The sequence below is a fragment of the Moraxella sp. I5G genome, from assembly GCF_055193055.1.
Window position 1 is genome coordinate 1 of sequence record NZ_JBUXLH010000005.1, and the last position, 57,671, is coordinate 57,671.

At 37.2% G+C, this 57,671-nt stretch carries 53 protein-coding genes and 1 tRNA gene (1 of these 54 running past the window's edge); 40 read left to right on the forward strand and 14 right to left on the reverse strand.

Features of this window, described 5'->3' with window-relative positions; all coding sequences use genetic code 11:
* From ACZBKJ_RS03785 to ACZBKJ_RS03800, 4 genes are all read left to right on the forward strand, one after another.
* Positions 1-661: hypothetical protein (locus ACZBKJ_RS03785; protein WP_463199595.1), on the forward strand; the 661-nt coding region annotated here is incomplete at its 5' end.
* Positions 662-726: 65 nt separating this feature from the next.
* The gene (locus ACZBKJ_RS03790) at positions 727-1,119 is read left to right on the forward strand and encodes a hypothetical protein (RefSeq protein WP_463199596.1); all 393 of its coding nucleotides are present in this window, start codon (positions 727-729) and stop codon (positions 1,117-1,119) included.
* Positions 1,112-1,480, forward strand: a complete 369-nt coding sequence (locus ACZBKJ_RS03795; protein WP_463199597.1) for a hypothetical protein — start codon at positions 1,112-1,114, stop codon at positions 1,478-1,480. The genes ACZBKJ_RS03790 and ACZBKJ_RS03795 overlap by 8 nt, the downstream gene beginning before the upstream one ends.
* The gene (locus ACZBKJ_RS03800) at positions 1,477-2,148 is read left to right on the forward strand and encodes a M15 family metallopeptidase (protein WP_463199598.1); all 672 of its coding nucleotides are present in this window, start codon (positions 1,477-1,479) and stop codon (positions 2,146-2,148) included. The genes ACZBKJ_RS03795 and ACZBKJ_RS03800 overlap by 4 nt, the downstream gene beginning before the upstream one ends.
* Before the next feature lie 45 nt (positions 2,149-2,193).
* Here ACZBKJ_RS03800 and ACZBKJ_RS03805 read toward each other — a convergent pair whose 3' ends face one another.
* Both ACZBKJ_RS03805 and ACZBKJ_RS03810 read right to left on the reverse strand, forming a co-directional pair.
* Entirely contained in the window at positions 2,194-2,655 is a 462-nt protein-coding gene (locus tag ACZBKJ_RS03805) for a hypothetical protein (protein WP_463199599.1), read from the reverse strand.
* A gap of 137 nt (positions 2,656-2,792) precedes the next feature.
* Complete coding sequence (locus tag ACZBKJ_RS03810; protein WP_463199600.1) at positions 2,793-3,017, reverse strand: hypothetical protein; 225 nt, start codon at positions 3,015-3,017, stop codon at positions 2,793-2,795.
* A 407-nt stretch (positions 3,018-3,424) separates the two neighbouring features.
* Between ACZBKJ_RS03810 and ACZBKJ_RS03815 the strand changes: the two genes are divergently transcribed.
* The 4 genes from ACZBKJ_RS03815 (at position 3,425) to ACZBKJ_RS03830 (ending at position 6,484) form a co-directional block, all read left to right on the forward strand.
* A complete protein-coding gene (locus ACZBKJ_RS03815; RefSeq protein ID WP_463199601.1) occupies positions 3,425-4,114 on the forward strand; it encodes a hypothetical protein in 690 nt (229 codons plus the stop codon).
* A gap of 3 nt (positions 4,115-4,117) precedes the next feature.
* Entirely contained in the window at positions 4,118-5,092 is a 975-nt protein-coding gene (locus ACZBKJ_RS03820) for an AcrVA2 family anti-CRISPR protein (protein ID WP_463199602.1), read from the forward strand.
* Complete coding sequence (locus ACZBKJ_RS03825; protein ID WP_463199603.1) at positions 5,085-5,285, forward strand: hypothetical protein; 201 nt, start codon at positions 5,085-5,087, stop codon at positions 5,283-5,285. Before ACZBKJ_RS03820 ends, ACZBKJ_RS03825 begins: the two co-directional genes overlap by 8 nt.
* A 131-nt stretch (positions 5,286-5,416) precedes the next feature.
* Entirely contained in the window at positions 5,417-6,484 is a 1,068-nt protein-coding gene (locus ACZBKJ_RS03830) for an AcrVA2 family anti-CRISPR protein (RefSeq protein WP_463199604.1), read from the forward strand.
* Positions 6,485-6,568: 84 nt separating this feature from the next.
* Here the strand turns inward: ACZBKJ_RS03830 and ACZBKJ_RS03835 are convergent, their stop codons facing one another.
* The 3 genes from ACZBKJ_RS03835 to radA form a co-directional block, all read right to left on the reverse strand.
* On the reverse strand, positions 6,569-7,768 hold the full coding sequence (locus ACZBKJ_RS03835; RefSeq protein ID WP_463199605.1) for a tyrosine-type recombinase/integrase: 1,200 nt from the start codon (positions 7,766-7,768) through the stop codon (positions 6,569-6,571).
* A 172-nt stretch (positions 7,769-7,940) separates the two neighbouring features.
* Positions 7,941-8,027 (reverse strand) — tRNA-Leu (locus tag ACZBKJ_RS03840).
* 66 nt (positions 8,028-8,093) lie between these two features.
* Positions 8,094-9,521 (reverse strand): DNA repair protein RadA, encoded by a 1,428-nt coding sequence (gene radA, locus ACZBKJ_RS03845; RefSeq protein ID WP_463199606.1) that lies wholly within the window; start codon positions 9,519-9,521, stop codon positions 8,094-8,096.
* Between the two features lie 461 nt (positions 9,522-9,982).
* Here radA and ACZBKJ_RS03850 point away from each other — a divergent pair, with 461 nt between their 5' ends.
* Complete coding sequence (locus ACZBKJ_RS03850; protein WP_463199607.1) at positions 9,983-11,815, forward strand: phosphoenolpyruvate carboxykinase (GTP); 1,833 nt, start codon at positions 9,983-9,985, stop codon at positions 11,813-11,815.
* A 64-nt stretch (positions 11,816-11,879) separates the two neighbouring features.
* Here ACZBKJ_RS03850 and ACZBKJ_RS03855 read toward each other — a convergent pair whose 3' ends face one another.
* From ACZBKJ_RS03855 to aroQ, 5 genes are all read right to left on the reverse strand, one after another.
* Entirely contained in the window at positions 11,880-13,139 is a 1,260-nt protein-coding gene (locus ACZBKJ_RS03855) for a transglycosylase SLT domain-containing protein (RefSeq protein ID WP_463199608.1), read from the reverse strand.
* 635 nt (positions 13,140-13,774) lie between these two features.
* A complete protein-coding gene (locus tag ACZBKJ_RS03860; RefSeq protein WP_463199609.1) occupies positions 13,775-14,539 on the reverse strand; it encodes a Nif3-like dinuclear metal center hexameric protein in 765 nt (254 codons plus the stop codon).
* Positions 14,540-14,609: 70 nt separating this feature from the next.
* Entirely contained in the window at positions 14,610-16,292 is a 1,683-nt protein-coding gene (locus ACZBKJ_RS03865) for a hypothetical protein (RefSeq protein ID WP_463199610.1), read from the reverse strand.
* Between the two features lie 248 nt (positions 16,293-16,540).
* The gene (dnaQ, locus tag ACZBKJ_RS03870; protein ID WP_463199611.1) at positions 16,541-17,854 is read right to left on the reverse strand and encodes a DNA polymerase III subunit epsilon; all 1,314 of its coding nucleotides are present in this window, start codon (positions 17,852-17,854) and stop codon (positions 16,541-16,543) included.
* Entirely contained in the window at positions 17,851-18,321 is a 471-nt protein-coding gene (gene aroQ, locus ACZBKJ_RS03875) for a type II 3-dehydroquinate dehydratase (RefSeq protein WP_463199612.1), read from the reverse strand. The genes dnaQ and aroQ overlap by 4 nt, the downstream gene beginning before the upstream one ends.
* A gap of 185 nt (positions 18,322-18,506) precedes the next feature.
* Between aroQ and ACZBKJ_RS03880 the strand changes: the two genes are divergently transcribed.
* The 3 genes from ACZBKJ_RS03880 to hemW all read left to right on the forward strand — a co-directional run bounded on the left by ACZBKJ_RS03880 (position 18,507) and on the right by hemW (position 21,395).
* Positions 18,507-18,914 carry a hypothetical protein gene (locus ACZBKJ_RS03880; protein WP_463199613.1) on the forward strand — a complete coding sequence of 136 codons (408 nt, stop codon included), beginning with the start codon at positions 18,507-18,509 and terminating at the stop codon, positions 18,912-18,914.
* A gap of 118 nt (positions 18,915-19,032) precedes the next feature.
* The gene (locus ACZBKJ_RS03885; protein ID WP_463199714.1) at positions 19,033-20,154 is read left to right on the forward strand and encodes a DEAD/DEAH box helicase; all 1,122 of its coding nucleotides are present in this window, start codon (positions 19,033-19,035) and stop codon (positions 20,152-20,154) included.
* Between the two features lie 38 nt (positions 20,155-20,192).
* Positions 20,193-21,395 carry a radical SAM family heme chaperone HemW gene (gene hemW, locus ACZBKJ_RS03890; protein WP_463199614.1) on the forward strand — a complete coding sequence of 401 codons (1,203 nt, stop codon included), beginning with the start codon at positions 20,193-20,195 and terminating at the stop codon, positions 21,393-21,395.
* Between the two features lie 79 nt (positions 21,396-21,474).
* Here hemW and ACZBKJ_RS03895 read toward each other — a convergent pair whose 3' ends face one another.
* Positions 21,475-22,248: a ferredoxin--NADP reductase gene (locus ACZBKJ_RS03895; protein WP_463199615.1), complete on the reverse strand. Its 774-nt coding sequence runs from the start codon at positions 22,246-22,248 to the stop codon at positions 21,475-21,477.
* Between the two features lie 190 nt (positions 22,249-22,438).
* Between ACZBKJ_RS03895 and ACZBKJ_RS03900 the strand changes: the two genes are divergently transcribed.
* From ACZBKJ_RS03900 to ACZBKJ_RS03950, 11 genes are all read left to right on the forward strand, one after another.
* On the forward strand, positions 22,439-23,032 hold the full coding sequence (locus tag ACZBKJ_RS03900) for a 6-pyruvoyl trahydropterin synthase family protein (protein WP_463199616.1): 594 nt from the start codon (positions 22,439-22,441) through the stop codon (positions 23,030-23,032).
* A gap of 59 nt (positions 23,033-23,091) precedes the next feature.
* Complete coding sequence (tsaE, locus tag ACZBKJ_RS03905; RefSeq protein WP_463199617.1) at positions 23,092-23,535, forward strand: tRNA (adenosine(37)-N6)-threonylcarbamoyltransferase complex ATPase subunit type 1 TsaE; 444 nt, start codon at positions 23,092-23,094, stop codon at positions 23,533-23,535.
* On the forward strand, positions 23,532-24,671 hold the full coding sequence (miaA, locus tag ACZBKJ_RS03910; protein ID WP_463199618.1) for a tRNA (adenosine(37)-N6)-dimethylallyltransferase MiaA: 1,140 nt from the start codon (positions 23,532-23,534) through the stop codon (positions 24,669-24,671). The genes tsaE and miaA overlap by 4 nt, the downstream gene beginning before the upstream one ends.
* A 66-nt stretch (positions 24,672-24,737) precedes the next feature.
* Positions 24,738-25,358 (forward strand): RNA chaperone Hfq, encoded by a 621-nt coding sequence (hfq, locus tag ACZBKJ_RS03915; RefSeq protein ID WP_463199619.1) that lies wholly within the window; start codon positions 24,738-24,740, stop codon positions 25,356-25,358.
* A gap of 141 nt (positions 25,359-25,499) precedes the next feature.
* Positions 25,500-26,468, forward strand: coding sequence for a KpsF/GutQ family sugar-phosphate isomerase (locus ACZBKJ_RS03920; protein ID WP_463199620.1), 969 nt, complete (start codon positions 25,500-25,502; stop codon positions 26,466-26,468).
* A 14-nt stretch (positions 26,469-26,482) separates the two neighbouring features.
* Complete coding sequence (locus tag ACZBKJ_RS03925) at positions 26,483-27,034, forward strand: KdsC family phosphatase (RefSeq protein WP_463199621.1); 552 nt, start codon at positions 26,483-26,485, stop codon at positions 27,032-27,034.
* Positions 27,035-27,040: 6 nt separating this feature from the next.
* Positions 27,041-27,616 carry an LPS export ABC transporter periplasmic protein LptC gene (gene lptC, locus ACZBKJ_RS03930; protein ID WP_463199622.1) on the forward strand — a complete coding sequence of 192 codons (576 nt, stop codon included), beginning with the start codon at positions 27,041-27,043 and terminating at the stop codon, positions 27,614-27,616.
* Between the two features lie 56 nt (positions 27,617-27,672).
* Positions 27,673-28,194, forward strand: coding sequence for a lipopolysaccharide transport periplasmic protein LptA (gene lptA, locus ACZBKJ_RS03935; protein ID WP_463199623.1), 522 nt, complete (start codon positions 27,673-27,675; stop codon positions 28,192-28,194).
* Positions 28,194-28,922: an LPS export ABC transporter ATP-binding protein gene (gene lptB, locus ACZBKJ_RS03940; protein WP_463199624.1), complete on the forward strand. Its 729-nt coding sequence runs from the start codon at positions 28,194-28,196 to the stop codon at positions 28,920-28,922. The genes lptA and lptB overlap by 1 nt, the downstream gene beginning before the upstream one ends.
* A gap of 324 nt (positions 28,923-29,246) precedes the next feature.
* Positions 29,247-29,402: a hypothetical protein gene (locus ACZBKJ_RS03945; protein ID WP_463199625.1), complete on the forward strand. Its 156-nt coding sequence runs from the start codon at positions 29,247-29,249 to the stop codon at positions 29,400-29,402.
* Positions 29,403-29,561: 159 nt separating this feature from the next.
* Positions 29,562-30,356 carry a cytochrome C assembly family protein gene (locus tag ACZBKJ_RS03950; RefSeq protein WP_463199626.1) on the forward strand — a complete coding sequence of 265 codons (795 nt, stop codon included), beginning with the start codon at positions 29,562-29,564 and terminating at the stop codon, positions 30,354-30,356.
* A gap of 2 nt (positions 30,357-30,358) precedes the next feature.
* Here ACZBKJ_RS03950 and dusA read toward each other — a convergent pair whose 3' ends face one another.
* Complete coding sequence (dusA, locus tag ACZBKJ_RS03955; protein WP_463199627.1) at positions 30,359-31,357, reverse strand: tRNA dihydrouridine(20/20a) synthase DusA; 999 nt, start codon at positions 31,355-31,357, stop codon at positions 30,359-30,361.
* 358 nt (positions 31,358-31,715) lie between these two features.
* On the opposite strand from dusA, the gene ACZBKJ_RS03960 reads away from it, so the two are divergent.
* Positions 31,716-31,919: a hypothetical protein gene (locus tag ACZBKJ_RS03960; RefSeq protein WP_463199628.1), complete on the forward strand. Its 204-nt coding sequence runs from the start codon at positions 31,716-31,718 to the stop codon at positions 31,917-31,919.
* A gap of 100 nt (positions 31,920-32,019) precedes the next feature.
* Here the strand turns inward: ACZBKJ_RS03960 and ACZBKJ_RS03965 are convergent, their stop codons facing one another.
* The gene (locus ACZBKJ_RS03965; RefSeq protein ID WP_463199629.1) at positions 32,020-32,436 is read right to left on the reverse strand and encodes an HIT family protein; all 417 of its coding nucleotides are present in this window, start codon (positions 32,434-32,436) and stop codon (positions 32,020-32,022) included.
* Positions 32,437-32,537: 101 nt separating this feature from the next.
* Between ACZBKJ_RS03965 and ACZBKJ_RS03970 the strand changes: the two genes are divergently transcribed.
* The 4 genes from ACZBKJ_RS03970 to ACZBKJ_RS03985 all read left to right on the forward strand — a co-directional run bounded on the left by ACZBKJ_RS03970 (position 32,538) and on the right by ACZBKJ_RS03985 (position 36,257).
* Positions 32,538-33,197 carry a hypothetical protein gene (locus ACZBKJ_RS03970; protein ID WP_463199630.1) on the forward strand — a complete coding sequence of 220 codons (660 nt, stop codon included), beginning with the start codon at positions 32,538-32,540 and terminating at the stop codon, positions 33,195-33,197.
* Positions 33,198-33,290: 93 nt separating this feature from the next.
* Entirely contained in the window at positions 33,291-34,193 is a 903-nt protein-coding gene (dapF, locus tag ACZBKJ_RS03975; protein ID WP_463199631.1) for a diaminopimelate epimerase, read from the forward strand.
* Between the two features lie 143 nt (positions 34,194-34,336).
* Positions 34,337-34,735 carry a hypothetical protein gene (locus ACZBKJ_RS03980; RefSeq protein WP_463199632.1) on the forward strand — a complete coding sequence of 133 codons (399 nt, stop codon included), beginning with the start codon at positions 34,337-34,339 and terminating at the stop codon, positions 34,733-34,735.
* A 124-nt stretch (positions 34,736-34,859) separates the two neighbouring features.
* Complete coding sequence (locus ACZBKJ_RS03985; protein ID WP_463199633.1) at positions 34,860-36,257, forward strand: Na+/H+ antiporter family protein; 1,398 nt, start codon at positions 34,860-34,862, stop codon at positions 36,255-36,257.
* Positions 36,258-36,326: 69 nt separating this feature from the next.
* Here the strand turns inward: ACZBKJ_RS03985 and ACZBKJ_RS03990 are convergent, their stop codons facing one another.
* Positions 36,327-36,887 carry a 5-formyltetrahydrofolate cyclo-ligase gene (locus tag ACZBKJ_RS03990; RefSeq protein ID WP_463199634.1) on the reverse strand — a complete coding sequence of 187 codons (561 nt, stop codon included), beginning with the start codon at positions 36,885-36,887 and terminating at the stop codon, positions 36,327-36,329.
* Positions 36,888-37,027: 140 nt separating this feature from the next.
* On the opposite strand from ACZBKJ_RS03990, the gene cydD reads away from it, so the two are divergent.
* The 12 genes from cydD to ACZBKJ_RS04050 form a co-directional block, all read left to right on the forward strand.
* Positions 37,028-38,812: a thiol reductant ABC exporter subunit CydD gene (gene cydD / locus ACZBKJ_RS03995; RefSeq protein WP_463199635.1), complete on the forward strand. Its 1,785-nt coding sequence runs from the start codon at positions 37,028-37,030 to the stop codon at positions 38,810-38,812.
* Complete coding sequence (locus ACZBKJ_RS04000; RefSeq protein ID WP_463199636.1) at positions 38,809-40,527, forward strand: amino acid ABC transporter ATP-binding/permease protein; 1,719 nt, start codon at positions 38,809-38,811, stop codon at positions 40,525-40,527. Before cydD ends, ACZBKJ_RS04000 begins: the two co-directional genes overlap by 4 nt.
* 68 nt (positions 40,528-40,595) lie before the next feature.
* Entirely contained in the window at positions 40,596-41,060 is a 465-nt protein-coding gene (locus ACZBKJ_RS04005) for a hypothetical protein (protein WP_463199637.1), read from the forward strand.
* Between the two features lie 162 nt (positions 41,061-41,222).
* Positions 41,223-43,160, forward strand: a complete 1,938-nt coding sequence (gene htpG, locus ACZBKJ_RS04010) for a molecular chaperone HtpG (RefSeq protein ID WP_463199638.1) — start codon at positions 41,223-41,225, stop codon at positions 43,158-43,160.
* 137 nt (positions 43,161-43,297) lie between these two features.
* A complete protein-coding gene (locus ACZBKJ_RS04015; RefSeq protein ID WP_463199639.1) occupies positions 43,298-43,795 on the forward strand; it encodes a hypothetical protein in 498 nt (165 codons plus the stop codon).
* Positions 43,796-43,968: 173 nt separating this feature from the next.
* Entirely contained in the window at positions 43,969-47,931 is a 3,963-nt protein-coding gene (purL, locus tag ACZBKJ_RS04020; protein ID WP_463199640.1) for a phosphoribosylformylglycinamidine synthase, read from the forward strand.
* A gap of 472 nt (positions 47,932-48,403) precedes the next feature.
* Positions 48,404-50,098: a hypothetical protein gene (locus tag ACZBKJ_RS04025; RefSeq protein ID WP_463199641.1), complete on the forward strand. Its 1,695-nt coding sequence runs from the start codon at positions 48,404-48,406 to the stop codon at positions 50,096-50,098.
* A gap of 49 nt (positions 50,099-50,147) precedes the next feature.
* Positions 50,148-52,241: an EAL domain-containing protein gene (locus tag ACZBKJ_RS04030; protein ID WP_463199642.1), complete on the forward strand. Its 2,094-nt coding sequence runs from the start codon at positions 50,148-50,150 to the stop codon at positions 52,239-52,241.
* A gap of 118 nt (positions 52,242-52,359) precedes the next feature.
* Complete coding sequence (locus ACZBKJ_RS04035) at positions 52,360-53,304, forward strand: AAA family ATPase (RefSeq protein ID WP_463199643.1); 945 nt, start codon at positions 52,360-52,362, stop codon at positions 53,302-53,304.
* Between the two features lie 19 nt (positions 53,305-53,323).
* Positions 53,324-54,355: a DUF58 domain-containing protein gene (locus ACZBKJ_RS04040; protein ID WP_463199644.1), complete on the forward strand. Its 1,032-nt coding sequence runs from the start codon at positions 53,324-53,326 to the stop codon at positions 54,353-54,355.
* Positions 54,356-54,419: 64 nt separating this feature from the next.
* A complete protein-coding gene (locus ACZBKJ_RS04045; protein ID WP_463199645.1) occupies positions 54,420-56,537 on the forward strand; it encodes a transglutaminase TgpA family protein in 2,118 nt (705 codons plus the stop codon).
* A gap of 79 nt (positions 56,538-56,616) precedes the next feature.
* Positions 56,617-57,671, forward strand: partial view of a UvrD-helicase domain-containing protein gene (locus ACZBKJ_RS04050; protein ID WP_463199646.1) — the beginning only. The gene runs 4,450 nt beyond the window's last position; only the first 1,055 of its 5,505 coding nucleotides appear in the window; the start codon lies at positions 56,617-56,619; its stop codon lies off the right edge, out of view.

The following is a 57,671-nucleotide window of genomic DNA, read 5'->3' on the forward strand; positions in this document are numbered from 1 at the left end:
TAACAGTGAATTTGGATTTGTGTGGGATATACCAATCCCTAATCACGTTAAGTATCCAATTGTAGGTATTAGTTTTAAATACGGTGTTGGTTACGCACAGTTATCGTTTAAACAAGATAATAAACGTATTGCAAGGGTGTATATTGCAATCCACAAAAAAGAGTTTTTAAAACATTATCCGCAATATAGCCATAATAAAAGCCATCGTGATTTGTTGATAGATGTATGCACAAAAGAACCATTTAAGATATTATTTTTTGACGTAAATCCACCAATTAGACAAACAGGATTGGGATTAGAAATATTTAATAAAAATGGTGAATTAATTTATGACTCAGATTTACCAACACTATCATTTCCGCACGATTTATATAGCAATGCTGATAACTATCGTACCATTATCATCTGTAAAATCTTTTTCCCATTTAGTTATTTTGCGACTACAGGTTCAGCTCAAGCACCTATACGCGTTGCTTTAGCCAGAAAACACTCTCCATTGCTCTTTATGGGTACTAGAACACAATGGGCGTCTGAAGCAGTTCATTTACTAAACAAGATTGATAAGAATTACTTACCATATTTCCCTGAACACATATTAAATTATTTATTGAGATTTGAAGATTTGCATGAATTTAATTCGTGTCTATTAGCTAGCTATTAGTAATAACTTATCCCATAAATCCTTACCATTTGGTGAGGATTTTTTTTATGGCTATTGGAGTATTTATGTTTGATTTTACGGGGCTTCACGCCCCATTTTTAATTTCTTGGCTTGGGGTGTGGCTATTTGCACTGCTTGGCGGGATTGCAAGCGCGTTTATCGTCATCGGTGATATTGATGGACGTGTACGCCTGCCAATCGTTGCAAAGCCCATCATTGGCACAACCGCAGGGCTAGCCATGAGCATTTTAATTAATCACGGTCAAGAGCCGCCAAGTCCAACGCTGGCATTCTGGGCATGGCTAGCGGCTATCTGTTCTACCCCGATTATTTCGGGGTTTTTAGTGTTTATTAGCGACCAAAAGCGCCAAAACGACTTATACGAGTCGGCGCAAGACAAATTTTTGAAATGGTCAAAAAAACAAAAAGACGAGGGCAAGGAGGGCAAGTATGACTAATCTTGCTATTGCAAACATCATTATCTGTTCGGGTGCGATGTTTCTGGGCTGGTATGTGCTAATCAGAGACCTAAAAATTTTTAACAAAAACGCTAAGACCCCGCCTGCCGACAGCTGGCTAGTGCTGGTTGGTACGCTAGGCTGGAGTGTGGCGCTATTGATGGCCATCAATACCCAAAGCACGGATTTACTGCAATCTGATGAGCGGGCGGGCTTATACGGCGGCAATATCTTTGCCCGTGCGCTGTTTTTAATCTATTGGGTAGGCGAGCTGCTTAAAATCAAGCAGCACTGCAAAAATCACTTTAAACGTATGCTAATTAAAAAACGACAACAACTCAAAGCGGAGGCAAAATCATGAGTAGTTACATTAGACAAATCCAAACCACGCTTAAGCAAGCGGGCTTGTATAAAGGCGAGATTGACGGTATTGCTGGCAAGATGACGGTTGAAGCCGTCGCTCAAGCGGTCAAAACTGGCATTATCGCAAAAGACGTACAAGATGACGTTAAAACAATCAATAAGACCGACCCAACGGTTGAGGGCAACACGCCTGCACCTGCTGCACCAAGCGCAGCGGGTAAATACAGCTTAGGGCAAGCAAGCCTAGATAAGCTTAAGGGCGTTAATCCCGAGCTGGTCAAAGTGGTTAAGCGCGCCATTGAGTTATCAGGTATTGATTTTCGGGTAGCGGAAGGGGTGCGCACTAAAGAGACGCAAGCGCGCTACGTGCGACAAGGCAAAAGTCAAACCATGAATAGCCGTCATCTGACGGGGCATGCCGTGGATTTGGTGGCGGTGGTTAATGGCGCGGTATCTTGGGATTTTAATCACTATTACACAATCGCCACAGCAATGGCAAAAGCAGCAACCGAATTGGGCGTGCGTGTGCGTTGGGGCGGCTGCTGGTCGGTCATCACTGGCAAAGATGGCACGCCTGCCCAATGGGTGGCTAGCTACAAAGCAGAGCGCGCCAAAGTAGGGCGTAAGGCGTTTTTAGACGGCGTGCATTTTGAGCTACCCGCGTAAAAAAAGAAAACCGCCGATTGGCGGTTTTTCTGGGGTTAATTTAGGTTACCGTATCCAAAAATGACGGTTATTTTTGAATACGGTAACAAAGTTACCACAGGCGCTCACTTGTGCGACGACATGAATGCCGTTATTTTCGTTTCCGTAACTGTAGAAATCACGGCAAATCGTTTTGGTTAAACTGCTTAATGGTTTAACTGCATAACTTTTTTCTGTGTTGCCTTGCGCGCGGGCATGGTGCATAACCCAGCCATAATCTTTTTCATCAGTAATATTGTCGCTAATGACATTACCGTTTTCATCTTCGGCAACCAAAAAATTTCTTTTGTTCATGTTTGAATATTGATTCCCCGTGCGAATCTTACCAGTGGTTTTAATCCATAGGGAATTAAATTCTTCAAACGTAACTTCGCAAGTCTTGGCTACAGTGTCCAGATTTCCATTTGGAAACATTTTATCTAAGAATGTTTGACGGGCTGTCTTTTGTTTGATTACTTGAACTTTCATAATTTTTTTTACCTTTTTAAATTGACTTTGTGAATACTAGCTGTGCTAGCGCTAAGTAATCTACATCTTGTGTAAATTTACTTACTGCCAACGCCTACAGTTGCTTGTAAGCGTTGGTGATAAGTAAACTTATCGTATTAATATAATTCAACATCAACCCATTTGCCATCAATCTTTCTACTTATCGGGTTTAAAATAAAACCGCTTTCATTAACGCTTAGACCTATCTCAATAACAGTGCCGTAAAAGCACTGCATACGACTAGCCTTTCTTTTTGCTTGAGTTAGATTTTTTGCTTCAATCTTAGTTGCTTCACGGTAAGAGTTTGCGTTTTGCAACTCAGAGATGTAGTAAGTTTCCATTTGTTTCACCTTGTTTCATTTAGTTCATCAAGTGCGTTATTGCTCTTGATGTGTGTATTATCATATATAACACGCTATAAAGTCAAGCATTATTTTAAAAAAATTTAAAAAAATTTATAAGTTTATGATTTATATAATTTTTTTAATTGCTGCAGCTGCGGACTATGGTCGTTTTTTTAAAAATACATACTACTGTATTATATGCTTGATTTTATAGTGTGTTATATATATAATAAGCTTATCAAACTTGAATAAATCTCGACTAGACAGGAGATATAAAGATGCACAAATCATTGATTTTCAAAGCAGCACATAAATTAACAAAAAGAGTTTTAAAAAAGGGTGATAACTACCCTGTAACATTTGGATTGTGCTTAAGAACAATTTATGACATATTGAAAAGCGGCATGATTTTTTCTCGCCGTCGCTCAGACGGCAGCTTGCTTGAGTGTAAGTTGGAAAACTGGAAAATCAATTATTATGTCAGTGGCAAACTTATTGCGAAAAAATCGCTTGCTGGCTATCAAACTATGTTAGAGTGCAAACAATATTTTAAAGACATTACCCAGTGGGAGCGCCTCATCAAGTCTGGCGCGTTTGGGTTTTGGAATATCCAAATTGCATTATCTGAGTGTGAATTCTGGCTCGCTGTCAGTTTTGATGATTTGTGCAAATTGCACGCTCAAGCATTGTCAGCATATCAGTCTGCAAATTATATAAGCGTGATTTTATCATCACGCGGCTGGGGAGATTATGACAATTTAACTTGGGTCGGCGATGTAAATCAACCAGATGAAAAAATATTACAAGAGTGTAAACATCTGTTTGAAAAAGCAAACGATGTTGATGTTGTTTATAATGCCACATCTATTTTAGCTGCAATCAAACAAGCAAAAGTTAAACATTTTGCTAAAATTCAGAGCCAAATAAATGAAAAAGAGGCTGCAGAAGCCTACATTAAAAATGTACCACAAAAAGTCAAAGATGCCTACGCTAAGTGTGGAGGCAATCCAGAAAGATTGCAAGACGATATTGACCACCCATTGTACTGGCAAGTCAAAAGATATGCGGAAGCAATTATGATAATATCGGAGTAAAGTATGCCAAAAACCCAAAATCTTGCTCGACCAGAAATGATTTTGGTTGAGTGCAAGAAAAAACATCAAGTAAATAAATTAATTGATGAAATTAGGATGGATAAAGGCAGAAACTTGCCCAATTGGGCAAATTTTTGTTTTATACCTATGGCTGGTTGGTATGCAATTACATCCAAGAGTCTTGGCAAACAAAAATTATCTTTGCAGGATATGCCAGACATGCAAATCTTAGCAGCAACACATACATGGCAATATAGTAAAGGAATTTACAGTTTTGATAATGATTTGTATGAAGCTATCATTAATAGCAGGCTAGATGGCAATTTACCATCCGAGGTACTTCACCGTTTGCCACAGTGGTGTATTTATATAAAATCACCTGATTTATTTTTTGACTCCAAAGCGGTTTTTGGATTTTTTGCATGGCTTGAACAAGATGCAAATGATGGGCATAGCGAACTAAGATTGCTACTTGATAGCAGTGATGGCTTTGTTAGTGTGCCACTACACTTAGGCGATTGGAGTGTATTAACTGCCGTTGATAAGTACCTAATGGAGAGCGGGCGTCAAGCTATTAGAATGGGTTTAGACTTAGCAATGGATGTTGATAAAAATATCAAAATTGCAAATGAAATCAAACCTTTTATTAGCCTTGTCTTATATTTGTGCAGCAATGAGCCCGATATTAGTGATATTGACCAAAGTGATTGCAGTCCCTTAAATCCAAGACCAAAAAAAACAAAAAAGGGTTGGAGATTGTTCCCAGCAAATAAAATCAAAAGATGGCTGGTTGGGGAGAATATAGGTAAAAAGTTACGCCAGCAGCCAAGTCAGGGTGATGGAAGGGTTGCGGCAAGAAGAGCTCATTTGCGGCGTGGCCATTATCATACATATTTGATAGGTAAACGTAATTCGGATGAGCAAAAGGTGATTTTAAAATGGTTATATCCCATGATTGTTGGAGGCTCGTATGAGTAATAAGATGTCAAAATCGCTTGAAAAAGCGCAAAAAAAATACAGTTCAAAATTTACGCGAAAGGGGGTATCTTTTCACAAAGATAATGATGCAGAGCTACTGGATGCAATTGAGTTTGATTCCAACTCCAAGTCATTTAATAATCTTGTGCTATCGCTGCTTAGAGAGCATTACAATATCAAAAAAGAATATTAGCACTAAACACGCCTGCAGGCGTGTTTTAATATATTAAAGACAGGCAAATTTATTGATAAGCTTATTGTTTTTAACAAAATGTCAAAATCAATATAAAATATCAACATATTATGCCAATAAGGACAAACATCATGCATAGCAAAAAAGAACATGCTGCCATTCAAGCCATGAAAGAATTTAACGCTGAATTTGATGATGCCAAAGAATGTTATAAAAATATGCAAAATTGGCACGTTAATTTTTATAAAAAACATAAAGTGCCAACTGGTGTATTTATACCAGATGCAAATTTATATGATGTAAGCGTCCGCTTGTTTGCTGCTGATATGCAAAACAAATTGGCAGTAAATGATTTATACACTCATAGCGTTTCAACCAGAAACTACCTTAAGTATTACTGGGGTTTGTGGATTTTTGGTACTTGGCGAAATACATTGTCAATCTATCAGATAGACGGGGCAATTATTGAGAGCGTTGCAAAATCACCAATCCCAGATGACACTCCTATATCAATATACGCTCATTTGCCTGAGTGGGTAAGTTATATTGAGATACAAAATGAAGCTGCCGTTAGGATTGAAACAAACGGCGGCACAGATGTTGTTAATTTAATTGGCTTTTGGGCTGGCATTAATTATAATTATGATACTCAGCAAAAAGTATTGTGTTTAACTCCACATTTTGACGGCTTATCAAACACAGCATATGATTGTTATCAGCCAATATTATTACCAATTGCGGATGGTTTGACAGTAAAGCAAGCCGTAAATCTATTTTACAAATGCGGTTTGTCATCAACAGAAACAATGTCAGATAATCATCGTAAAGACTTTGCGATGTGCTACATTATGTTATCTTGTTTACTTTGGCTTTGTGCCGAAAAACCAGATATTAGCAACATTAACGATGTAATCGTAACACGTACTGATATTGCCAAACCTAAATTTGGCATTAATAAAAAAACTGGGGCTTTTATCCCTCCAAGTCAAGCAACGTTATATTATATTGGTAAGCGCTTGGGCGGCGAGGTGCGACAAATGAAAGACCAGTTGGAGAGAGATGGCGAGACAAAGCAGGCGGGTAGAAAACGCCCACACATCCGCAAGGGGCACTGGCACGGCTTTTGGTCGGGTCCAAGAGATGAAGCAAGAAAATATAAAGTGCAGTGGATTCCTGCAATCTTTGTCAATGGTGGATAGCGTAAACCCACCAATTTTATAAAATTGAAAGGTCAAGCAAAACATCTAGCAGGCGTGTAATGCTGCCCACCAAGCCATTGATTTTTATTTTTTTAAGCTATCCAGATAATCCGCCCACGCCTGCATCATTTCACGTCTTTTGTCCAGCCATTGCACCCGATTATACGCCCGCCCATTAGCGTCCCGCACTTGATGCCCTAATTGCATCTCAATCATGCGATAATCATAACCCAACTTTTCCTCCAAAAGAGTTCTTGCAATCGCCCGAAACCCGTGTGATGTTTGTTCACTACTGGCAAAATCCATTCGTCGCAACGCCTGGTTAAGTGTGTTTTCGGACAAAGGGCGATGTCCAGATACAGCGCTTGGAAACACCAATTCGGCCTGCTTGTACGCTTTTAGCTCATACAGTATCTGCATGGATTGCTCTGATAGCGGGGTAACCATCTGGATTTTAGTAGATTTTTGAGTTTTTGACGGCGTATAACGCCACAATTTTTCTTGAAAATCAATCTGCTCCCATGTCAGATGTCGCACCTCGCCGGGTCTAGCAAATGTTAATAAGGCAAACATTAAGGCTTTTTTTGTCGCAAAATGCCCGTGATAGCTGTAAATTGCTTGCACTAAATCAGCCAGTCTGTTTTCATCCAAAATTGCAGGGTTATGGCGAACAGAACCCGAGCTGAACGCTCCTTGTAAATAAATCGCTGGATTTTGGGTTGCCTTGCCTACAGCAATAGCATAACTTAACGTTTGGCGAATCATGCTACGCATTTTTTCAAGCTTGGCGTACTGCCCCGCCTGCTCAATTGGTTTTAGTACACACATTAAATCAGGTACTGTGATTTGTGATACAGGCTTATCGCCAATAATAGCAATAATCTCTCTTTGATAGCCTTGCAATTTTAATTGAGTTTTAGGTGCATATTTTTTGATGCTTAACCACTCATCAAACAGTAATTTAAATGTATCTTGCTCAATTTCAATGTGCTGCTGTCTTTGCTCGTCATAGTGAGACTTGGGGTCAATATGATTGGCTAATAACGCATGGCACGCCTGCGTCTTATTTCTTGCCTCCGCCAAAGAGACGGCGGGATAATTGCCAAGCTTATACATTTGAGCCTTGCCAGTTAATGGGTGCTTATATTGCAGATACCAGTATTTGCCACCAGACGGCGTAACATTAAGCACCAGCCCACCGCCGTCATATAAGCGATATAACTTGTCTTTTGGTTTGGCTTTATCAATCTTGCTAGCGTTGAGCGGTAAGGTTTGGCGTGCCATAACAGTATGCTTCCTTGTGCAATAACAGTATTTGATAAATATACTGTTTAGCATACTGTTATTATGTGTAGATTGCAATATATTTTAATAGACGTTAATAGACAAAATAAACCCCAAGAACTTGTAATTCTTGGGGTTCGTAGATATTTATAGACAACTATAAACATTTAAATGGTACCAGTGGTCGGACTCGAACCGACACGCTTTTAAAGGCAACGGATTTTGAATCCGTCGTGTCTACCAATTTCACCACACTGGCAATAAATATTCATCCATCAGATATGGGTGTATTATAGATGATATTTTTAAACTGTCAAGTATTTTTTTAATTTTTTTTAATTTCCAAATTGAATGCTTTGTAAATGGCTTCATCTAATCTATTAACAGTAATAATATGAATATCGAAAAATTGTGGATTGTCTGCTTTTGGTGCGTTGGCAGTTGGGATAATGGCATGAGTAAAACCATGTTTCATTGCTTCTTTTAGACGCTCTTGACCACTTGGAACGGGACGAATTTCTCCTGATAAACCAACCTCTCCAAATACTGCTAAAGATGAAGGTAGGGCTTTTTCTTTAATGCTGGACGCACACGCCAATAAAACCGCTAAATCAGAACCAGTTTCCATCACTTTAACACCTCCAACTACATTGACATATACATCCTGACCACTGGTATGAATACCCCCATGTCGATGCATTACGGCAAGCAGCATAGCTAGACGCTGATAATCAAGACCAAGAGCCATACGTCTTGGCTGACCATGTGCATCATCAACCAAAGCTTGTACTTCTACCAAAAGCGGTCTTGTACCTTCACGGCTAACCATGACAACAGAGCCTGCGATGGGTTTTTCGTAACGACTTAAAAAAATAGCTGAAGGGTTGGCAACTTCTTTTAAACCAGTATCCGTCATTGCAAAAATGCCCAATTCATTTACAGCGCCAAATCGGTTTTTGACTGCGCGAATAAGGCGAAAACGACTGTCAGCCTCTCCTTCAAAATACAATACAGTATCTACCATATGTTCAAGTACGCGAGGACCTGCCAAAGAACCTTCCTTGGTTACATGACCAACCAAGAATAATGCTGTACCTGTTTGTTTGGCGTAACGTGTGAGGATAGCGGCGCTTTCGCGAATTTGGGCGACACCACCCGGGGCGGATTGGATAGCATCAGTAAATAAGGTTTGAATTGAATCAATAACAGCAACTGCAGGCTGCCGAGATGATAGTGCTAGGCAGATTTCATCAACATTAGTTTCTGCCATAACTTTTAAACGATCAGTCGGCAGTCCTAAACGCACCGCACGCATGGCAACTTGAGATAGACTTTCTTCGCCAGTAATGTATAAGGCGCTACCACCTAATGTTTCGCTGGCTGCCATGTTGATTGCTGTTTGTAATAAAATAGTGGACTTACCAATACCAGGATCGCCGCCAATCAAAATAACCGAACCTGCAACCACGCCACCACCAAGCACTCGGTCAAACTCTCCAATAGCGGTACTCATTCGAGTTTCCAAAATGACGCCAACTTCATTAAGTGTCATAACTTTTGAGTTTGCGCCGGCGTAGTTACTACGTTTGGTTGAAGAACTGATAGGTTTAGCCGTGTTTTTGTGGTGAGGTAGAGTGGTGCTAATGTTTTCAACTAAAGTGTTCCACTGCCCGCAGTCGCTACATTGCCCTGACCATTTACCAAAATTTGCTCCACAATTTTGACACACATAGGCAGTTTTTGCTTTAGCCATGATACGTTTACCCAAAAATTTAAAAGAAATTGACTGATTTTATCATGATAAATAGCCAACGTAAATCAATGAAAAATCTAGAAATAGCTTACACTTAAAAGTTTTAAAAATACCATCATTTATTTTTGTGATGGTTCTTATCATTTGTAATAAAGTGTGTTTTAATAAGCACTTTCGAAGTAAAGCAACTTATTTATCAGTTTTTCTGATTTATTTAGCAGCATTACTTATTTAATATTAAATAAAAATATAAAATTTGGCTTGTAAATACAGCAATATTAGTGCCAATGTTTTATAAATTTAGTGGATAAAGTTTTGCTTTATCTTATATTGACGGTTGGTTGAATTATTACCAATCAATTTGTTTTGTGAAAATTTCTTAAAAATGAGCAAATGGCAAAAATAAAGTTAGTTATAAAGCCTTTTTTAAGCAATTTAAGTAAAATTTAGGAATAGTTGTCATGACTACAGTGAACTCAGTACCAGCATTTGTTCGTCATCAAGGTTTGATTGATTGGGTTTCTCGTGTTGCAGAATTAACCAATCCTGCTAAGATTGAATGGTGTGATGGTTCAGAAGAAGAGTACAATCGCCTGATTAATCTGATGATTGATAATGGCACAATGATAAAACTTAATGAGGAAAAACACCCAAAATCATACTTGGCATTTTCCGACCCTTCTGATGTGGCACGAGTAGAAGACCGTACGTTTATTTGTTCTGAACAAGAGATTGATGCAGGGGCGACCAACAACTGGAAAGCGCCAGATGAAATGCGTACGATTTTAAATGAAAAATTCAAAAATTGCATGGTAGGACGCACAATGTACGTTGTGCCATTTAGTATGGGGCCTTTGGGTAGTCATATTGCTCACGTAGGTGTAGAATTAACCGATTCACCCTATGTTGTGGTTAGCATGCGCAAAATGGCACGTATGGGTAAAGCAGTTTATGATGTGATTGGCACTGATGGTGATTTTGTACCTTGTGTGCATTCAGTAGGCAAGCCATTGCAAGATGGCGAAAAAGATGTTGCTTGGCCTTGTAATGATGACAAATACATTGTACATTTTCCTGAAACCTGCGAAATCTGGTCATATGGCTCAGGATATGGTGGCAATGCCTTGCTTGGTAAAAAATGTCTTGCCTTACGCATTGCATCTGTGATGGGTCGTGAACAAGGTTGGCTAGCTGAACATATGTTGATTCTTGGTGTAACCAATCCAGAAGGCAAAAAACATTATGTTGCTGCAGCTTTCCCATCAGCTTGTGGTAAAACCAATTTTGCTATGTTGATTCCACCAGCAGGTTACGAAGGTTGGAAAGTGGAAACTGTGGGTGATGATATTGCTTGGATTAAACCATCAAAAGATGGTAAGTTATACGCTATTAACCCAGAGGCAGGATTTTTTGGTGTTGCGCCTGGCACCAATACCAAAACCAATTCTAACTGTATGAGTACATTAAAATCAGATGTAATTTATACCAACGTTGCCGTTACTGAAGATGGTGAAATTTGGTGGGAAGGTAAAACCAAAGAAGTTCCCGAAAACCTAATCAACTGGAAGCGTCAAAAACACGATGGTAGTGAAAAAGCCTCTCATCCAAACGCTCGTTTTACCGTATCAGCTGCTCAATGTCCATCCATTGACCCTGATTGGGAAAACCCTGAAGGTGTGCCAATTTCAGCATTTATCTTTGGCGGTCGCCGAGCTGATACCGTTCCTTTGATTAGTGAAGCTTTTGATTGGGTTGATGGTGTGTATAAAGCTGCAACTATGGGTTCAGAAACTACAGCCGCCGCTGTTGGCGCCCAAGGTGTGGTACGCCGCGATCCGTTTGCGATGTTGCCATTTGCAGGTTACAACATGGCAGATTATTTCCAGCATTGGCTTGACATGGGTAAAACAGTGGGCGAAATTGCTAAAGCCCATGGTAATCAACTGCCAAAAATCTTTAATGTAAACTGGTTCCGCCGCGACAAAGATGGTAATTTTGTATGGCCTGGATTTGGTCAAAATATGCGCGTACTTGAGTGGATTATTGCGCGTTGCGAAGGTGCTGCCAATGCAGTTAAGACCCCAATTGGTCTTGTGCCAACTTATAGTGATTTAAATTGGACAGCCTCTGATTTTAGCCAAGCGGATTTTGATTTAGTAACCAGTCAAGATAAGGATTTATGGGTAAAAGAACTCGAAGAACATGTTCAATTATTTGAAAAATTAGGTGAGCGTATGCCAAAAGCCTTAATTGAGCATCAAAAACAATTATTGCAAGCAGTACAATCTGCTTAATGGCAAAGCACCCTTTATGGGTGCTTTTTTTAATTATGTTAATTTATATTGATATGGAAAATAGTTAGGCTGATTGAGTGTCTTGTGTGGTTTTCATTGCTTCAAGATAAGTGCGAATATTGGTTACATAATGCATGCACTGAACAAAGCGACTGTTTTGTTCAGCATTGGCTGCTAAGTATGTATAAACTTCAGTCCAACTATTGCCATCTTTGCCATGATCGTTGAGTGTTTTTTGAATGCGTTTGACAGCATTTGGACCCATATTGTAAGCAGCTAGTACAAACCACAAGCGTTCACCTTCAGCAATATTGGCAAATTGCTCATCAAGATTTTCTAGGTATTTGGCGCTACCTTGAATGCTTTGTAAAGCGTCGGTGCGGTCTTTTACTCCCATTTCCTCAGCAGTGTCTTGGGTAAGCATCATTAGACCCTGAACACCCGTTGGCGATATCGCTTCAGGATTTAGATGGGATTCTTGGTAGCCAATTGCCGCTAAAACTTGCCAGTCATGATTATGTTTTTGAGCGCCAGTTTTAAAAGCTGATTCATATTTGGGTAATTCTTGGTCAAGTGCTTTATTAAAGTGATTTCTGCTGTAGTCATTTTGCAGCAGTGTCCTATCATAAAAGCTGGCAATAGTTTGCGTTTGTTTTTGCTGCTCTTGGCTGCATAAAAAACTGGCAGAATGGTCAATCATTGTTTGGTTTGTGCTAGAAAAGGTAAAATGCAAATTTCCATCAAGACCATGTTCAGCCAATTTGTTTTTTGTTGCTGGATTGCAAGCAATGGCATTAGTTGTTAATTCATCATCAACAACGTGTTCTAATCCAAGCGCCATATCTGCTTGCCCTGTTTTTAGGGCTTGAGTAAGGCTTTGTTGGTCTTGATAAGTTTCTAAACGCATGTTAACACCCAAATAATTGGCATAACGTTTAGCAATATCATAACCAAAACCGTGTAACATATCACCTTCTTGGAACACGCTTGGGTTGTCTTTTAAAGTGGCAACAACAATTTCTTTACTAGATATGGATGACGGATTGTTATTGGTTGATGAATTAGATACGTTCATTGCAAGTAAAGCTTTGGCGGGAAAAGCCAGTAAAGATAATGCGCCAAGTTGCAAAATATTTTTGGTAAATTTTTGCTTTTTTAATTTACGTTTATATTCTTCAGCAATTTGAACATTAATAACACAATCTTTTTGAGCTTGCGCTTTTACCCGACAAAAAACTATTGACGGATTGACGGATTGAGGATTGAAAGTCAAGTTGGTTAAATTTTGCTGAATATTTTGTTGAATTGTGCGAATGTTTTGCATGAAAAGGCTCCTATGCTAATCATTAACCAGTTAAGTTCTGGCGTCAAAAGTTTTAGATAAAGACCATGTTATTATTGGATATTCGGACGCTGATTTATTCGTTAAAATAGATGTCATCCGACAATAAAAACGTGTTCACTAAATCACGGCGAGAATGTATGTACATCCATAAAATTACTATTAATATGTTTGTTGGTTTTGCATATTAATATTCATTTAAAGACTAGCCATGCCCTTGACAATGATTGGGTGAATTTGGCAGTTTCTTCGCAAAAATGATTAAAAATTAAACTAAAAGTAGTTTTCCTCTAATCCGCCTAATATGCGTAATTTGCCTCTATTCTGCAATGATAACTTTGTACACTTAAAAATAAACGGTATATTTTTGACGATAAACGGTAAAAAATAGCAATTTTTCACATTTGGTAAAATTGCATTACCAAACTAAAAATTAGTTTCATAAATTTTTTTAAAAATCAAGTATTAAATATAGACGATACAGTCATTTTATATTTTTATATAAAAATCAATGAGTTGAATTGAAAATTTGGAAAAATCTAACTAATTAGCGAGGGTTTCTGTGATTTTGTTAAATCAAAACTTCCCTGTTCTGATTTTGAGGTAAAATTTAAGTTTTATACAGGATTGTAAATGTCAATAAATTCGTTTTTGATACCTAATTTCTGAGCAATCATGAGCCCCAATTCGCGAATGCCACCTCGCTCTGTGGCGTGATGACCGCAAGCAAAATAATCAATTCCCATTTCCCGAGCAAAATGTGTGGTACGTTCGGATACTTCGCCTGAAATATAAGCATCACAGCCCATCAAATACGCTTGTTCAATATAGTCTTGAGCGCCACCTGTGCAAATACCAATCTTGCAAATAGTGCGATTGGGGTTTTGTGATAGATGTAGTGGTATGCGCCCTAGAACCTGAGTAATTTTTTGAGCAAAATCTTTAGCCGTGATGGGTTGATGATGGGCGATATTGCCAACGGGAAATTTCTCGTGCGCAAATAAACCGCCATCTATGACTAAATCCAATTCTTTAGCAAGTACAGCATTATTACCAATTTGGGGATGGGCATCCAAAGGTAAATGATAGGCAATTAATGAAATGTTATTTTGCAGTAAACTACGAATTCGTTTACCTTTTATACCTGTTAAAGTAGCTGCCTCTCCTTTCCAAAAATAACCGTGATGAACTAAAATCGCTTGAGCTTTTTTTGCAATGGCTTGATCAATCAATGCCTGATTTGCTGTAACGCCTGTAATGATTTTACTGATTGGCGTATCAGCATCCACTTGCAATCCGTTTGGACAATAATCATGAAATTCTTGAGGTTGTAATATGTTGTCGCAAAAACTAATGAGTTCATTAACTGATATGGTATGCATACATTCTCCGTAAAAAAATAGGTGGAAAATAACCCACCTATTTGATTATTTAGTTGTAAATTGTACAATTTTAAACAGTCAATAGGTGGCTGATTCCGCGTTCGCCAGCAATAATGGCTTGTTTGCTGATTGGGTGATTGTTAGTAAAATTTTCCAATTGTATATCAGTAGCAACCAAAATATCCGCCCAAGATTCAGCAATTTTGATGATTTGAGGTTTTTCCAAATCATTCAATTTTTCCAATAAATCAAATTCTAATTTATCCGCCAGCCGTTTTAGTTGCTTGGAAATAATAGGTAAGCGTAAGAATGCCATTGCTCCTGAAATTTGCCTTATCATCTCAGGTGTATCTTTTAAAAGATTGCTATTGGGTTCACTGCTGGCAAGGTAGTTGTTCAATTCAGTAGCAATACTACTTAAATTAATTTTAGCTTCTCGAACCAGTGCTTCATAGGCAGCATCAAGTTGGTGTAGGGAAATACGATGATTGTGAATTGGCAAACGCAAAGCACCTGGCGTGTGTGATTTTGCCATGTAAATTGCGGCATTTTCAGCAATCATTAATTTATCTAGGGAGGCATCCAGTTCCTCCAGATTTGGACTTTGCCAGTTGTTGACCTGCTTTGCAGTATCAATTAACGCATTACTAGCTTCAGGCATTTTGAGTAAACTCAACGCCTTAGAAAGTTTAACTATATTTTGAGCAATGTTAGGAGTACTTAAGTCATCAGCCATATCCCGGCCTTCAGCACGAACATAACTGTCAATTTGCTGTTTAATTGATTCTAAATCTTCCTGAATTAATGAATTGAGCGTGGTGGTAATTTGGTGGTCAGGACCAAACAAAAAACCGTGCATCTGAGCAAAACGTGCCTGGTCTAATTGGTTGATTGCATATTTTTCACGACTTAAGGCATCAAAATCACTATCTTTGTGGCGAGCAAAACTCACCATTTTGGCAAAACGACGGTCTTCAGTAGGCAGATAACTGCATAATTGTTGTTCAATATAAATTAAGATACGTTGTTTGACGTGATTTAAGGGCATCTCTTGAGTGATGTTTTTGGTAAAAACCGCTGCTGCCTGCCAAAAAAGCACATCAGTTTTTTTGGCAATTGTTTGACAAACATCAGCCATGCCTTGTATTTTTTCACGAGCTTTGTCATTTAACGCAGTATTTTGATGAGCAAGCAATGTACATAAGCCTAAACGATAAGTATCTATGAGCGTTTTTTTATCCAAATCTAAGCTGTCTAAAGAAATAAAATTATCTTGGGGCTGATGGATGACAACACAGCGAGAATTTTGCTGCAAACTTTGTAAATCAATTGTGGGTTGCCCTAAATGTTCTCTAAGTTTATTAATAATTGGCAATAACAATGCAGGTTCTAGTGTTTCTTTTAATAAAACAAACTCCACATAACGGTCAAGCAGCATAATGGCTTCTGAGACATCAATCATTAATGCTTCGTCAACTTCTTCACCATTGACACTGCTTTGATTGAGTTTTGTATAAGTTTTGGCAAGATAATTAGCCAAAAGAGCAGCCCCATCAAAATAGATTAAATCAAACACTTTGGCAAGTTGCAAAAAAGCTTGAGCAGAATCCATAAGTAGATGTGCTTGATTATTATCATCATAAAAATCACGCAAATGAATTTCGGCGTCTTTTAAAATTGCATCAATTTCATTTTGCAAAACATGTAACGCAGGTAAATCAAAATTGGTAGAACTGGTTATTTGTGTCATCATCGTCTCTTTGTCAATTATTTTTTTCTAAGTGGCATCAGTTTTGTTTGATTAAACTAGATTATTTTTTGTGGACAAACCACCAAAACAATCAACAACATTTATAAGTATTAATCAATGTCCACATTGTCTATTTTATTTTTTACATTTGTAGTAATTAGGTAACTGCGTTATTGTAACACCAAATTTCTGCTAATGTATTATTTTTATCCTATCAAAGTAACCGCCCATGAATCTCGCTCTTTAACCGTCTATGTTTTTTGAAATACAGCTTTTCGCCAATCATCATCTGCCTGAAAATCGCTGATGGATTTATTAAGATAAGTAGCTAAAGAACTTAAATCAAAGATACCATCACCTTGTTGAATGTCAGTAATTTCGTTATCATCATCCACTGCCAGTGCAATTTGCCCTGACGTCATTTTCAAATAGACTTCAGCTAAAATTTCAGAGTCTAGCAAAGCCCCGTGGAAAGTACGGTCACGTTTGCCAACATCTAATCGACGCACTAAAGCATCCAAACTATTTTTTTGTGCGCCATATAGTGACCTAGCAATTTCCAAAGTATCAATTGAGCTGACCGTGTGTTCAAAATCGGCAAAGCCTGCTTTTTCAAACTCCATTTGCAAAAAACGCATATCAAATTTTGCATTATGAGCGATGAGTTCTGCGCCTTGAACGTACTCATAAAGCCATGCGGCAATATCAGAAAATCTGGGCTTATCCTGTAAAAATTCATTACTAATACCATGAACTTTCATGACTTCTTCACTCATTTGCATATCAGGGTTGAGATAAATATGCACTTGCTGACCAGTAAACTTGCGTCCTATCATTTCAATCATGCCAATTTCTACAATGCGGTCGCCTTTTTTATCCTCAAAACCTGTGGTTTCAGTATCCATAATTAACTGACGTTCAGGCTTTCCGCGATTGGTTGGGTTGGGTATTACCGTCCAAAAACTATCGTTGGCTTGACTGGTGTCACCATTATAATCTGGGTTTTGATGGTCGTAACGTCGATGGATTTTTGGTGTTGCTGCTGCTTGTTTTACAGTGTCATCTGTAGCAATGGGAGTGTCAGTCATGGGCGGATGAGTTGGAAGTTTTAATGAGGTGGGGTGGGTGTATTTTTCGCCAGCTGGCTGGGTAACGCCTAAATTTGCTAATGCATCGGCTTGCTCGTTGCCATGATGACCTGCATGGCCTTTTATCCATTGCCAATTGATTGTGCGGTTTTGGCTAAGAGAATCAAGTTTTTGCCATAAATCGACATTTTTGACTTGCTTCCAGCGCCTTTGCTTCCAGCCACTAATCCATTCGGTAATGCCTTTTTGTACATAACTAGAATCGGTGTATAAAGTCAGTGGCACGTCGTTTGGGGTTTTCTCTAAAGCAGTAATGGCGCCTAAAAGTTCCATGCGATTATTGGTGGTATTGTCTTCTCCACCCCAAACACTTAAGGTTGTGCCATCAGAAAATTCAATATATGCTCCAAAACCACCCCGACCACCGTCATCTTTACCATTGCCTTTACAGGCGCCATCAGTGTAGGCAGTTATCATAAGCTGATACCATATAAGTGTTTACATAAAAAAACCAATGCCATATCATACCCAATATCACCAAGCCCACAAATGACTCCAAGGGCTTTATCCGAAAAATAGGAATGATGACGAAAAGGTTCACGAGCATGAATGTTGGATAGGTGGACTTCCACAAAAGGTTTGTTAGCCGCCATGAGTGCATCGCGAATCGCAACGGATGTATGAGTAAAGGCACCTGGATTGATGATGACGCCATCAAAACCACCATCATCTGCCAAAAGTCCCAATTCAGCAATTTTATCTACCAATACACCCTCATGATTTGATTGTAGGCACTGTAAACTAATTTGGTGGGAAATTAATGTATCAGCCAAGCGTTTTTGGATGTCAAATAACGTAGTCTTGCCATATATATCAGGTTCACGTTTGCCTAATAAATGCAGATTAGGACCATTAATCAATAAGATTCTTTTAGTTGGTGTCATAAGCTGTTATGTAAAATTACTATCAATGGGCGCTAGTGTGTATAAATCTAATCAAAATATTTGCTTATTGTAACAAATTTTTGGATATTTTTTAAGAGTGTTTAAATAATTTACTATTTTATCGTTAAGATAAAAATATGGTACAATAGTTCCCTTTTATATCTTATGTTTGATTAGGATTTTTTGTGAAAATATTACGCTACCTATCCGTTTTTGTGCTTCTTGCTGGCACAAGTCAACACACATTGCATGCCCAAACCGTTCAAAATATTGAGCAGCAAGTCATTGATGAGGTGAATGCTGGTATTTGCATGATGGTAAGTCATGGTGTATTTATTGCTGCTAAAGAACGTCAAGCAGGTACAAGTAAAGAAAAAACTCAAAAAATTTTAGCCACTGAATTTAAAAAAGTACAAAAAAACTTTGGTAAAAACCATCATCAAACAGTTGAGTTTGTTGATTCAGCTTGGAAAAAAGGCTTGGATATTGTTTACAAAAATCCGGTTTATGATGATGAGGCCACCAAAAAAACGTTTGTTTCACAAGCAACTGAAGCCTCTTTTCTTTCGTGTTTAGATAATTTGGAAAACTGATTTTGTATTTTAAGCAATTTGCCAAATTAAGGATAAAAAATTGACCCACTGTAAAGAATCTCAAGCACCTTTTGAGCAGTTTTCTGATTTTCAATTAAGCGACTGTACCCAAAAAGCATTGACAGCGTTAAAATTTGACATGCTTACTCCCATTCAGGCTAAAATCTTACCTCATACTTTAGCTGGTCAAGATGCCATTGGTCAGGCGCAAACAGGAACGGGTAAAACAGCAACTTTCTTAATTACCGTTATTGAGTCGCTGTTAAATAACCCATTTAAAAAAGATGAGATTCATTATTTGGGAGAACCCAGAGCCTTAATTTTAGCGCCAACTCGTGAACTTGCTCAACAAATTTATGCTGATTGTCGAGAATTAATTAAATTTAGTTCATTGTCATCACTTTGCATGACTGGCGGTGTTGATTTTGAAAAACAAGAAAGCACTATCAATAGACGCCCTTTAGATATTTTAATTGGTACACCGGGACGAATTTTAGATTGGGTCAAGCGTGGAAAATTGTTTTTAGACCGTGTGGAAGTGTTGGTGCTTGATGAAGCCGACCGAATGCTCGATATGGGTTTTATTCCCGATGTTAAACAAATCATTGCCAAAACGCCTCCAAATACCCACCGTCAAAGTTTGTTGTTTTCGGCAACATTTAACGCGGATGTGATGAATTTAGCATACCGTTGGCTATTTAATCCTGCGTTTGTTGAAATTGCTCCACAAAATAAAACCAATAAAGACATTCAACAAGAATTTTATTTATTGAGTGAAAAGGAAAAAACAACAGCGTTAAAACACTTTTTGCAGCAAAATAATGTAACTAAAGCAATTATTTTTGCCAATAGAAAAGACCAAGTAAAGCGTCTTTATGATAATTTAAGACGTTCTTTTGAAGTAACGATGTTATCAGGTGATGTTGCTCAGCAAAAACGTGAGCGTTATTTGCAACGGTTTAAACAGGGCGATGTCAAAATTTTGGTTGCAACTGACGTGGCGGGACGCGGGATTCATGTGGATGATGTTTCTCATGTATTTAACTATACCTTACCTGATATGCCAGATGATTACGTTCACCGAATTGGACGCACAGGGCGCGCAGGACAAACAGGCGTGGCAATTAGTTTTGTCAGTGAGAGTGATGCGTTTAATTTGCCAGTTTTAGAAAAACATTTGGGTTTAAAATTTAAATTAATTCAATTTGATCTACAGACAATGGATAAAACAGACGGTTAGAATATAAGTGGCTATCAATCATCAAGTGGATATATTTTATGGCTAATGCGCATTTATTAACTTTAGACTCTAAAAAAATACCTTTATCTTTATATATCCATATTCCTTGGTGTGTTAAAAAATGTCCTTATTGTGATTTTAATTCGCATACCATCAATAAAGATGAGACTTTAGCCCAAACATTATTTACAGATTATGTTGATGCACTATTAGCAGATGCTAAATCCCAGCTTGCATTTGTTCAAAATCGTAAAATTCACTCAATTTTTATTGGTGGCGGAACCCCATCATTATTACCGATTCGTGAATACCAAAGATTGTTTTTGGGATTAAAGCAGCTATTTGATTTTGAAGATGATATTGAGATTACCTTAGAAGTCAACCCAGCAACGATAGAGCACGCGCCATTTTCTGATTATTTACAACTTGGCATCAATCGTTTGTCAATTGGTGTGCAAAGTTTTGACGATAAAACTTTGTCAATACTTGGTCGTATTCATAATAAAGATGACGCCATCCGTGCTATCCAAAGCGCTAAGCAAGCAGGGTTTAAGCGTTTGAATGTTGATTTGATGCATGGATTGCCAAATCAAACTTCTCAGCTGGCTATTGATGACATAAAAACTGCAATATCAGCAGGGGCAACACACATCTCTTGGTATCAATTGACTATTGAACCAAATACTGCCTTTTATCGTGTTCCGCCATCTTTACCCAATGATGAAATGATGGGATTGATAGAAGATTTGGGTCGAGCCTGTCTGTTGCAGGCAGGTTTTGTAAACTATGAGGTATCAGCTTGGGTGGGTAAGGACGACAATCCGTGTCAGCATAATTTAAATTATTGGCAATTTGGTGATTATTTGGCGATTGGTGCGGGCGCTCATGGCAAAATAACCCTTTATCAGCACCCTGATTTTCAAGACGGTGTGTACCGTTTTTATAAATCACGCCTGCCCAAAGATTATCTTAACTATGACAGCGTGCCAAAAATGGTTAACTTTGAGCGCGTGCCTGAAGAGCAGTTGCCATTTGAGTTTATGATGAATGCACTGCGACTGCGCGATGGAGTGGATGTGCAAACATTTGAAGAAAGAACAGGGCTTTTGGTAAGCACCATCGATAGCGAACTTTTGCCACTGCAACATCAAGGGTTTATGGTTTTTAATCCCAATGTTTTAGCGCCTACAAAATTGGGTTTTCGTTATATTAATCATGTAATATCAGCTTTTTTGCCCTAGACCAATAAAAAAAGCATCACTAATTGATGATGCTTTTTTTATTTACAAAGGCTTGTCTAGAAAATGATAATTCGGCAAATTAGCCAACAAAAGCTCGTTCAACAACATAATCAGCAGGTTCACCCATACGTGGCGAAATGGTTAAACCAAACTCATCTAAAATTGCACATGTATCGGCGTTCATCGCCATACTGCCACAAATCATCACGCGGTCATCATCTTTATTGATAGGTGGCATGCCAATATCTTGAAATAATTTTCCAGATTTTAACAAATCAGTAACCCGTCCTTGATTTTTGAATTCATCTCGGGTAACGGTTGGGTAATAAATAAATTTTTCGCGTACCCAATCACCAAAAATCTCATCATTAGGCAGGTCTTCTTCAAACATTTTTCGATAGGCTAAATCTTCAACATGGCGCACACCATGCACTAAAATAACTTTATCAAAACGTTCGTACACTTCAGGGTCGCGAGTTAGAGATAAAAATGGCGCAAGCCCTGTTCCTGTTGCTAACATATATAGATTTTTTCCAGGCAACAAATCATCAAGCACCAACGTTCCTGTTGGTTTTTTACTGACTAGAAGTTCATCACCTACTTGAATGTGTTGAAGACGACTGGTTAAAGGACCATCTTGTACTTTAATTGAATAAAATTCTAGTTCTTCAGCGTAATTGGGGCTGGCAATGGAATAAGCACGTACCAAAGGCTTACCATCAACCATCAAGCCAATCATAGCAAATTCGCCATTGCGAAAACGCAAAGCATCGTTGCGAGTGGTTTTGATGGTAAATAGACGATCTGTCCAATGGTGTACATACGTTACGGTTTCGGAGATAAATTTTGACATAAGATACCTAGTTTTGGATAAATCTTGAGTATAATAGCACTTTTGGAAGCAAAATTTTATAAAATTTTGATGAGGTCACAGTTGATTTTAACACATTTTGCCTATGGTGCAAATAAACCCATGTTTTTAGATAATTTTAATTTTATCAAACAATGTGATAAACTGAACCTTTATATTAACTCTTAACATTATGCGTATTCGTAAACTTTTTAAATTTGAAAATGCCCACATTGTTCGTAACTGCACATCAGACCGTTGCAGTCGCTCAATTCATGGTCACAGTTACCAAGTTGAACTGATTTTGCAAGCAGATGCTTTGGATGATGGGCAAATGGTTTATGATTTTGGTTTATTAAAAAGCCATATCAAAGATTTTATTGACAGTTTTGACCATGCCATCACCTTTTGGGATAAGGATAATTCAGATTATATTAATTTTTGCAAACAATTTTCAGCGCGTTGGATAAGTTTGCCAGTCTCTCCGTCAGCTGAACAATTTTCTCGAGTTATTTTTTATTGGGTGGATAAAATTCTTAAAAACACCCAAACTCAAAATGGTGAACAAGATATTTTTGTGTATTCAGTGATTGTTCATGAAACAGCAACAGGTTATGCGCAATGTTTTTATGATGATGTCATCAATCCAAAAATGGGTGAGCTGTCTTTAAATAATTGTGTGTTCAGTGAGCAAATAATGACAGAATGGGGCGATTCACACATGATAGAAAAATTAAAAAAAGGTGAAAAATTTATTAACCCTATTCCCAATTGTCAGATCGTTTAAAGTTCTTATAAACAGCGATAAGCATTGTATTATCAACGTATTATCAACATCACAGCATTATGAATATTATACTAAAAAATGAGCAAGACACCGCCAATTTTGCCAAACAATTAGCTAATTTAAATTTAACTGGTAGCATTTGGTTGGTGGGCGATTTAGGGGCAGGCAAAACTACATTGACGCGATATTTTTTGCAAAGTTTGGGGCATGAAGGTGCGGTAAAAAGCCCAACTTACACATTGGTTGAGCCTTATTTGATTGCTCAAAAACCTGTGTATCATGCGGATTTGTATCGTTTAGAAGACCCAGAAGAACTTGATTTTATTGGTTTTTTTGATTATCTAAACGAACCTAATTCCTTAATGATTATTGAATGGGCAAGTCGAGCTAAAAATCGTTTACCAAAACCTAACTTGATAATTACCATCAGCTGCTTACCAGATGGCACCAGAGTACTGCAGTTAGATGGTTTGGCTGAATCTGGTTTGGATTTAAATGTATGAGGTTTTATCAATATTTACCTGACAATACGGTGCTGTGTCTTTTGTCGCCAACAGCCAGTGGTAAAACTGATTTGGCGTGTCAGCTTTATCAAACAGGGCGTTTTGAACTGATTTCTGTCGATAGCGCTTTGATATATCAAGATATGAATATTGGTACAGCCAAGCCAAGCCATTATGAATTAGAATGTTACCCACATCATTTAGTAAATATCATCAATCCAACACAAAATTATAGTGTGGCAAATTTTGTTCAAGATGTCAAAATACTGATTGATAAAATACATCAAAATGGAAAAATTCCTCTATTGGTGGGCGGAACCATGTTGTATTTTATGGCATTATTTGATGGGTTGTCTGCTGTTCCTGATAGCTGCCCTAACATTCGTAAACAGGTTTTTGAGTGGCAAGAGGCAAAAGGTATTGCTGATTTGTATACTTATTTACAAAAATATGATCCAGATATTTGTCAAAAACTAAAAATAACGGATACTCAAAGAATTACTCGGGCTGTTGAGGTGCTGATTCAGACTGGCAAGAATATGAGTTTTTGGCAAAAAACACCAAAACAGGCACTGTCTACCAACAAAACGCAATTTTGGTTAGGATTATCAGTTGAACCTGATAGGGCTTGGTTGCATGAGCGTATTGCAATGAGATTGGAGTTGATGTGGCAGGCGGGATTGGTCGATGAAGTTGTAAATTTACTGATTAAATATCCAGATTTAACGCCACAAATGCCATCGATGCGGTGTGTGGGTTATCGTCAGGTTTTGGAATTTTTGGCGTTATCCAATCATTTTGTGATGCAACAAACCGATGTTTGGTTAGATTTTAGTGATAATATTAAAAAAAAATATCATAACTTAACCAATAATGCCAAAAAACCGATAAAACACCAACAAAAAACCGATGATTTGGCTTGCCAAGAGATGAAAAATAAGGCATTATATGCTACAAGGCAACTGGCCAAACGCCAAGCAACTTGGCAAAGACAACTTTTTAAGCTTAACACAGTTGCCCATATACCAACAATAACAAATACCCATCAGGAATTATTTTTACAAAAGTCGCCTGTGATGGTGAGATTTAATAACATAAAAGAAGTAGAAAACTACCTATTATCCCCTTGTCGCTAAAAGTCACCAAGTTTGTATTGTTTGGGTTGTTCTAATTTATTTTTATAATCAACTGGGAGAATACTGATGTCAAAAGGGCAAAGTTTACAAGACCCATTTTTAAATGCTTTGCGTAAGGATCGCATTCCTGTGTCTATTTTTTTAGTTAATGGCATTAAATTACAGGGTCAAATTGAATCATTTGACCAATATGTTGTTTTGCTAAAAAATACTGTTAGCCAAATGGTTTATAAGCACGCAATTTCAACCGTTGTGCCAACTAGAAATCCACGCACAGACGGAACTACGCCAAGTACACCATACCCAGCAGGTCAAGGTGTGATGACCAGTTCAAGCTATCAAGCCAGCAGCCCAAGTTATCCTAGCGGTCTAGGTACTCAAGGCAGTTTTGATCGTAGTGGCTTTAATGGCACTCGTCAAATTGGTGGGTTTACTCGCACGCCCAATACTGGTTTTGAAAGACAGGGCGGCTTTGACCGCAGTTATACCCAAGGCGGCATCAATTCAGGTTTTGACCATCGTTCTGGCGGTTTTGACCGCGCAAGCTATGAAGAGCGTGGTTTTGATGGTAAAAATTTTGAAAAATTTGAAAATCGCAGTTTTGATTCTAAAGGCTTTGACCATAGCGCCTTTGATGTTAAAGATTTTGACAACAAATTTGGCGGCGATGACAAAGATTCTAACTAATTTAATCACCCATTTTATACGCCCATCAAGTTTTTGATGGGTTTTTTGTTTTGTTGGTTAGTGAAGATTTGTTGGTGCAAATGACAACAAATTATAGGAAATATGATATTATAGAACAAAATTTTTGATAAATAACTAAAAATGAATAATAAACCCATTGACTTTATTGAAATTGCCAAAACTGCTATCACTACAGAACAAGAGGCTTTAGAACTTTTAAAGGCAGAGCTAAATGAAGATTTTGCTAAAGCTTGCCAAATTATTTTAGCGTGTCAAAGACGTGTTGTGGTAACTGGTATGGGAAAATCAGGGCATATCGGTCGTAAAATTGCAGCAACATTTGCATCTACAGGTACGCCTGCTTTTTTTATGCATCCAGGTGAGGCAGGGCATGGCGATTTAGGGATGCTGGTAGCGGGCGATGTTTTGATTGCTATTTCAAATTCTGGCGAATCTGATGAAATTCGCACACTAATTCCTGTTGTCAAGCAGCTTAATATTCCCTTGATTAGCATTAGCCGTGATAAACGCGGGTTTTTACCAAAATCTGCGGATATCGCTTTGACGCTTGGAAAATCCGAAGAAGCCTGTCCACTTGGGCTAGCGCCAACTTCAAGCACAACGGCAACATTAGCTTTGGGCGATGCTTTAGCGGTGGCACTATTACATACTCGTAATTTTACCAGCGCTGATTTTGCCTTATCACATCCAGCAGGAGCTTTGGGTCGACGACTTTTAACTCGTGTTCAAGATATCATGCACACACAAGATTTACCTGTAGTCAATGAACATTGCAGTTTGCATGATGCGTTATTCACCATGACCAGCGGTCGTTTAGGGTTGGCGGTTGTGGTGGATGACAAGCAAAATGTCGTAGGCATTTTTACAGATGGCGACTTGCGACGAAAACTTGCTCAAAAAGTAGAGTTATCAGCAAATATTGGCGATTTAATGACCAAAAATCCAAAATTTACCACCGCTCAGACTCGGGCTTCTGATGCTTTGACTTTAATGAATCAAAAAAGCATTGGACAGCTTTTAGTGCTTGAAAATGGTCAGTTACAAGGGGTTATTGGAATTCATGATATCATTCAAGCAGGGGTTAGTTAAAAAGGTTTTAAATAATGCAAAACATCACTCATAATGAAAATATTGATAAAGAAATAGTCAGTAAAGCTCAAAAAATTAAATTATTTGCAATGGATGTTGATGGAGTTTTGTCTGATGGCAAAATTATATATAACTCCTACGAAGTGGAAACCAAAGCCTTTTTTGTACAGGATGGTTTTGGATTGGTCTCTTTAAAAAAATATGGCATATCACTGGCAATTATTACGGGTAGAAATTCACCCATGGTGGATAGACGAGCAAAAGAGCTTGGAGTGGATTATGTGATTCAAGGACGTGATGATAAATATACACAACTAAAAACCTTGGCAGAGCGTTTGGGTTTGGATATGACCCAATGTGCCTATATTGGCGATGATTTGCCTGATTTAAAAGCACTGATACATGCAGGATTTGGAGTAGCTCCTGCCAATGCTGTAAATGAAGTCAAAAATGCTGCTGATTTTGTTACTCAAAAAACGGGTGGTAATGGGGCGGTGCGTGAAGTGTGCGATTTTATTTTAAAAGCCCAAGGACATTACGATGACTTTATTGCTCATTTTAAGTAGTCAAATATGAATGCAAAAATTTTAAGCGTCTTGGGTGTAATGGCATTAATGGTTGCGGCGTGGTTTTTTTATAAAGAGGACGTCAAAGTTAAACCTGCTGTTCCAAAAGCTCCAGAAGCAACTTATGAAGTAACGGATATAAAAGCAGTGCAAACCAGTCCAGAAACGGGTAAAACCGAGTACACATTGACGGCTGATTCTTTGGTAAAAAATGCAAAAGGCATTGATGAGATGCTTGGGATTGTAATGGACTGGCAACCTCCTGAAGGTGAGTCGTTTCATTTAACCGCAAAAAGAGCAATTTTTGAGCAAGATACAGGCGATGTGAGTTTGACTGAAAATTTTCAGCTCACTCGAAAAAGCACCAATGATAAACCTGATATGGTCATTATTGGTGAAAATTTAATTGGTAACACCAAAACGCGTAGGGTGCAAAGCCAAAATCCAATCACTGTTACCCAAGGCGATGATTCGTTTGCTGCGGAGGGATTTACTGCGGACTTAGCAAGAGGGGAGTATGAATTTAATAAGATTCAGACCGTTTTTAACCCACCTCAAACAAAAGATAACCCTTTATTTTAGTTGATTTTTATCAATTTGCTTTTGATTCTATTCAATTGATTATTATGGATTTTTTTATGAATTTTTTTTCACCAAAGACGCTTAGTTTTGCCTTAATGATAGCAATTACACCAATAATGGCTAAGGCTTTACCGTCAGATTCAAAGCAACCAATCAAATTACTTGCAGATAAGGCAACTTATGTTGAACGTACAGGCGTTACAACATATTCAGGTAATGTTACTATTGAGCAAGGTACATTAAAAATTGCTGCTGATAATATCACATTAAATTTGGATAATAAACGCAGTATTAAATCAGCCGTTGCCACTGGTAGACCTGCCACCATGCAGCAGATTGTTACTCAAGAAAAAGGCTTGGCAAAAGGGCAGGCGAATAAGATTGACTATAATGCGGTAACTGGCATTGTTACTTTATCAGGTAATGCTAAATTAACTCAAGCAGGTGCAAGTTTTTCAGGTAGCACCATTCGTTACAGTCTAAAATTAGGCGATGTGGAAGCCAATGGTGGTAGTGGACGTCGTGTTGAATTGATTTTCCCGCCAAGTTCAGCCGATGGGCACATCGGAGTGCGCTGATGTCTGTTGTGTTATCCATGCGTCATTTGGGTAAGCGTTATGGTCAGCGCTGGGTTGTCAAAGATGTATCTTTTGATATTGAACAAGGTCAAGTAGTTGGGATTTTAGGTCCTAATGGAGCTGGAAAAACCACCAGCTTTTATATGGTCATTGGACTTGTACCAATGGATAAAGGGCAAGTTTTTTTTGGTGAAGTTGATTTATCCAAAAAATCCATGCATCAAAGAGCGTCTTTTGGCATTGGTTATTTGCCCCAAGAAGCCTCTGTTTTTCGTAAACTGACTATTGAGCAAAATATTTTGGCGGTTTTGCAGACTCGTAAAGACTTAAATAAACAGCAGCAAAACCAAGAGCTTGAAAAGTTAATGGGAGAATTTCATTTAGAGCATGTGCGAAAGTCTTTAGGAATGAGCGTATCTGGCGGAGAGCGTCGTCGCTGTGAGATTGCCCGAGCACTGGCCTCTAATCCAAAATTTATCTTATTGGATGAACCTTTTGCAGGCGTGGACCCGATTTCAGTGGGCGATATCAAAGATGTTATCACAAATTTACAATCTCGCGGTATTGGGGTGCTGATTACTGACCATAATGTTCGTGAGACATTATCCATTTGTCAAAAGGCGTATATTGTTTCTGAGGGTAATATTATCGCTCAAGGTTCGCCAGATGAAATTTTATCCAATGAACTGGTGCAAAAGGTTTATTTGGGTAAAGATTTTGTAGTGTAACTAATTTAAATATCTTGATATTTTATAATATCATTCAGACAGTTGAATTGTCATATCCTATTCGCTGATTGCTAAATAGAGCCAATCAGCGTTTTTTATTGGTTTTTTACCTATAAAACAATGAATTTTTTGCTGTTTTTTTATTTGATTAATAAATAATCAATTATACTTGATTTATTTTGCATGTATTTACAATGTCATATGTGGTATTTAATTATTGATAAAAAATAAATTGATTATAAAATGTGCAATTAATTTAAATAAAAAAATTATTATTGAATTTTCATTTAAAATATGCGGATAATAATATCAATACAGTTTTTTTTGCCAATTATCAATTTAACCATTACCAAGACGGATAGAGTGTATTATTGGGGAACGACCATTTTTTTAGAAATCGGAGCTCAGCTTATCAAGACGGGCGACATCACTCCAGGTAAAGTAGAATCTAAAGCAGGCATTTTATTTATTTATCAATAAATTAATCAAAAAAAGAATGATTGGATAAAGTCAAAGATTTTATCCAATTTTTTTATTTTCTGGTTTGATAGACAAAAAATAAAGACTTGGTTAAAATGCACAAATAAATAAAAATACCAAAGTAACCATCTAAGATAGACCAACAATTAGGATAAAATCATGTTATTTTTATACGGTGCTGCAACGCTAATTTATTTGATGGTTGGCGGATATTTATATTTTTGTCTGATTAAAAATTTACCAATTAATAAGTCTATCATGCTGACAAGCATTATAACTGCGATGCTCTTTCATGCCAGTTTGCTGGCGCCACAAATTGTAACATTGTATGGACTCAATCTTAACATTTTTAACGCCATTAGTTTAACCAGTTTGTTTTTTTTGGGGTTTTATGTTTTGTTTGGCCTTTATCGTCCAATTCTAAGTCTAGGCGTTTTGGCGTTACCAACCGCAATTATTGGCATTAGCGTTGGTTATTTTGGTGTTGCGCCTTATCATCCATTAACAGACTTGGGAATTTTTTTACAGATTCATATTTTGCTGTCGTTCATGGCGTATTGCGTGCTTTTAATGACTTGTGTACAAGCAATAATTTTGCGCTTACAAATTAGAGAGCTTAAACACCAGACCCGTCACCGTTTTTGGGTAAGCAAACTACCAAGTTTACAGAGTATGGAAAGCTTGTTGTTTGACATGATTTTATTGGGATTTGTGCTGCTTAGTTTAGCTTTAGGTTTTGGCTTTGGAGTTACTTACGACATCTTAAAACAACACATTGCTCATAAATTATTCTTTAGTCTAGCAAGCTGGATTGTTTTTGGTATATTTATTATTGGTCATTACAAAAATGGCTGGAGAGGCAAAAAAGCAGCTAATTTTGCCATTTATGGGTTTGTTTTGTTAGCAGTAGGTTTTTTTGGCAGCAAAATAGTTTTGGAACTGATTTTGGGCTAATATCAAAAATTCCTTAACTGATTAATTTGTAATATTTTTTCTCCCGTTAGGTGTAGTTTATCCAGTGTAAGTGTTTTTTTGTCACTTAATGTTTGTCGCCAAATTCTGGCATCATCAAGCCCATGAAACAGTCCTAGGTAATGCCTAACGGACGATTTGATATCCAACCCTTGTTTAGTCTGTGTTCCTAGTAACTTCATTAGTTTATCAAAAATCTCAGCATAACTGGGCGGTTTTTGTCCAAAAATTTGCATGCATTCACCCATCAACATTGGTTGATGGTAAAATGCCCGTCCAATCATCACACCATCCACATAAGATAAATGTTTGGTAATTTGAGCCAAATTATCAATACCACCGTTAATTTCTATAAAAAGTTCTGGAAAATCGCTTTTTAATTGATAAACATACTCATAACGCAGCGGTGGAATTTCACGATTTTCCTTTGGTGATAGTCCTTTTAGCCATGCGCTGCGTGCGTGCACAATAAAGTGTCGAATACCAGCCTCCATGACCGTCTCAACAAAATTTTTCATAAACTCATAACTATCAAAAGTATCAATCCCAATACGATGCTTGATGGTAATTGGTTTATCAGTATTTTGCCGCATCGCTTTTGCCATAGTAAAAACTAATCTGGGTTCTGCCATCAAACACGCTCCAATTTTATTGTGCTGAACACGGTCTGATGGGCAACCAACATTGATATTAATTTCATCATAAGCAAAATTTTCAGCAATTTTTGCACATTTTGCCATTTCTTCGGGACAGCTGCCACCAAGCTGTAGCACCAATGGGTGTTGATTTTTATTGTAATGCAACAGATGATGGGTATCCCCTTTTAAAATAGCACTGGTGCTAATCATTTCAGTGTACAGATAAATATAAGGGTTAAATAGCCGAGCAAAATCGCGAAACTCTCGAACAGTCCAATCTATCATTGGCGCAAGGGAGATTCTTTTATTGTAATTGTTGTTTTGATTATTTTGAAAATTAATCATTTATTAATAGGCCTTTAAATTATTTACCACAATCAAATAAGTATTATTTCATAAATTCCAACGAAACTTTAACTAAAATATTTGTTAAACCTTATAAACTGTATTTTATCATGGTTTTTTTGATGAGTGTTTAATGCAGTTAATCCAGAGAATCTGCGGTTTTGTTGGGCGGATGTGTTTCAAATTATAGGAAATTTTGGTATAATAAATCACAGTAGATTTAAATTGTCAATTTAAAATATGTGTTTAAATTTTACAATTTGATTTATAACTGATTGATTTTTCAGCTTATTATTTTTTATTCAAAATAATTTTTTCAATGGAATAACATTCCACAGCTGATATTTGGAGATTTGCCATGAATGTACCATTATTTAGTGTGATTTTTTCAATTGCATCAACCGTGCTTATTGGAGTGTTGATGATTATTGCATTTGTTACTGATAAAGGAACAGGGGTTTATGTGTTGGCTTCTGTAGCTTTGGGATTTTTAGTTAGTTTACCCATCGCTTGGGTAGTAACTAAAAAAGTTGGACATTTGACAGGCAATCCTAAAAAATAACTAATACACCATCTTTAGTGTTAAGATGGCGTCATTTATCTGGATAACCCCTTTATTTCAGTATAAAGGGGTTTTTCTTTGTCTGATGATAGATTGATAATTATACGATGGCTTGGCTTAATTTTGCTGCCATTTCTGCTAATTGTTCCATGTCCGCCAGTTTATCCTCATGTTTGCCAAGCTGATGGATGTGTGTTGGAATCAGGTGCATGTGATAATGAAAAACACTTTGTCCTGCTTCTTGGTTGTTAAGCTGCATTTGTATAACGCCTTTGGTTTCCAAAACTTGTCTTTGGGCTTTGATTACTTTTTGAGCGGTCGCTATAACAGCAGCTGCAAATTCCAGTGGTAAGTCACTCAGTTCTACCGCCTCGCATTTTGGAATAACAAGTACATGACCGACCGCTTGAGGCATTACATCCATAAATGCCAACGTTTTATCATCCTCATAAACCTTATGACAAGGGATTTTACCTGCTAGGATTTTGGCAAAAATATTATCAGGGTTGTAATGCATATCTGCTCCATTTTAAACAACAAAAAACACGCTAAATTTTAACACAGTTGGTTAATTTATGATATATTAGTATTGGTTATGTATATGATTTAAGATGATTTATGAATGAAAAATTAATTTTGCAAGAATTGCTTTGCGATGAAGAAGTTCCTTTTCGTGTACACACTGCCCGTGTTGAAAAATTTGTTTGTGAATCTGATTTGCCAACGCTATTTTTGACCCATTATGACGCGTTAAGCGATGAGATTAAAAATCAACATCCTTTAACGACTGAACTATTACAAAAAACATTGACTAAAGTTACCGCAAAGCAAGCTTGTCAAATTTTGGGTGTTACAGAAGGCACCATTAGCCCCAAAACCCATATTAAAATCGTTGGTAAAATTGTTTTGGTGTTAGATGATTTGCCATTAGCACTACGATTGACATTTACCAACACCGCTAAAGAAAATCAAATCGTCAGTGGTGGAGAGATTCAAAGTTTGGTGGAACAAGAGGCAAATCTTTGTCTATTTTCAGGCGTGGTTGATGTGTTATACAAAAACAGCAAGCAACCACTTGTAAGTGTTTGTGATGCCAAGGATGATTATCCAATTCCCGTTAGTGAAAAGTATTTATGTTTACCTAATAGCCACAGCACTGCAACTACAACGCTGTTTAATGAATTTAAAGCACGCACACCCAAACTGGCTTATTTAAATGATGCAATTGCATCAGCAGTAATGGCATATTATCAAAACTTAAACAATCATCCATCATAAAGCCAAGCAAGGGTCAGCCTGATTGTATTTAGCCTAGTTAATTTATGCCAAACATGATAAGATAGGCATAATTTAACAATATAAGGAATAACAATGCTGATTGAATTTACAAAAATGCACGGACTGGGCAATGACTTTATGGTTATTGATTTGGTAACACAACGCATGAATTTAACAAGCGATTTGGTAAAATTGCTTGCTAATCGTCATCTGGGTGTCGGTTTTGACCAGTTATTGATTGTAGAACCGCCTACTCGTCCCGATGTGGATTTTAAATATCGTATTTTTAATGCGGATGGACATGAAGTTTCTCAATGTGGCAATGGCGCTCGCTGTTTTGCAACGTTTGTACAAGCCCGAAAACTCTCCTTTAAACAGCGTCTTAAAGTTGAAACAGCCAGTGGTATTATTACATTAACAACAGACCGTTATGGCTGGGTGCAAGTGGATATGGGTAAACCAAAGTTTGAACCAGCAGACATTCCTTTTGCCCCTAAAGCCATTACTAAAATTGGTAATTCTTACCGTTTAGATGTGGATGGCTTTCCTGTTTCTCTTTATGTTGCCAATATGGGCAATCCTCATGCAGTGATTAAAGTTGATGATGTATTAACGGCAGATGTCAATAAATTAGGTAAAGCCATAGAGTCGCATTCAGCTTTTCCTGAGCGCGTCAATGTTGGATTTGTTCAAGTAGTTAATCAGCGTCATATCCGCCTTCGCGTTTATGAACGTGGCGTTGGCGAAACTCAAGCCTGTGGCACTGGCGCATGTGCAGCAGTTGCTGTGGGTGTCCGTGAAGGTTGGCTTGATGAGGGTGTGGATATTCGCGCCCAATTGTACGGTGGCAGTCTTGCAGTGCGTTGGCAAGAAGGCTATTCAGTCATGATGACAGGTCCAACCGCCTTTGTTTATGAAGGAGTTTTTAGTCCTGATGGTTTGGCAGCGCAAGCAGGTATTAATTTGACACCTGACATCAGCACTGAAAATTCATGATGGTTTTTAATAAAATCATATAATAAAAAATTATATCTGGGTAAGGGGTAACTATTTTCTTATTTGCTGCCGGTCTTGTTTTATTATTTGTTGTGGTTTTTGCGCCATTTATCTATTTTTTATACCGCACTTTGTATGGGCAGTTGATTTTTAAGTGTCCCATACAAACAGGCGGTTATTCTTTTTGTATTAAAAAATCAGCATATTATGGTATTTTTATTCAAAGAAATTTATTAACTGCAAACCAAAGTAGGTATTTTATTTTAAAGATTACCAACGGTTCAGGACAGTCAGTAAAAATACGCCCAGCATTCATTTTTATTAGACGCAGTTATTTTAACCAAGTGTTCATGCTTGATTGTTATGTCAAATTAGATGCTGGGGATTACACACTCACTGTGATTCCAAAGCATCTTACCTCTAATCAATGTCAGCAATTTTATCAAATTAGAGAAGTTGTGCCTGATTTTTATTTTGCTTTATGGCTTTTGGCGACTTATTGCGCTGCTCAGTTGATTTCACAACTGATAAAACAGCAATAAATCAGCCAAATTAAAAAAGCTAATTTAAGGAACAGCAAACTCATAGAAAAATTGGTAAGAAAACCCTATATCAATTTAACAATTGGTATATAATAGCCATTTTATAAATTCAAAAGGAATGTGTATGAATGCGGTATTGCTTGCAGTACTGATCATGGTTGGTTTATCGCTGGCTCGTGTCCATGTGGTACTGTCTCTTTTGGTGGGTGCATTGGTTGGTGGAATTGTTGCAGGGTTGCCACTACTTGATGTGGTTGATGGTCAAACCAAAGACGTGATAACCGCAGGCGTGCTCAGTCATTTTCAAACGGGCGTAAAAAATGGCGCACAAATTGCTTTATCTTACGCCATGCTTGGAGCTTTTGCGATGGCAATAGCACATTCTGGCGTGCCAAAACTGCTTGCTGATAAGGTGATTTATCAGGTCAAACATGCTAAATCAAACAGCATCAAATGGGGTGTTTTTGCTATCATTGTGATTGCCGCATGTTTTAGTCAAAATTTGATTCCCATTCATATTGCATTTATTTTATTATTAATCCCGCCATTATTAACTGTATTTAACCAATTAAATATAGACAGACGATTAATTGCTTGTTTGATTACGTTTGGTTTGGTGAATACCTATATGTTTATTCCATATGGATTTGGAGATATTTATTTAAATGAAATTATTATAGCCAATGTTGCTAAAGCAGGGCTTGATGTTAAAGACGTTTCGGTTGTAAAAGCCATGGCGATTCCAGCTTTGGGTATGCTATCTGGTTTATTAACAGCAGTATTTATTAGTTATCGTAAACCAAAAACTTACGATAATCAATTAACCGTTGCAGCGACGAATGAATTAAAACAAGACAGCTTAAAATCAGATAATCTGGATAATTTAGCTTCAGAAACTAAAAATACTAATTTTAAAATTGCAGTTACGTTATTGGCAATTTTAGTTGCTTTTGGCATTCAATTAAAAACCAATTCGCTGATTTTGGGTTCTTTAGCCGGCTTTGCAACCTTTATGGCAACAGGCGTGGTAAAATGGTCTAAAGCCGATGATGTATTTAATGACGGCATCAAAATGATGGCAATGATTGGTTTTATTATGATTTCAGCGCAAGGATTTGCTGAAGTGATGAACGCTACCAATCAAATCGACTCTTTGGTCTCATCATCTGTTGCGTTATTTGCAGGCAATAAAGCCATTGCCTCTTTGGTAATGCTGATTATTGGGCTTGTAGTAACTATGGGGATTGGTTCATCGTTTTCTACCGTTCCAATCATTGCAACCATTTATGTGCCTTTATGTATGGCAATGGGATTTAGTCCAATGGCAACGGTGGCGCTGGTGGCAACCGCTGGTGTTTTGGGCGATGCTGGCTCCCCTGCTTCTGACTCCACGCTTGGACCAACTATGGGGTTAAATGTTGACGGGCAACATGACCATATTAAAGGGACGGTGATTCCAACATTTATTCACTATAACATTCCTTTGATTATCTTTGGTTGGATTGCCTCTTTGGTTTTATAATTTTAGGTTTATTGTTTAAAATAATCAAATTATTAAAAAGACAGTTTATTTCAAACTGTCTTTTTTTTATTAAAAACGATAAATATTTTTATCAGTAATTAAAACATCTATTTTTTTATCCCAAACTTGAGTTTGTAGGTTTTCAACCAATTGAAAATCGTAAGCATAGCCAATTTTTAAAACATTTGGATTTTTTGCAAATGTTCTATCATAAAATCCGCCACCCATCCCAATGCGATTGCCTTTTTTATCTACTAAAACCAAAGGACAGATAATTGCATCCAGTTTATTTGCGCTAATTTGTGGGTAGGTTAATGGTTCATACATGCCAAAACGATGTTTTTTTAAGGGAGTTTTAGGATGTAAAAAAGGCGCAAATAATAAGGGTTTATTTTTTTTGGTAATCGGCAAATAAATTGAAAATTGATGGTTTTGACAAAATTTGATGATTAACGAGGTTGGAATTTCACCAAACCCATCTAAAAATAGGGCAATTTTAGCGTTTTTAGGCAATAAAGATAATAACTTGGGTAAAAATAAACTGGCTTTAAAAGCCGCAAGATTTCTTTGTTTTTTGGTTAAGGTTTTTCTTTTTTGAATCATAGTTTTACGTAGTACATTGTTATTCATAACTTTCCTTAATAAATATGGTGAAAATTTAAATCATCATCGCATCTTATTTTAATTTTAGTTTAAACTTCTTATCATATCTTGAACTTATGGGTTATTTTAGCGATAATGACTAATCAATTTTATAAAAATTTATCATTATGGATAATAGTATTACTGATAAGTCCGTCAAAATATCGCAACCTCCCCAAAAAACTCGCCGTAAATCAAGACGTTCTCAAGATGAGATTATGGCAGCAGCATTTTTAAAAGCCACATTTAGCCCTGTTAAAAAAATTATCATGGTTACTTGGCTTTTGGATATGTTAAGTGTTATGGTGCTGGTTGGTCAAGTGTGTGTTTTGGTCTGGATTTTTAACGGCTGGCTAATGCAATTTTTGGGTCAACCAGCTGGTGAATTGACTAATTTTTGGCAAAATCTAACACTGCTGGCAATTTGTATGTTGATTCGGATTGTCCTAGGTTATATTCGTGATTATTTATTAAGCAATATTGGACTTAAAATCGCCAGTCAAACACGCTTAAAATTATTAAATAAACTGAAAACTTTGGGACTGGCACGGCGTTATTTTGGTTCTGATGGCGTCTTGGCAAGCAAGATCATAGATGAACCAGACCATCTTTTAGGGTATGCTCGGTTTGAAGTGCAAAAAATGACCTCTGTGTCTACGCCGCTGTTATTGGCAGGTTGTATTGCTTTTTATAGTAAAACAGCCGCATTGATTTTGCTGGCAACTGCGCCGTTTATCCCGATTTTAATGGCGATTATCGGCATTGCAACTGCTAGAAAAAGCCGTGAGCAAATGGACGCATTAGCACAACTTGGCGGTCGTTTTTTAGATTGGATACGTGGTGCTAATACATTAACTCGGCTTGGAGCAACCGATATTGCCAGTGCTGATATTGCCAAAAGTAGTGAAAATTATCGCTATCGTACCATGCAGGTATTAAAAATTGCTTTTTTAAATAGTACGGCACTGGAGATGATTTCAGCGGTATCCATTGCACTGGTTGCAGTGTATTTGGGTTTTGGACTCTTAGGAAAGTTGCCATGGTCAGAAGGGATAATTTTAACTAATTATCAAACTGCTTTATTTATTTTATTGTTAGTGCCTGAATTTTATGCACCACTTCGACGACTAGGGGCGGAGTATCATGTCAAAGGTCAGGCGGTGAGCTGTGCCAAAGCAATTGCTCCAATTTTAAATTTTAAACAAAAAAAGCAAGGAACAAAGATACTGACTTTAAAAAACCCTGTTGGTTTTGAACTTAAAAATTTAACGGTTTTTGGTGATGATGGCAGATTACGACTATCACCAGCTAATGCTGTTTTTCAATCGGGAAAACGTACCGCCATTATTGGAAAAAGTGGTCTTGGTAAATCTACAATTTTGCAAGTTTTATTAGGATTTGGCGATTATGAAGGTGACGTGATATTGACTGATGAAAAACAGTCTATTAATTACCAAGAGCTGGATTTAATTCATTTACGTCAAAATTTTGGCTATTTATCACAAAGTGCTTATTTATTACCTTTAACCATTGCTGAAAATTTAAAACTAGCAAAATCAGACGCTAGTGATGATGAAATGATTGCTGCCTTAAAAAATGTTCAACTTTGGCAAATCATTGAAAAATTACCTGATGGCATTCACACCAAGCTAACAGAACGTGGCGGCGGTTTATCAGGCGGTCAAGGTCAGCGTTTAGCAATTGCACAACTATTATTACAAGATGCTAATATTTGGTTTCTTGATGAACCTACTGAGCATTTGGATACAAAAACTGCAAAAAATATCAAGAATTTATTATTGGAATTAAGTCAAAATAAGACGGTAATTTGGGTGACGCATGATACTGATTTTACAGGATTTGATGCAATTTATGACTTAGAAAACAATAGTAAAGATAAGGGATTGGCATGAAAGATACAAAATTTCGTTTAAGACAGCTTATTTATCCCCAAAAATTTTTATGGGCAGTGGCATGGCTTTTTGGGTTAATTACTGTGATTTCATCGCTTGGGCTGGTGATGGTGTCAGGTTGGTTTGTAAGCATGGCTGCCGCTTGCGGGCTTTTGGGGGTGGTTTTGCTGTATGCGTTGCCATCACTACTAATTCGTATTTTTGCGTTATGCCGAACATTGGCGCGTTATGGCGATTTGATGGTATCGCACCACGCTGTTTTTGCTCTATTAAGAGATTTGCGTGTAAAATTTTTTCGCCAGTGGGTAGGTCTACCTATTATTAATCGCATTAAAAATAACCAAACCAGCTCACAAAAAATGTACCGTTTGGTAAAAAATATTGACACCTTAAATGAATTTACATTGCGTTTGATTTCACCAAGCATCATTGTGCTGGTAAGTGTATTATTGATGGCAATAACCATGGTGATTTTGCTGCCAAAGGCAATGATTTCAGCACTTTGTTTGCTTTTGGCGCTTTGTTTTGCTTTTGTGGCATTAAAAATGGGGGTGTCTTTTGCTTTTGATGAAGATGCTCTAAATCAAAAAAGAAAAAGTCTGTTACTGGATACGTTACCTGCTTTGACTTCGCTATTGATTTTTGGGCGTTGGCAGGATACGATTTCACAAATTAATCAATTAGATGATAAACATCAAACACTAACTCAAAAAGCCCATCAATTAAGACGTAATGCAGGATTTTTGGTGCAAGTATGCATTCTATTTTCGGTACTGTCTTTATTGATTGGTGCAAATGGGTTGTTTACTGACCCAACCTTAACCAGTCAAATCCCAAGCATTAATCAACTTTTGCAAATAAATGGCAATCAAATTGACCATACTCAAATATCCAAGATAACCCCAGCATTAGTATTGGCATTGGTGTTTGGCATCTTTGGTCTGATTGAGGTTGTGTTGTTATTAGTGGCTGAACCATTGGCTTTGGGTAGAAGTTTGGTGGCAAAAACCCGATTAAACGAACTTTTAGATGTGCCAAGTCAAACCAAGCCATCTATCAATCACCAAAAGATAACAGGTGATTTAAAACTTGTGTTGCAAAATGTTTGTGCCAAGCAAACCAAAGCTGTTTTTGGTATTGAAAAAATTAATGCAGTCTTTGATACACAAAAACCAAACTTAATTATGGGGGCGTCAGGCGCAGGAAAATCCACACTGCTTTCAGTATTGGCAGGCGAGTTGCCACCAGAATCAGGCGATATTTGGTTAAATGATGTTAATTATCTAGACGTTGAATTTGAGCAAAGTCTTGGTTTTTTGGGGCAAACGGTGGATATTTTTGATCAAACACTGGCGGATAATTTGAAGTTGGGCAAGGCCTTTGCTACCGATGATGAGTTGTTGTGTGTTCTTGAACAGGTGGATTTACTGGATTGGGTTAAAAATCAACCAAAGGGACTAAATACACCACTAGGTGAGTATGGTATGGCAATATCGGGGGGGCAGGCACGAAGAATTGCTTTAGCGCGTCTTTTATTAAATCCTAAAAAAATTCTTTTGCTAGACGAGCCGTTTGCAGGATTGGATGATAAAACACGTCAAATAGTATGGCAAAATTTAAATACTAAACAACAAAAGGGTGAGATTGGAATATTAATCATTGCAACTCATCAAGTGACTGAACAGATGAAAAATGCGCAAATACTAACCATTTAGCAGTGCTTTTGTGCTTAAAATAATTCTTGTGATATAATCACCTAAGATATTCATTATATGGAGAATTTATGAAATCGGCGCTATCTTATATATCAGCCTTTATGTTTGCATTATGTTGTTTTGGAAGCACTCACGCGAATGCCCATCAACAAAGTGATGATACAACTTGCTATATACTAAAAAATGATAAATTATTACAAAAATCAAGTTGCATCTATCAGGAAAAAGTTACTGAATATGGCGGTTATTCTGGCATGTTTAGAATGCCAGATGAGGATATAAAAATTGATTTCTCCAGTATTGACCTTGGTCGAATAAAACTAAATAATGAGGTTGCTAAATCCTTTATTCGTTCTGAGTCAACCTTGGAAAAACTAACTGGCGCTCAATTAACTGCAATGGCAGAATCAGGAGGGACTGAAAAACTGATTTTTTGTGTAAAAAACAGTAAAAATTATGAGCTTTGTTCTACGAATAATGTACTGCTTTTTGTAAATGCAATTATGATGTCTCAAGATAATATTTGGCAATAAATCTAGGCAAAAAAATAAACCAATCATGTATTGGTTTATTTTTTGCCCTTGAAAATTGTAAAATTAACCTTATCTCTTTTGCTGATTTATATGTTTGTTCTTATATTAAACTTATCAGACCTATTATTGTGTCAATTTGTCTAAAAATCCAATGGAGAATTTATGTCAAATCCTACTCAACACACATTTGAAACCGAAGTAGAACAGCTTTTGCACCTGGTTACTCACTCTTTATATTCTAACGCTGATATTTTTGTACGTGAACTGGTGTCAAACGCCTCAGATGCTTGTGATAAACTTCGATTTTTGGCAACTTCAGATGACAGTTTGTATGAAGGTGATAGTCAGCTTGCCATTAAAATTGATTTAGATAAAAATGCCAATACCATTACGATTAGTGATAATGGCATTGGTATGAATGAAGCGGATGCTATTGAAAACTTAGGAACGATTGCCAAATCAGGTACAAAAGCTTTTTTGGAAAAATTATCTGAAACTGATAAAAAAGATGGTAATTTAATTGGTCAGTTTGGTGTGGGTTTTTATTCTGGGTTTATCGTTGCAGATAAAATTACCGTAGAGAGCCGTAAAGCAGGCGAGCCTTCTAATCAAGGTGTGCGCTGGGTGTCTGATGGTACAGGTAAATTTACAACTGAAACGATTGAAAAAGCAACGCATGGCACAGCGATTACTTTACATTTAAAAGAAAATTACGCTACAGGTAGTGACGACGCTCAAAACTACCTAGACCGTTACACCATTAAATCTTTGGTGAATAAATACTCAGACCATATCAGTTTGCCTATCCAAATGCGCAAAGAAGAATGGCAAGATGAGCTTGATGAAAATGGTGAGGTGGTTGCAGGTAAAGGTGAGTATATTTTAACTGATGAATACGAAACTATTAACAAAGCATCAGCATTATGGACACGCACACCAAGTGATATTACTGATAATGAATATCAGGAGTTTTACAAAACCGTAACCTATGATTTTGAAGACCCATTGGCGTGGACGCATAATCGAGTTGAAGGACGTGTACAGTATACTCAACTACTTTACATTCCCAAAAAAGCGCCATTTGATTTGTATGCTCGTGAACATCAACGTGGTTTAAAATTATACGTTAAACGTGTATTTATCATGGATGATGCTGAACAGTTGTTGCCAATGTATTTGCGTTTTGTGAAAGGGGTAATTGATAGTAGTGATTTGCCACTGAATGTCAGTCGTGAAATTTTACAAGAATCTCGCGATGTTAAAGCAATTCGTGATGGCAATGCTCGTCGCATCTTGACTTTGCTTGCTAGTTTGGCAGGTTCTGAAGAAAGTGAAAAACAAGATAAGTTCAAGGCGTTTTATGCTGAATTTGGTGATGTTTTAAAAGAAGGTTTGGGCGAAGACCAAGGTAATCAAGAGCGCATCGCAAAACTGCTTCGTTATGCCACCAGTCAAAACAGCGAAATCGTTACAGGTTTTGCTGATTATAAGGCACGCATGAAAGAGGGGCAAAAAGCCATTTATTATCTGACCGCTGAAAATCTTGCCGCCGCTAAAAACAGTCCACAGCTGGAATTGTTTAATAAAAAAGGCATTGAAGTGATTTTGATGACAGCCCGTGTTGATGAATGGGCAATGAACTTTTTAACCCAATTTGATGGCACGCCACTACAAAATATTGCCAAAGGCGCGGTGGACTTGGGCGATTTAACCGATGAAGCCGAAAAAGAAGAAGCTAAGCAGGCTGAAGAAAACTTAAAACCAGTCGTAGAGCGTTTAAAAACCACGCTTGGCGATAAAGCCAAAGATGTGCGAGTATCTACTCGTTTGGTAGACAGTCCTGCTTGTCTTGTAGTTGGTGATGGTGAATTGACCCCACAAATGGTGCAAATGCTTAAACAAATGGGTCAGCCTGTACCTGATGTTAAACCAACACTTGAGATTAACCCAACTCATCCATTAATTAACAAACTTGAAACTTCTGCTGAATTTGATGATTTAGCACAGGTGATTTTTGACCAAGCACTGCTTGCAGATGGTGGACAGTTGGATGACCCAGCAGGTTATTTAAAACGAGTTAATAAATTATTATTGAAATAAATTTAAATTAATTCATAAGTTAGGTAATCAATAACACCCTGATTTTTATCAGGGTGTTTTTTTACTCTTTTTTTTGAAAAAATTATGTTATTATAGTTTTGATTTGTTCAATGATTTGTTCGTTATGAGGGCAGTGTATGTTTAAATATTTAAATTATGCCATTTTATTTGGAATTTTGGCAATCAGTAGTACAGCTTTTGCTGATAATCAGACCAAAATTGCGCTTGCTAAAAAAGTTGTTTTTTCAGGAAACGTTAGCCCCTATGCTACTTCAAGCCTTAAACAGTTATTACAAAAGGCTCATCGAATCGATGATAGAGAGGCAAGCATAAATCAAGATATTGGCTGTGAATTTGTTGAGCATTATTATTTAGGGTGGGGTCAAGATTTTTCTGCTCAAGACGTTCGCAATTTTAAAGCAAAGGTTGAGCAGTCAGGAATGGTTAAAGTAACATTTAATACCAGTTCTAGTGCAGAACTGGTCGAAATGGATATGGTATGCACCACAAATAGCTGTAAAGTAAACGATGTAAGATATGGATTTAGCGATAATCCAAAAGTTTTGCCAAAACGCATAAGCAATTCCATTAGACGTGACGCTCAAACAATAGTCAATAAAAATAGCTGTTTTTAAAACATGGTTTAAAAATTAAAACAATCTATCTTGATTATTGTTAGATGTTTATTTAACATAATCTATTTTATAAACAGCAAATAACCTCATCATAGCAATGTAACATAGTAATGTAAATCCTTTTAAAATCTGCTAGAATAAAGTCAAATTTTGCGCCCTAATAGGATTTTGCTATGATGACCATTGCAGGTTTTCCCTTCTTAACTGATTTTCAAACAAAAAAGTTATTAAACGATTTGCAAACCAAGGCAGGTTTGTTGGTATCTAAAATTGAAAGTCAGCAAGTCTATGTTTTTGAAAAAAATTTATCTACTGATGAACAAAAAAAAGCCATTGATTTATTAAATCAAGGTCAAATATGTCACATTGCTCCCATTGATAAGACTCAAGTTCAAGTTATTGTTTCACCGCGTTTTGGCACAATCAGCCCATGGTCGTCAAAAGCAACGGATATTTTTACTAACTGTGGCTTAGAAATCAGCCGCATAGAAAGGGTGGTGATTTTTACATTGTCAGGTGAAAATTTGCCCAATCCACTACCTAAAACCGCTGAAAATTTATTGCATGACCGCATGACTCAAAGTTTGGTTTATCACCTTGGTGATGTAGCAAAATTGTTTGAACATGATGAGCCTAAGTATTTAAATTATATTGATATTTTATCGGGTGGCAAGGATGCTTTAATTGAGGCAAATACAACTTTTGGTTTTGCTTTATCCGCTCAGGATATCGATTATTTGATTGAAAATTATACAAAACTTGGCAGAAATCCCACAGATGTTGAATTGATGATGTTTGCTCAGGCAAATAGTGAGCATTGCCGTCATAAAATTTTTAACGCTGAATGGACGTCTGATGGCATTGTACAGGAAAAATCATTATTTAAAATGATTAAAAATACTTATGAAACGCATCCAGAAGGCATTTTGTCAGCATATAAAGATAATGCGGCGGTGATGGAAGGTTTTGTTGCAGATAGATTTTATCCCACCAAAAACGAAAATGGCGAAGCAAAATATGGGTTTCACCATGAGCAAGTAGACATCTTGATGAAGGTAGAAACTCACAATCATCCAACGGCAATTGCTCCGTTTGCAGGCGCTGCTACAGGGTCAGGTGGTGAGATTCGTGACGAAGGGGCAACAGGTCGCGGGGGCAAACCAAAAGCAGGTTTGGCAGGTTTTCATGTGTCGCACTTGCAGTTACCAAATATGCCTGAAAAATGGGAAAATACTGGCAAAATTTCCACAAAAAACTATGGCAAACCTGACCGTATGGCGTCTGCTTTAGAAATCATGACCGAAGCGCCGCTTGGTAGTGCAGCATTTAATAATGAGTTTGGTCGTCCAAATCTAACAGGTTATTTTAGAAGTTTTCAACTTGATACCAGTGAAAATCAAGATGGCACAAATATGCGTGGCTATCATAAGCCGATTATGATTGCTGGCGGTTTTGGTAATATTAAACGTGATTTGGTGCAAAAAAATGCCATCAGTGCTGGAGATTTGTTAATCGTGCTTGGCGGCCCTGCCATGCAAATTGGTTTAGGCGGTGGGGCAGCAAGTTCGGTCGATAGTGGCAAACTGGATGAAGGTTTGGATTTTGCGTCCGTTCAGCGTGATAATGCTGAGATGGAGCGCCGCTGTCAAGAAGTAATTGATGCGTGTTGGGTAATGGGAGCGGACAAAAACCCAATTGTATCCATTCATGATGTTGGGGCTGGTGGGTTATCTAATGCGATGCCAGAATTGGTCAATGACCATGAACTTGGGGCGGTGCTTAATTTACGTAAAGTACCATCATTAGAATCTGGCATGTCACCAATGGCAATTTGGTCAAACGAAGCTCAAGAGCGTTATGTCTTGGCAATCAATCCAAAAGATGAAACATTATTTGATGAAATTTGTCAGCGTGAACGTTGCCCACATGCAGTGCTTGGTGTGGCAACGGATATTCGTCATCTAACCGTAAATGATGACTTATTGCCTGAACAACCTGTGGATTTACCAATGCAGGTTTTACTTGGCGGTACTCCAAAAATGAAACGCGAGTTTACGCGCAAAAATCCTAATTTAAAACCATTGGATTTGTCAGCAATTGATTTAAAAGAATCGGTAACTGATGTGCTAAGACACCCAACTGTTGCTAGTAAATCATTTTTAATCAGTATTGGCGACCGTTCAATTACGGGTATGATTACTCAAGAGCAGTATGTTGGACGTTATCAAATTCCTATAGCAGATGCTGCTGTTACCAGCACTACCATTACTTCTGATACAGGTGAAGCAATGGCAATGGGAGAGCGCACACCAGTTGCATTAATCAACCCAAAAGCATCTGCTCGTTTGGCGGTTGCTGAAACCATTACCAATCTGGCTTCAGCTCGCATTGCAAAAATTTCTGACATTACACTATCGGCAAACTGGATGGCGGCATGTGGAGAGGATAGCGAAGATGCGGCACTGTTTGATGCAGTTCATGCAGTTGGTGAGGAGCTTTGCCCTGCGCTTGGAATCTGTATCCCAGTAGGTAAAGATAGTCTATCTATGCGTACCACATGGAAAGAAGGCAAAGAAAACAAACAAGTTGTTTCACCAATGAGCCTTGTTATCACCGGGTTTGCACCCGTTACTAATATTCATAAAACCATCACTCCAGAACTTACTAATCAGAACAGTATTTTATATCGTTTGGATTTATCAGGCGGTCAATATCGCTTGGGCGGCTCAATTCTTGCTCAAACATTAAGCCAATTGGGTGATGATTGCCCTGATGTCGATAATGCGGATGATTTAATTGCATTTTTCAATCTTATCCAAAATGCCAACGAACAAGATTTGATTTGTGCTTATCATGATGTTTCTGATGGTGGTTTAATTGCAACAGTAGCTGAAATGCAGTTTTCTGCTCGCGTTGCCATAGATTTGGTTCTAGCCAAAGATAAACTTATTGAGCAGTTATTTTCTGAAGAAATTGGCGCCGTGGTGCAAGTATTGCCTGAAAAACAAGCTGAATTCTTGGCGCTTGCCAAAACCTTAAATGCTGATAAATTCTTGAGCAAAATTGGCGTGGTTAAAGAAACTGTTATAGGTGGCGGCAATGTTGATGATTTGACCATCTTTGTAGTCAAAGATATACAAAATCCTATTGACACAGAAGAAACCACTTACCGTTTTAAACGTGCTGATTTACAAAAACATTGGACAAAAGTCAGCCATGAGATTGCTCGTTTACGCGACAATCCCGAATGCGCCGACCAAGAATTTGCTTTGATTGATGATATTAATCATCATGGGTTGATTGCTTTTGCTAATTATGATTTAAATCAAAGGGTTGAGGCTCCTTATTTAAACAGCCGTACCACTAAACCCAAAGTTGCTATTTTACGTGAACAAGGCGTCAATGGACACTTAGAAATGGCAGCTGGCTTTAGTTTGTCAGGGTTTGATGCAATTGATGTGCATATGAGCGATTTGTTAAAAGGGCGAATTAATCTACGTGATTTTGAGGGGCTTGTGGCGTGTGGCGGTTTTAGTTATGGCGACGTTTTAGGAGCAGGTTCTGGCTGGGCAAATTCGGTGCTGTTTCACGATGAATTGTGCATGATGTTCGCTCGATTTTTCCATCGTCCAGAAACCTTTACACTTGGCGTATGTAACGGCTGTCAAATGATGGCGCAATTAAAAGATTTGATGGTGGGAGCGGAACATTTCCCAAGATTTACTTATAATAAATCCGCTCGTTTTGAAGCGCGTACCGTCAATGTCAAAGTAGAGCGTACTAAATCAGTATTATTAAAGGGCATGCAAGATAGTATTTTACCTGTGGCAGTAGCGCATGGTGAAGGCTATGCCAATTTGACTGATAAAGCGATACATGAGCTTGGATTGCATGGTCAAATTGCTTTGCGTTATGTGGATAGTCAAGGCAATCCAACAGAACATTATCCATTAAATCCAAATGGCTCACCACAGGGTATTACGGGTATTTGTAGCAATGATGGTCGGGTAACTTTAATGATGCCACACCCAGAACGTACCTTGCGCGCCATCAATCATGCTTATAAACCCAAAGAATGGGATAAAGACGGTGCGTGGCTAAGAATGTTCCGCAACGCTCGAGCATTCTTGCGTTAAAATTGGCGTAAAAAATGCAATGTAAAATAAAGTGATTTATCTTATAATATATTGTTTTTAAAAGATAAAGATATTGGTGTAATTTTAATCACAATTTATTAGGCAGTATCAAACATCAATATGTAACAATATTGAGATTTTGAAACAATGTCTATACTGGGTAAACATATCCATTGGTTAAAATAGTAATTTATAAAATCACCAATATCCGCTTTGATGATAAAAACGGCATGATTTTAAATGTCGTTTTTTATTATTAGTTGTTTGTCACGATTGACTTAATTAAGAATTTTTTTAATGAAAACAATAATAACTTGCAGTATGCAATTTTTATACCATTTATGGTTAAAATTTGTTTATTTTTGCAAATTTTATAGACAAAGTACAGTGATTTGGTTACAAAGTGTAATGAGTGCAACTAATTATTTTAGTATAATTAATCGCTTAAAAAAATGGTGGACTTTATCAAAAGATGATTACCTTAAATGAATTTGAACGTTTGATTGTGATAAATATCGACCAACAACTAGAACAAAGACTGGTGATTGGCGATGAGGGTGAATTTTTGCAAGAATGGATTTTAACACTCTCTGGAATGAACAAACACGAAAAATACCAACGATTACGGGATTTGTTAAACAATCTTTTGGTAGCTGATATTGGTGAGAATGTATTATTTCGTATTATGTCGGGACTGACCAGCTGTGTGGATCAAACCGTGAGTATGCTGCATCATGATTATGTTTATGAACATCGGGTATTGTCCAGTGAGCAGCAAAAAAGTGTTTTTGAAGTGCGTGATTTGTATTTTTTGATGATTTTGATTTATAAAAATATTGCTACGCGAGCTTATATTCACTTACACCAAGATAGTGATGATGGTTTTTATAATCAAACAGGCTGGCTAAAAAAAGTAGTCAGTATGAGCTCAGATGCCAAAAAACTCATTACTGCTAGTATTTATCATATGATGGGTTTATATCTAAAGATAATTTTAGAATTTGCTTTAAATTATGAGCATACTCCAAGAATTGTTTGGCAGCAGTTAAATTTTTGGTATTTGCGAGCCGTACAAGAAGACATTGCTTATCATAAAATGACAAAAAGCGCCAATACAAGTGCGAAAAATTCCATCAATGGACGTTATGAGCAGGCTTGTATTGCTAGTTTTATCAATTTTTTTGCGTATCGTCGTCAAGATATGTTGATGATGTTTAAAATATTACCAGATTGGGTTAATTTGATTCAGAGCACTTTTGAGGCTCGTCCCGAGTTACGCTTATTTGTCAATTTATCAGGAAATTATCCGCCAGAATTTATTACGCCTTATGCTACTGTCAATCCATACAGTGAAGAATATCAATGTTTGTTTTTTGATGCGTCAGCCTTGGTAAGCCAGCTTAAGAAAATTCAATCAGGTAAATACATCAGTAATTATGCGCAGGCGATTTTTGAAAGACGCTTGGCGACATTGGCGTTATTATCATTTGACCGTTATGCCAAACAAGATAAGATTGACCGTATTGGACAACAACCAAACTTGCTTTTAACGGGATTTGGGGCGATTTTTTATGAAATTTCAGGTGGCAAAACGCTTGCTGAAGTCATTGACTTATCAAACATTCAAGACACTCAGCCTAAACAAATTAAACAACTATTACATCAAGATTTTCCACAAGAAAGGGTAATTGTTAGCAGCAAAAGTGATATTTTGACACGATTTTATTATGTCAATCCACCATTTGGTAAGGCGATTGATGGTAGTTCTAATATTCAAAGAAATTTTTTACAAGTTTTTGGGATTTTTGCTTTAAAATCAGAAAATAGTACCCAAAAAAATCCTTGGAAGCTTGGCGTGGCTCAGTGGGTGGATAAATATTTAGATAATGTTGAAGTCGATGGTCGATTACTTGGCCGGATTTTATTGACAGCAGGTGTGCGTTTATTAAGCCATGATGATAGAGGTCAAGATTACGTACATGCTTTATTGATTGAGGGCGATGAACCTGGCCATCAAAGCACACTGATTATTCCACGTTGTCATTTTAAAGTAGGGGATTTATTGTTGATGAGAACAGGCGTCAAAGAAATAGAGTTAAGATTGGAACGCAATTTGCTTTCTACTGATGAAGTAGAACAATATCAAATTGTACGTCTTAACGGATAATTTGGATAAACAATAAACTATAATTTGTAACAGAGTCGGGTAAACCAAAGTGACCAAAAAAACTTTAAACCTATTGATGATTGATGAAGACCAAATGTATGCTGAAAATTTGGTCAAAATACTGTATGCATATTATGATGAAGTGAATTTAGGTTTTTTGGATGAAAAAGCTGAATTTATTAAAATTTTGCGTCATGAATGGGATGTGCTAATTTTTAATCGGGCTTATGACTTGACTTTGACGGATGTAGTAGGAATTATTCAAGAGCAAAATGTTGAATTGCCAATTATTGAGCTGGTAAAAAGTGAAGAGGCAGCAACCATCAATGAATTTGGTTATGCTGAATTGATTTCAGGCAACATGATAAAATCATTGGTTGTAGGGCAAGATGATAGAATCGTTATGGCAATATGTTTACAAGCCGATTTTATCAAAAGCAAACGCCAAACCCAAAACTTAAGAAATATCTTAAGAGAAGCTGAACAGCGTGCTAATATTTTAATCAAAAACTCAAAATCAGCAGTGGCATATATTGACCAAGGGGTGCACATTTACGCCAACGACCCATATCTTGAGATGTTTGGTTATGATTCTATAGAAGAAATCATTGGTGTGCCTGTGGTAGATTTATTTGCCAGCGGCGATGATGTTAAAGGTTTTAAGCAGTTTTTAAGTCGTTTTAGTAAAGGCGACCGCAAGCAAGTTGAGTTTAATTTTGAGAGCAAACGTACCGATGGCTCAACTTTTGCTTCAAAATTACAATTGGCGGCAGCGACTTTAGAGGGTGAGCCAGTAACACAAATGATTATTCAGCAAAATAAAGTTGGTGATGCTGAATTAATTAAAAAATTAGCAGAAGCAGAACGTCAAGATGTTTTAACAGGGTTGTATAACCGCTTGGCATTTGACGAAATGTTATCTAGAGCTTACCGTCAAGTCATCAATGGCGATAGCCACCTTGCCAGTTTGCTGTATGTACGTATGGATAATATGGGCAAGATTAGTTCAAGTACGGGACTCACGGGTGTTGATGCATCTGTCAAACAAATATCATACTTGCTTAGTGAACACTTTGACAAAGTGGATGCGACCGTTTGCCGTTTTGGTGATACCAGTTTTACGGTTTTAATCCACGATATCAACCAAGAAGAAGTTGTCAAACTTGCTCAATTGGTTTGTCAAAAAGCATCGAGTCTATTGATTGAGGTAGGTTCTCGTACAGTAACCACCAGTTTATCCATTGGTATTGTCATGATTGATATCAATTCACCAGAACCGCAAACAATCTTGGAGCGCGCTATAGATACTGCGCATGATATTGACCCTGAAGGCGAACCTTTAGATAAAGTAAAAGTATTTGATATCAGCCAAATTGCTGGCGAAGACGAAGAGCTGATGGGTGAGTATTTAAAAAATGCTTTAACAAACAATACATTAAAATTAAGTTATCAGCCAATTTACGATATCGAGGCGGATAATAATGATTTGTTTGAAGTTTATGTAACCTTGCCACAAGCAGATGGTACCTTGATGACATTGGAAAAAATTGCCCCAATTGCTAAAAAGCATGGGCTTTGCATGGCATTAGACCGCTGGGTGTTGATTAATGCGTGTAAAAATCTGGCGATGGTACGAAAAATGCATGCCGACACTCGTCTTTTAATCAGTTTATCATCGGCATCACTTGAAGACAGTGCCTTGGCAAGCAATGTAACCAAATTAGTACAAGCCATTGGCGGTGGTAGTGATGTGGTGAGTTTGCAGTTTAATGAACAAGAACTGATTGACTATATGGCAATTGCAAAACGACAATTCATCGCTTTACAAAACATTAATTGCCGCTTGGGTGTTTATAGTTTTGGCAGTACTGCTAAATCTTTGGAAGTGTTGGAACATCTAGCACCAGCAACTGCAAGGCTTGCCAGAAGTTATACTAAAGATTTGCACCGTGAAGACAATCTAAATGCTTTAAAATCTTTGGTAGATAGCGCTAATGAACGTCACGTTGGAGTTTTGATGCCATATATTGAAGACCCTTCTACAATGTCTACCGCTTGGTCTGTAGGCGTGAAGTTTTTACAAGGTAATTATCTGCAACCTGCCGACAGTCAAATTGTATATGCTCCACCTGCTGAAGCCTAACAAACACATTAAACTGACAGGAGTCTTTTAGACTCCTGATTTTTTAGTTATGTTTATGCTTGGTTGTTTTATTGGCTTTGTTTATGTATCAAATAAAAAAATAATAAAGGAAGTTTTGATGAATTCTTCAACATTTATCCAGCAAAAAATTCAAATTCTACTAAACACATTGAATCAAATCATTTTAGATAAGGAACAAGCAGTAAAACTGGCGGTAGCATGTTTGTTGGCAGATGGACATTTATTACTTCAGGATTTGCCGGGTATGGGTAAAACCACACTAGCACATAGTTTGGCTCAGCTCTTGGGTATGGATTTTAATCGGGTGCAATTTACCAGCGATATGTTACCTGCTGATATTTTGGGAACGATGGTTTTTGATGGCCATAAACAAGAATTTTACTTTCGTCAAGGAGCGATTTTTACTCAATTATTGTTGGCTGATGAAATTAACCGTTCTAGCCCAAAAACCCAATCCGCTTTATTGGAAGCTATGGAAGAAAAACAAGTAACTCAAGATGGTCAAAGTTATCCACTGCCAAAACCATTTTTTGTCATTGCTACCCAAAACCCACTTCAGCAGGCGGGCGTTTATCCATTACCAGAATCTCAGCTTGACCGTTTCTTGATGTGTGTGTCTTTAGGGTATCCGTCACAATTAGCAGAACGTGAACTGTTGGAAGGCATCAGCAGAAGACAAATGATTGCTCAATTGTCAGCAATTTTAAACGTTGATGAAGTGGTGCAAGCTCAAAAAGAAGCCTTAGAATTATACATTGCGCCTGTGGTTTTGGATTATATTCAAAAACTGGTTGCTAAAACACGCAGCAGTCAAGAATATCATGGTCTATCTCCTCGTGGTGTTTTAGCATTAAAAAGAGCCGCGCAGGCTTATGCTTATGTATTGGGTCAAAGTAACGTTGCCATTGATGATGTGCAAGCGGTATTTGCAGCAGTTGCTGACCATCGTTTGGGACAAAAGTTTGTTCCTTTTTATTATGCTAATGGCTCAACCAAAGAGACCATTGCAGCAAAAATCTTGCAACAAGTTGCGACAGATTAATAAATCAGCAGTTAATTATATGAATAACCTTAGCAAAGATGCTGTTTTAAAAAAACATCTTATAAAAAACTGGCTTCAAAATACCTCCATCTATACACGCATTGAGCGGTTTGTTCAAATTCGTAGCCCTCGCTGTGATGATGTTACGCTTGGAATTAAAAATGTTTATGTATTTTTGGATAAAAATGGCATTTTATTTGTATTGCTTTTGCTATTAACTTTTGTGCTTGGAGTGAATTATTCTAATAATTTGGTGTTGGGTTTGTGTTTTTATTTGTCAGCTATTTGGTTTGTAAGTATTTTTTATACTTTTGTGCAAGTATCAGATTTACATATTAAGCTGATGGAAGTGCCATTATCACCATCAAATCAAAAATCATATGTTTTGGTGGAATTAAGCAGTAAAAGTGGCAAACCAAGCCAGCAAATCACATTGTATTTTGACCAAATAGATGGTGATAAAAAAGCAGAAATTACCCACATTGCTTTGGTGGATAAAGTAGTTTTGTGTCAGGTTGCCATTAACACCAGAGAACGAGGAAAGATGATTCTACCGCGGCTGATTGTCAAAAGCACCTATCCGTTTGGAGTTATCCAGGCGTGGTCTTATGTTTATTTTGCTACACCAATGTATGTTTATCCAGAACCCATCAGCATCAATGATGAAGAAATTTATCAAAAAATAAAAAGTGATGATAATGCACAAAACTACGCTTTAGGACAAGAAGATTTTAGCCATCTTCAAAAATATATTCTAGGTGAAAATTTATCCAGAGTATCTTGGGTGCATTTGGCAAGAGGGCAAGAGATGCTTACAAAAAAATTTTCTGAACAAATAGGTACAAGTTGGCAGTTAAACTATACAGATATGCCCGCCAAAGACCACGAAACCAAATTAAGTCAGCTTTGTTTTTTGGTTGACAAATTATCTCAAACTCAAACGCCTTTTTCACTGGTACTGCCCAGCCAAACTCAACCCTCTCAAATAGGTGTAGGAGATGCATTTGTACGTCAAAGTCTTTTGCGTTTAGCTTTAGAGCCAAAAGCTTAGCTGTTTTTATTTTGCTTATCTTTTATACATAACCACTATTTTTGTCGCTTTATATCCAACATTTATGACCGCACCTATTTTTGAAGACTACGCCTTAGGTAAAAAAACATTATCAGACAGCAAGATTTATCTGTTTTCATGGCGAAAAAAACTTCTTGCCTTGCCAGCATATCATTGGCTACTGATGGTGTTTTTATTGGTGCTGATTCCCCATTTATCGGTTTTACCTATGTGGCTGACAGGGTGGACAATGCTGATGATTGTGCTACAAGTACCAATAGTAAAATTAGGATTGTCTCGCCTGACATCAGGGCGATTAAAACGCATTTTTAATCCATTAAAAATTTTTTCATTATTTGTTATTTCTTTTTTTGTTTGGATTAATTTTAATCAAAGTTTTAGTGTAGAATTTACCGTTGGCTTACTTTTGGCTGTTTTTTCAGCAAAAATATGTGAATTTTACAATCGCCGAGATGGATATATTTTACTCAATTTATCATTATTTATCTTGGCAACCGCTTTTTTATTAAGGCAGGATATTGGCGTAGTGTTGATAGGGCTGCCCGTATTTTTTGCCACCTTAATTGGGTTTATTGCTTTAAATGACAAAGATGAGCAAACACCCACAAAAAGACTCAATACACTTGGTTTACTTGTCTTGCCTGCGTTGCCTTTATTGGTAGTGTTATTTGTCTTTTTTCCTAGAATCCCGCCTTTATGGTCCTTGCAAATATCGGGTGATAAAGCCGAGACGGGCGTATCAGAAACCATGTCCCCAGGCGATTTTTCAAATTTAAGTCGTTCTAGCGAACTGGCGTTTCGAGTAGAGTTTTTAAATACCCCTCCTAGCCGTTTTGATATGTATTGGCGAGGTTTGGTTTATGAAAGTTTTGATGGCGCAACTTGGCGAATGAATGATGAATTGATGCAGGTATATTCGCCAAGACATGAAACCACACCACCGCACTGGGCTCAAATTAAACAAGGTGGATTTTATGATTATCGGGTAATTTTAGAGCCAACCCAGCAGTATTGGTTGTTTGCTTTGGATTATCCAATTCCATATGATGAAAATTATATGTATCTGACCAATAGTTTTACTTTACAATCATTGATCGATGTGACCAAGCAATTAAGTTATACCGTACATTCCTACCCTGATGCGGTTATTGGTAAGGCTTTAGATGCGAATCAACGTCAGATAAATTTAGAAATTCCTAAAGGCAATCCTCAATCACAAAAATTTGCTCAAAAAATGTACGAACAAAGCGGTCATGACCCTGAAAAATACGTTCAAAACATTCAAACGTACATTCAAGCACAAGGATTTAAATACACATTATCCCCACCACGTTTACATAATCACCGAATTGATGAATTTTTATTTGATACCAAGGCAGGATTTTGTGAGCATTATGCTTCTAGTTTTACTTTTTTGATGCGTGCTGCTGGCATTCCTGCACGTGTGGTTGGTGGATATCAAGGCGGAGAGCTTGGTGCTGACGGCAAAAGCTGGGAGGTGCGCCAGATGGATGCACACGCTTGGAGCGAGATTTGGTTGGAAAATAAAGGTTGGGTGCGTATTGACCCAACAGCATTTATTGCTCCTGACCGTATCGAAAACGGAATGAATAATACGACGCAAAAATCCGCTGATGAATTATTTGGTAATGATATAAAAGGTAAATGGTATTATCAGCAATTTCGTCTTTTTAAAATGTTCAATCGCTATTCAGACCAAATTAGTTATTATTGGCAAAAACAAATTGTTGGATTTAATCAAGATAAACAAAAAAATGCATTATCCAAGTGGTTTAATATCCATAATATCCAAGAGCAATTTATAGTATTAATAACGCTACTTGGAGGGTTAATTCTTTTATTTGTATTTTGGGTGATGCAAAAACGCAAAAAACGTTATCATCCATTGGATTTGCCATTAATGTTATTATCTAAAAAATTAACCAAAGTCAATCCTATTTTGGCTAAAGCCACAAGTGAACCTTATTTGTCGTGGCTAGACAGAGTTGGAAAAGAGATTTTGGATAAAAAAACCATTCAAGAAGTGCAAGGTTTGTATCGTCAATATCGTTATGGTCAACATAAAGCAAATCAACAAACTATCAAAAAGATGAACCAATTAACCAAAGAAGTTTTGAATTCATTTCATCAAAAACATTAAAAAGGTATTTGAGTAAAATTGTTTTTAATTCAATTATTGTTATAATGATGATGATTTAAACAAATGGATATGTGTTATCATGATAGTATCAAAACAATTGGATAATGAAGAGATATTACTACCTGAGTATCTACAACAAAATACTCAAAATTCCTTAACAAAACTTGTTATTGTCTCATCAGCTGATGAATTATTACAATATTTAAAACAGACAAAAGACCCCATTTTATGGTTGGATTTAGAGTTATGTTCCCAAAATGATGTTAAGGATGCATCTGGTTATGACAATAATAAAAATAAACCCACTTGTCAATTATTAAAAGGAGCTATGGTAATTGATAATTACTGTTGCATGTTTGATAAAGAACAGTTTATTTCTTGGCATACAGTCATTATAAAATTGATGAATCAATCCCACTCTCTAGGCGGTCATAATATTATTGATTTTGATTTACCAGAGCTTGTCAAACTTTTTGAAAGTCTAAATAATATAACAATTGATGAACGCATGCTCAATGCATGGCAACAAAAATCCTATGATACGCTTAGATTGTCAAGTTTGTTGTTTCCTCATCAGCCTAGCCATGCACTAAGCAAACTATACAAAGCCAACACTCAAAACAATCATCCTATTTTTGATTGTATAGAAAGTCGATTAATATTTGAGCGGTGCAAGGTGGCATGGGCTCACTTATCCAACGTATGGCAGTCATTATTTTATCAGCTATTGCCAGCTATCAAACCACTCAATCATTTTAAATATGATTTTTTTGAAGTGGCAGATAATCCACTTAACTGGCAGGAATTATTCAGTGATTTACCGGTTGGAGATAAAACGGCATTGATGGATTTTTTAAATCAAAAAATTAAAACTGCCCAAAACTGGAAAAATCTTGGAGCCGCTTGTTTTGTGAGCTGGTTGCGATTTTTTGATAAACCAAGCGCTCGTCGTCCAATTTGGATAATGAAACACGACGTTTTTCAGACGGGTTTTGTGCAAGCTGAACAGCTTTTTTGGCAGAATGATACTCAGAATGAACAAAAATTAAACGATTGGTTGGATACAGAATGTCAGGCGTTTTTTGGTTATAATTTGCGAGATGGTCAAAAAAATATTATTAAAAACATTTTCCA

Coding starts and splice junctions, on each gene's coding strand:
- ACZBKJ_RS03790 (WP_463199596.1), top strand. CDS start 727: ATGTTTGATTTTACGGGGCTTCACGCCCCATTTTTAATTTCTTGGCTT.
- ACZBKJ_RS03795 (WP_463199597.1), top strand. CDS start 1,112: ATGACTAATCTTGCTATTGCAAACATCATTATCTGTTCGGGTGCGATG.
- ACZBKJ_RS03800 (WP_463199598.1), top strand. CDS start 1,477: ATGAGTAGTTACATTAGACAAATCCAAACCACGCTTAAGCAAGCGGGC.
- ACZBKJ_RS03805 (WP_463199599.1), bottom strand. CDS start 2,655: ATGAAAGTTCAAGTAATCAAACAAAAGACAGCCCGTCAAACATTCTTA.
- ACZBKJ_RS03810 (WP_463199600.1), bottom strand. CDS start 3,017: ATGGAAACTTACTACATCTCTGAGTTGCAAAACGCAAACTCTTACCGT.
- ACZBKJ_RS03815 (WP_463199601.1), top strand. CDS start 3,425: ATGATTTTTTCTCGCCGTCGCTCAGACGGCAGCTTGCTTGAGTGTAAG.
- ACZBKJ_RS03820 (WP_463199602.1), top strand. CDS start 4,118: ATGCCAAAAACCCAAAATCTTGCTCGACCAGAAATGATTTTGGTTGAG.
- ACZBKJ_RS03825 (WP_463199603.1), top strand. CDS start 5,085: ATGAGTAATAAGATGTCAAAATCGCTTGAAAAAGCGCAAAAAAAATAC.
- ACZBKJ_RS03830 (WP_463199604.1), top strand. CDS start 5,417: ATGCATAGCAAAAAAGAACATGCTGCCATTCAAGCCATGAAAGAATTT.
- ACZBKJ_RS03835 (WP_463199605.1), bottom strand. CDS start 7,768: ATGGCACGCCAAACCTTACCGCTCAACGCTAGCAAGATTGATAAAGCC.
- radA (WP_463199606.1), bottom strand. CDS start 9,521: ATGGCTAAAGCAAAAACTGCCTATGTGTGTCAAAATTGTGGAGCAAAT.
- ACZBKJ_RS03850 (WP_463199607.1), top strand. CDS start 9,983: ATGACTACAGTGAACTCAGTACCAGCATTTGTTCGTCATCAAGGTTTG.
- ACZBKJ_RS03855 (WP_463199608.1), bottom strand. CDS start 13,139: ATGCAAAACATTCGCACAATTCAACAAAATATTCAGCAAAATTTAACC.
- ACZBKJ_RS03860 (WP_463199609.1), bottom strand. CDS start 14,539: ATGCATACCATATCAGTTAATGAACTCATTAGTTTTTGCGACAACATA.
- ACZBKJ_RS03865 (WP_463199610.1), bottom strand. CDS start 16,292: ATGATGACACAAATAACCAGTTCTACCAATTTTGATTTACCTGCGTTA.
- dnaQ (WP_463199611.1), bottom strand. CDS start 17,854: ATGATAACTGCCTACACTGATGGCGCCTGTAAAGGCAATGGTAAAGAT.
- aroQ (WP_463199612.1), bottom strand. CDS start 18,321: ATGACACCAACTAAAAGAATCTTATTGATTAATGGTCCTAATCTGCAT.
- hemW (WP_463199614.1), top strand. CDS start 20,193: ATGGCTAATGCGCATTTATTAACTTTAGACTCTAAAAAAATACCTTTA.
- ACZBKJ_RS03895 (WP_463199615.1), bottom strand. CDS start 22,248: ATGTCAAAATTTATCTCCGAAACCGTAACGTATGTACACCATTGGACA.
- ACZBKJ_RS03900 (WP_463199616.1), top strand. CDS start 22,439: ATGCGTATTCGTAAACTTTTTAAATTTGAAAATGCCCACATTGTTCGT.
- tsaE (WP_463199617.1), top strand. CDS start 23,092: ATGAATATTATACTAAAAAATGAGCAAGACACCGCCAATTTTGCCAAA.
- miaA (WP_463199618.1), top strand. CDS start 23,532: ATGAGGTTTTATCAATATTTACCTGACAATACGGTGCTGTGTCTTTTG.
- hfq (WP_463199619.1), top strand. CDS start 24,738: ATGTCAAAAGGGCAAAGTTTACAAGACCCATTTTTAAATGCTTTGCGT.
- ACZBKJ_RS03920 (WP_463199620.1), top strand. CDS start 25,500: ATGAATAATAAACCCATTGACTTTATTGAAATTGCCAAAACTGCTATC.
- ACZBKJ_RS03925 (WP_463199621.1), top strand. CDS start 26,483: ATGCAAAACATCACTCATAATGAAAATATTGATAAAGAAATAGTCAGT.
- lptC (WP_463199622.1), top strand. CDS start 27,041: ATGAATGCAAAAATTTTAAGCGTCTTGGGTGTAATGGCATTAATGGTT.
- lptA (WP_463199623.1), top strand. CDS start 27,673: ATGAATTTTTTTTCACCAAAGACGCTTAGTTTTGCCTTAATGATAGCA.
- lptB (WP_463199624.1), top strand. CDS start 28,194: ATGTCTGTTGTGTTATCCATGCGTCATTTGGGTAAGCGTTATGGTCAG.
- ACZBKJ_RS03950 (WP_463199626.1), top strand. CDS start 29,562: ATGTTATTTTTATACGGTGCTGCAACGCTAATTTATTTGATGGTTGGC.
- dusA (WP_463199627.1), bottom strand. CDS start 31,357: ATGATTAATTTTCAAAATAATCAAAACAACAATTACAATAAAAGAATC.
- ACZBKJ_RS03960 (WP_463199628.1), top strand. CDS start 31,716: ATGAATGTACCATTATTTAGTGTGATTTTTTCAATTGCATCAACCGTG.
- ACZBKJ_RS03965 (WP_463199629.1), bottom strand. CDS start 32,436: ATGCATTACAACCCTGATAATATTTTTGCCAAAATCCTAGCAGGTAAA.
- ACZBKJ_RS03970 (WP_463199630.1), top strand. CDS start 32,538: ATGAATGAAAAATTAATTTTGCAAGAATTGCTTTGCGATGAAGAAGTT.
- dapF (WP_463199631.1), top strand. CDS start 33,291: ATGCTGATTGAATTTACAAAAATGCACGGACTGGGCAATGACTTTATG.
- ACZBKJ_RS03985 (WP_463199633.1), top strand. CDS start 34,860: ATGAATGCGGTATTGCTTGCAGTACTGATCATGGTTGGTTTATCGCTG.
- ACZBKJ_RS03990 (WP_463199634.1), bottom strand. CDS start 36,887: ATGAATAACAATGTACTACGTAAAACTATGATTCAAAAAAGAAAAACC.
- cydD (WP_463199635.1), top strand. CDS start 37,028: ATGGATAATAGTATTACTGATAAGTCCGTCAAAATATCGCAACCTCCC.
- ACZBKJ_RS04000 (WP_463199636.1), top strand. CDS start 38,809: ATGAAAGATACAAAATTTCGTTTAAGACAGCTTATTTATCCCCAAAAA.
- ACZBKJ_RS04005 (WP_463199637.1), top strand. CDS start 40,596: ATGAAATCGGCGCTATCTTATATATCAGCCTTTATGTTTGCATTATGT.
- htpG (WP_463199638.1), top strand. CDS start 41,223: ATGTCAAATCCTACTCAACACACATTTGAAACCGAAGTAGAACAGCTT.
- ACZBKJ_RS04015 (WP_463199639.1), top strand. CDS start 43,298: ATGTTTAAATATTTAAATTATGCCATTTTATTTGGAATTTTGGCAATC.
- purL (WP_463199640.1), top strand. CDS start 43,969: ATGATGACCATTGCAGGTTTTCCCTTCTTAACTGATTTTCAAACAAAA.
- ACZBKJ_RS04025 (WP_463199641.1), top strand. CDS start 48,404: ATGATTACCTTAAATGAATTTGAACGTTTGATTGTGATAAATATCGAC.
- ACZBKJ_RS04035 (WP_463199643.1), top strand. CDS start 52,360: ATGAATTCTTCAACATTTATCCAGCAAAAAATTCAAATTCTACTAAAC.
- ACZBKJ_RS04040 (WP_463199644.1), top strand. CDS start 53,324: ATGAATAACCTTAGCAAAGATGCTGTTTTAAAAAAACATCTTATAAAA.
- ACZBKJ_RS04045 (WP_463199645.1), top strand. CDS start 54,420: ATGACCGCACCTATTTTTGAAGACTACGCCTTAGGTAAAAAAACATTA.